Source organism: Buttiauxella gaviniae (genome assembly GCF_040786275.1).
Lineage (GTDB): Bacteria > Pseudomonadota > Gammaproteobacteria > Enterobacterales > Enterobacteriaceae > Buttiauxella > Buttiauxella gaviniae_A.
In genome coordinates, this window is sequence record NZ_JBFMVT010000002.1 from 2,130,071 (window position 1) to 2,187,741 (window position 57,671).

Annotated in this window: 41 protein-coding genes, 7 tRNA genes, 6 rRNA genes and 1 riboswitch (2 of these 55 running past the window's edge); of the genes, 40 read left to right on the forward strand and 14 right to left on the reverse strand. The window is 50.7% G+C overall.

The features are described 5' to 3' along the window. From trkH to birA, 9 genes are all read left to right on the forward strand, one after another. Positions 1-718, forward strand: partial view of a Trk system potassium transporter TrkH gene (gene trkH / locus AB1E22_RS10565; RefSeq protein ID WP_367595289.1) — the 3' portion only. Its footprint begins 734 nt before the window's first position; the window shows 718 of its 1,452 coding nt (coding positions 735-1,452); the start codon falls outside the window, past its left edge; the stop codon is at positions 716-718. 12 nt (positions 719-730) lie between these two features. Then, positions 731-1,264, forward strand: coding sequence for a menaquinone-dependent protoporphyrinogen IX dehydrogenase (gene hemG, locus AB1E22_RS10570; RefSeq protein WP_367595290.1), 534 nt, complete (start codon positions 731-733; stop codon positions 1,262-1,264). A 409-nt stretch (positions 1,265-1,673) separates the two neighbouring features. Further along, a 16S ribosomal RNA gene (locus AB1E22_RS10575) occupies positions 1,674-3,215 on the forward strand. Positions 3,216-3,284: 69 nt separating this feature from the next. Continuing rightward, positions 3,285-3,361 (forward strand) — tRNA-Ile (locus AB1E22_RS10580). Between the two features lie 114 nt (positions 3,362-3,475). Then, a tRNA-Ala gene (locus tag AB1E22_RS10585) sits at positions 3,476-3,551 on the forward strand. Between the two features lie 203 nt (positions 3,552-3,754). After that, positions 3,755-6,662, forward strand: a 23S ribosomal RNA gene (locus AB1E22_RS10590). 109 nt (positions 6,663-6,771) lie between these two features. Then, positions 6,772-6,887 (forward strand): 5S ribosomal RNA (gene rrf, locus AB1E22_RS10595). The 16S, 23S and 5S rRNA genes sit together here with 2 tRNA genes alongside, the layout of an rRNA operon. A 150-nt stretch (positions 6,888-7,037) precedes the next feature. Then, positions 7,038-8,066 (forward strand): UDP-N-acetylmuramate dehydrogenase, encoded by a 1,029-nt coding sequence (gene murB / locus AB1E22_RS10600; protein ID WP_367595291.1) that lies wholly within the window; start codon positions 7,038-7,040, stop codon positions 8,064-8,066. Next, entirely contained in the window at positions 8,063-9,025 is a 963-nt protein-coding gene (gene birA, locus AB1E22_RS10605; protein WP_367595292.1) for a bifunctional biotin--[acetyl-CoA-carboxylase] ligase/biotin operon repressor BirA, read from the forward strand. The genes murB and birA overlap by 4 nt, the downstream gene beginning before the upstream one ends. Positions 9,026-9,056: 31 nt before the next feature. Here birA and coaA read toward each other — a convergent pair whose 3' ends face one another. After that, entirely contained in the window at positions 9,057-10,007 is a 951-nt protein-coding gene (gene coaA, locus AB1E22_RS10610) for a type I pantothenate kinase (protein ID WP_367595293.1), read from the reverse strand. 411 nt (positions 10,008-10,418) lie between these two features. Between coaA and AB1E22_RS10615 the strand changes: the two genes are divergently transcribed. The 13 genes from AB1E22_RS10615 (at position 10,419) to rpoC (ending at position 24,499) form a co-directional block, all read left to right on the forward strand. After that, positions 10,419-10,494 (forward strand) — tRNA-Thr (locus AB1E22_RS10615). Positions 10,495-10,504: 10 nt separating this feature from the next. Then, positions 10,505-10,589 (forward strand) — tRNA-Tyr (locus AB1E22_RS10620). A 117-nt stretch (positions 10,590-10,706) separates the two neighbouring features. Further along, positions 10,707-10,781: transfer RNA gene (locus tag AB1E22_RS10625), tRNA-Gly, on the forward strand. Positions 10,782-10,786: 5 nt separating this feature from the next. Then, positions 10,787-10,862 (forward strand) — tRNA-Thr (locus tag AB1E22_RS10630). 111 nt (positions 10,863-10,973) lie between these two features. Next, positions 10,974-12,158 carry an elongation factor Tu gene (tuf, locus tag AB1E22_RS10635; protein WP_367594800.1) on the forward strand — a complete coding sequence of 395 codons (1,185 nt, stop codon included), beginning with the start codon at positions 10,974-10,976 and terminating at the stop codon, positions 12,156-12,158. A gap of 234 nt (positions 12,159-12,392) precedes the next feature. Continuing rightward, positions 12,393-12,776 (forward strand): preprotein translocase subunit SecE, encoded by a 384-nt coding sequence (secE, locus tag AB1E22_RS10640; RefSeq protein WP_367595294.1) that lies wholly within the window; start codon positions 12,393-12,395, stop codon positions 12,774-12,776. Between the two features lies 1 nt (position 12,777). Then, positions 12,778-13,323, forward strand: coding sequence for a transcription termination/antitermination protein NusG (gene nusG, locus AB1E22_RS10645; RefSeq protein ID WP_002438628.1), 546 nt, complete (start codon positions 12,778-12,780; stop codon positions 13,321-13,323). Positions 13,324-13,482: 159 nt separating this feature from the next. Continuing rightward, complete coding sequence (rplK, locus tag AB1E22_RS10650; protein ID WP_064541401.1) at positions 13,483-13,911, forward strand: 50S ribosomal protein L11; 429 nt, start codon at positions 13,483-13,485, stop codon at positions 13,909-13,911. Between the two features lie 3 nt (positions 13,912-13,914). Continuing rightward, positions 13,915-14,619: a 50S ribosomal protein L1 gene (rplA, locus tag AB1E22_RS10655; RefSeq protein WP_367595295.1), complete on the forward strand. Its 705-nt coding sequence runs from the start codon at positions 13,915-13,917 to the stop codon at positions 14,617-14,619. Positions 14,620-14,914: 295 nt separating this feature from the next. Further along, positions 14,915-15,412, forward strand: coding sequence for a 50S ribosomal protein L10 (rplJ, locus tag AB1E22_RS10660; protein WP_034461803.1), 498 nt, complete (start codon positions 14,915-14,917; stop codon positions 15,410-15,412). Between the two features lie 66 nt (positions 15,413-15,478). Then, a complete protein-coding gene (rplL, locus tag AB1E22_RS10665) occupies positions 15,479-15,844 on the forward strand; it encodes a 50S ribosomal protein L7/L12 (RefSeq protein ID WP_183273243.1) in 366 nt (121 codons plus the stop codon). 324 nt (positions 15,845-16,168) lie between these two features. Next, on the forward strand, positions 16,169-20,197 hold the full coding sequence (gene rpoB / locus AB1E22_RS10670; protein ID WP_367595296.1) for a DNA-directed RNA polymerase subunit beta: 4,029 nt from the start codon (positions 16,169-16,171) through the stop codon (positions 20,195-20,197). A 78-nt stretch (positions 20,198-20,275) separates the two neighbouring features. Then, positions 20,276-24,499, forward strand: a complete 4,224-nt coding sequence (gene rpoC, locus AB1E22_RS10675) for a DNA-directed RNA polymerase subunit beta' (protein ID WP_367595297.1) — start codon at positions 20,276-20,278, stop codon at positions 24,497-24,499. A 137-nt stretch (positions 24,500-24,636) separates the two neighbouring features. Here the strand turns inward: rpoC and AB1E22_RS10680 are convergent, their stop codons facing one another. Further along, positions 24,637-24,954: a PTS lactose/cellobiose transporter subunit IIA gene (locus AB1E22_RS10680; RefSeq protein WP_367595298.1), complete on the reverse strand. Its 318-nt coding sequence runs from the start codon at positions 24,952-24,954 to the stop codon at positions 24,637-24,639. Positions 24,955-24,957: 3 nt separating this feature from the next. After that, on the reverse strand, positions 24,958-25,266 hold the full coding sequence (locus AB1E22_RS10685; protein ID WP_034492306.1) for a PTS sugar transporter subunit IIB: 309 nt from the start codon (positions 25,264-25,266) through the stop codon (positions 24,958-24,960). Between the two features lie 311 nt (positions 25,267-25,577). Here AB1E22_RS10685 and AB1E22_RS10690 point away from each other — a divergent pair, with 311 nt between their 5' ends. Next, positions 25,578-26,930, forward strand: a complete 1,353-nt coding sequence (locus AB1E22_RS10690) for a PTS sugar transporter subunit IIC (protein WP_367595299.1) — start codon at positions 25,578-25,580, stop codon at positions 26,928-26,930. Then, entirely contained in the window at positions 26,923-28,236 is a 1,314-nt protein-coding gene (locus tag AB1E22_RS10695; protein ID WP_367595300.1) for a 6-phospho-beta-glucosidase, read from the forward strand. Before AB1E22_RS10690 ends, AB1E22_RS10695 begins: the two co-directional genes overlap by 8 nt. A gap of 3 nt (positions 28,237-28,239) precedes the next feature. Here AB1E22_RS10695 and AB1E22_RS10700 read toward each other — a convergent pair whose 3' ends face one another. Beyond that, positions 28,240-28,971, reverse strand: coding sequence for a GntR family transcriptional regulator (locus AB1E22_RS10700; protein ID WP_367595301.1), 732 nt, complete (start codon positions 28,969-28,971; stop codon positions 28,240-28,242). Between the two features lie 102 nt (positions 28,972-29,073). Here AB1E22_RS10700 and AB1E22_RS10705 point away from each other — a divergent pair, with 102 nt between their 5' ends. Beyond that, positions 29,074-30,219, forward strand: a complete 1,146-nt coding sequence (locus tag AB1E22_RS10705; RefSeq protein ID WP_367595302.1) for an SIS domain-containing protein — start codon at positions 29,074-29,076, stop codon at positions 30,217-30,219. Positions 30,220-30,382: 163 nt separating this feature from the next. On the opposite strand, the gene thiH is transcribed toward AB1E22_RS10705, so the two are convergent. The 7 genes from thiH to rsd form a co-directional block, all read right to left on the reverse strand. Then, complete coding sequence (thiH, locus tag AB1E22_RS10710) at positions 30,383-31,513, reverse strand: 2-iminoacetate synthase ThiH (RefSeq protein WP_367595303.1); 1,131 nt, start codon at positions 31,511-31,513, stop codon at positions 30,383-30,385. Then, entirely contained in the window at positions 31,513-32,292 is a 780-nt protein-coding gene (thiG, locus tag AB1E22_RS10715) for a thiazole synthase (protein ID WP_367595304.1), read from the reverse strand. The genes thiH and thiG overlap by 1 nt, the downstream gene beginning before the upstream one ends. A 1-nt stretch (position 32,293) precedes the next feature. Next, positions 32,294-32,494, reverse strand: a complete 201-nt coding sequence (gene thiS, locus AB1E22_RS10720; RefSeq protein ID WP_367595305.1) for a sulfur carrier protein ThiS — start codon at positions 32,492-32,494, stop codon at positions 32,294-32,296. After that, positions 32,478-33,233, reverse strand: a complete 756-nt coding sequence (locus AB1E22_RS10725) for a HesA/MoeB/ThiF family protein (RefSeq protein WP_367595306.1) — start codon at positions 33,231-33,233, stop codon at positions 32,478-32,480. Before AB1E22_RS10725 ends, thiS begins: the two co-directional genes overlap by 17 nt. After that, a complete protein-coding gene (thiE, locus tag AB1E22_RS10730; protein ID WP_367595307.1) occupies positions 33,226-33,861 on the reverse strand; it encodes a thiamine phosphate synthase in 636 nt (211 codons plus the stop codon). Before thiE ends, AB1E22_RS10725 begins: the two co-directional genes overlap by 8 nt. After that, positions 33,861-35,756 carry a phosphomethylpyrimidine synthase ThiC gene (gene thiC, locus AB1E22_RS10735; RefSeq protein WP_437178412.1) on the reverse strand — a complete coding sequence of 632 codons (1,896 nt, stop codon included), beginning with the start codon at positions 35,754-35,756 and terminating at the stop codon, positions 33,861-33,863. Before thiC ends, thiE begins: the two co-directional genes overlap by 1 nt. A 93-nt stretch (positions 35,757-35,849) precedes the next feature. Continuing rightward, positions 35,850-35,960: riboswitch (TPP riboswitch) on the reverse strand. Positions 35,961-36,011: 51 nt separating this feature from the next. Continuing rightward, entirely contained in the window at positions 36,012-36,515 is a 504-nt protein-coding gene (rsd, locus tag AB1E22_RS10740) for a sigma D regulator (protein WP_367595309.1), read from the reverse strand. Between the two features lie 153 nt (positions 36,516-36,668). Between rsd and nudC the strand changes: the two genes are divergently transcribed. The 6 genes from nudC (at position 36,669) to AB1E22_RS10770 (ending at position 41,164) form a co-directional block, all read left to right on the forward strand. Then, positions 36,669-37,442, forward strand: a complete 774-nt coding sequence (gene nudC / locus AB1E22_RS10745; protein ID WP_367595310.1) for an NAD(+) diphosphatase — start codon at positions 36,669-36,671, stop codon at positions 37,440-37,442. A gap of 163 nt (positions 37,443-37,605) precedes the next feature. Next, positions 37,606-38,670 (forward strand): uroporphyrinogen decarboxylase, encoded by a 1,065-nt coding sequence (gene hemE, locus AB1E22_RS10750; RefSeq protein ID WP_367595311.1) that lies wholly within the window; start codon positions 37,606-37,608, stop codon positions 38,668-38,670. 16 nt (positions 38,671-38,686) lie between these two features. Continuing rightward, entirely contained in the window at positions 38,687-39,358 is a 672-nt protein-coding gene (nfi, locus tag AB1E22_RS10755) for a deoxyribonuclease V (RefSeq protein ID WP_367595312.1), read from the forward strand. Positions 39,359-39,401: 43 nt separating this feature from the next. Continuing rightward, entirely contained in the window at positions 39,402-39,992 is a 591-nt protein-coding gene (locus AB1E22_RS10760) for a YjaG family protein (RefSeq protein ID WP_367595313.1), read from the forward strand. A 186-nt stretch (positions 39,993-40,178) separates the two neighbouring features. After that, positions 40,179-40,451 carry a nucleoid-associated protein HU-alpha gene (hupA, locus tag AB1E22_RS10765; RefSeq protein WP_002445246.1) on the forward strand — a complete coding sequence of 91 codons (273 nt, stop codon included), beginning with the start codon at positions 40,179-40,181 and terminating at the stop codon, positions 40,449-40,451. 14 nt (positions 40,452-40,465) lie between these two features. Continuing rightward, on the forward strand, positions 40,466-41,164 hold the full coding sequence (locus tag AB1E22_RS10770) for a DUF1481 domain-containing protein (RefSeq protein ID WP_367597362.1): 699 nt from the start codon (positions 40,466-40,468) through the stop codon (positions 41,162-41,164). Positions 41,165-41,262: 98 nt separating this feature from the next. Here AB1E22_RS10770 and purD read toward each other — a convergent pair whose 3' ends face one another. Both purD and purH read right to left on the reverse strand, forming a co-directional pair. Then, positions 41,263-42,555 (reverse strand): phosphoribosylamine--glycine ligase, encoded by a 1,293-nt coding sequence (purD, locus tag AB1E22_RS10775; protein ID WP_367595314.1) that lies wholly within the window; start codon positions 42,553-42,555, stop codon positions 41,263-41,265. Between the two features lie 16 nt (positions 42,556-42,571). Continuing rightward, on the reverse strand, positions 42,572-44,161 hold the full coding sequence (gene purH / locus AB1E22_RS10780; protein ID WP_367595315.1) for a bifunctional phosphoribosylaminoimidazolecarboxamide formyltransferase/IMP cyclohydrolase: 1,590 nt from the start codon (positions 44,159-44,161) through the stop codon (positions 42,572-42,574). A gap of 610 nt (positions 44,162-44,771) precedes the next feature. Here purH and AB1E22_RS10785 point away from each other — a divergent pair. The 8 genes from AB1E22_RS10785 (at position 44,772) to aceK (ending at position 56,031) form a co-directional block, all read left to right on the forward strand. After that, positions 44,772-46,313: ribosomal RNA gene (locus tag AB1E22_RS10785) — 16S ribosomal RNA — on the forward strand. Between the two features lie 86 nt (positions 46,314-46,399). Then, positions 46,400-46,475: transfer RNA gene (locus AB1E22_RS10790), tRNA-Glu, on the forward strand. Positions 46,476-46,693: 218 nt separating this feature from the next. Then, positions 46,694-49,601, forward strand: a 23S ribosomal RNA gene (locus AB1E22_RS10795). Positions 49,602-49,710: 109 nt separating this feature from the next. Beyond that, positions 49,711-49,826 (forward strand): 5S ribosomal RNA (gene rrf / locus AB1E22_RS10800). A 257-nt stretch (positions 49,827-50,083) separates the two neighbouring features. Continuing rightward, positions 50,084-51,013, forward strand: coding sequence for a homoserine O-acetyltransferase MetA (metA, locus tag AB1E22_RS10805; RefSeq protein WP_367595316.1), 930 nt, complete (start codon positions 50,084-50,086; stop codon positions 51,011-51,013). Positions 51,014-51,269: 256 nt separating this feature from the next. Continuing rightward, on the forward strand, positions 51,270-52,868 hold the full coding sequence (gene aceB, locus AB1E22_RS10810) for a malate synthase A (RefSeq protein ID WP_367595317.1): 1,599 nt from the start codon (positions 51,270-51,272) through the stop codon (positions 52,866-52,868). Between the two features lie 34 nt (positions 52,869-52,902). Further along, positions 52,903-54,213 (forward strand): isocitrate lyase, encoded by a 1,311-nt coding sequence (aceA, locus tag AB1E22_RS10815; protein ID WP_367595318.1) that lies wholly within the window; start codon positions 52,903-52,905, stop codon positions 54,211-54,213. Between the two features lie 75 nt (positions 54,214-54,288). Next, the gene (gene aceK, locus AB1E22_RS10820) at positions 54,289-56,031 is read left to right on the forward strand and encodes a bifunctional isocitrate dehydrogenase kinase/phosphatase (protein WP_367595319.1); all 1,743 of its coding nucleotides are present in this window, start codon (positions 54,289-54,291) and stop codon (positions 56,029-56,031) included. Here the strand turns inward: aceK and iclR are convergent. Continuing rightward, complete coding sequence (iclR, locus tag AB1E22_RS10825; RefSeq protein ID WP_367595320.1) at positions 56,028-56,861, reverse strand: glyoxylate bypass operon transcriptional repressor IclR; 834 nt, start codon at positions 56,859-56,861, stop codon at positions 56,028-56,030. The genes aceK and iclR overlap by 4 nt on opposite strands. 185 nt (positions 56,862-57,046) lie before the next feature. Here iclR and metH point away from each other — a divergent pair, with 185 nt between their 5' ends. Then, positions 57,047-57,671, forward strand: the 5' portion of a protein-coding gene (gene metH / locus AB1E22_RS10830; RefSeq protein WP_367595321.1) for a methionine synthase. The gene runs 3,059 nt beyond the window's last position; only the first 625 of its 3,684 coding nucleotides appear in the window; it begins with the start codon at positions 57,047-57,049; its stop codon lies off the right edge, out of view.

Below are 57,671 nucleotides of genomic sequence, written 5' to 3' on the forward strand. Positions count from 1 at the left end.
CTTACTGATCTCAGGCTGTAACTATGGTCTGCACTTCTCCTTATTAAGCGGGCGTAATTTAAAAGTTTACTGGCGTGACCCTGAGTTCCGCATGTTTATCGGAGTGCAACTGACGCTAGTGGTTATCTGCACTCTGGTGCTGTGGTTCCATAATACCTATCAATCGGCATTGCTCACGGTGAACCAGGCATTCTTCCAGGTGGTTTCGATGGCGACGACGGCTGGATTTACCACAGATAGCATCGCCCGTTGGCCACTTTTCTTACCGGTGTTGCTGCTGTGCTCTGCTTTTATCGGGGGCTGTGCGGGTTCAACGGGTGGTGGTTTGAAGGTCATCCGAATCCTGCTGTTGTTCAAACAGGGCAACCGTGAGCTGAAACGTTTGGTGCACCCAAATGCGGTTTACAGCATTAAGCTTGGGAACCGTGCGCTACCAGAACGTATTCTGGAAGCCGTGTGGGGATTCTTCTCGGCTTATGCGCTGGTGTTTATCGTCAGTATGCTCGCCATTATTGCGACTGGTGTGGATGACTTCTCGGCATTTGCTTCAGTTGCGGCCACGCTGAATAACCTCGGCCCAGGTTTGGGCGTCGTGGCGGACAACTTCGCCAGCATGAATCCAGTGGCGAAATGGATATTGATTGCCAACATGCTGTTTGGCCGTCTTGAAGTATTTACTTTACTCGTACTGTTTACGCCAACTTTCTGGCGAGAGTAACTGGAGCCTGTAGTGAGAACTTTGATTCTATTTTCGACCCGTGATGGTCAGACTCGCGAGATTGCTTCTTATATAGCATCTGAACTGAAAGAGCTGGGCGTTGAGAGTGATGTCGTTAACCTGCATCGCAGTGGCGATATCGCCTGGGGAAACTACGAGCGCGTCATTATCGGCGCGTCTATTCGTTACGGGCATTTTCATTCTTCAGTAGCTGCGTTTGTGAAAAAGCATCAGCAAGCATTGAATACGATCCCGAGCGCTTTCTTCTCTGTGAACCTGGTCGCCCGCAAACCCGAGAAGCGTTCCCCGCAAACTAACTCTTATACGCGTAAGTTCTTGCTGACCTCTCCGTGGCAACCAAATCACTGCGCTGTGTTTGCTGGCGCGCTGCGTTATCCGCGATATCATTGGTATGACCTCCTTATGATCCGTTTGATTATGAAAATGACCGGCGGTGAAACGGATACCAGTAAAGAAGTGGTTTATACCGATTGGTCTCAGGTGGCGCGTTTCGCCCATGAAATAGCTCACTTAAACAGCAGATAGTGTCCAAAACACCCGTTTTGCTGAAAAAAAAGACGCTTAGTAATTATTTTGCATTTTATACTTGTCAGCCTCCAGAAAATCCCTATACTGCGCCTCCACTGACACGGCACAACGGCTTACAAACCGGCTGGTTAGTTGGAGTGAAGCGCGAAATAATCGCTTGACTCTGAAAGAGGAAAGCGTAATATACGCCACCTCGAGTTAGCAAGCGAAAGCGCCTAACTCACTGCTCTTTAACAATTTATCAGACAATCTGTGTGGGCACTCGCAGGATTGATATCTCAGATACCTCCGGGTATCAAAAAAATATCAAGTCTTGAAGAGTGACCAAGCAGTAATTCATTTAGTTGAATTATTACGAAAGTTAATTTTTGAGCACCGCTTACTCATTGTAAGCAAATCAAGCTTTTAATTGAAGAGTTTGATCATGGCTCAGATTGAACGCTGGCGGCAGGCCTAACACATGCAAGTCGAGCGGCAGCGGGAAGTAGCTTGCTACTTTGCCGGCGAGCGGCGGACGGGTGAGTAATGTCTGGGAAACTGCCTGATGGAGGGGGATAACTACTGGAAACGGTAGCTAATACCGCATAACGTCTTCGGACCAAAGAGGGGGACCTTCGGGCCTCTTGCCATCAGATGTGCCCAGATGGGATTAGCTAGTAGGTGAGGTAATGGCTCACCTAGGCGACGATCCCTAGCTGGTCTGAGAGGATGACCAGCCACACTGGAACTGAGACACGGTCCAGACTCCTACGGGAGGCAGCAGTGGGGAATATTGCACAATGGGCGCAAGCCTGATGCAGCCATGCCGCGTGTATGAAGAAGGCCTTCGGGTTGTAAAGTACTTTCAGCGAGGAGGAAGGCATTGTGGTTAATAACCGCAGTGATTGACGTTACTCGCAGAAGAAGCACCGGCTAACTCCGTGCCAGCAGCCGCGGTAATACGGAGGGTGCAAGCGTTAATCGGAATTACTGGGCGTAAAGCGCACGCAGGCGGTTTGTTAAGTCAGATGTGAAATCCCCGGGCTCAACCTGGGAACTGCATTTGAAACTGGCAAGCTTGAGTCTTGTAGAGGGGGGTAGAATTCCAGGTGTAGCGGTGAAATGCGTAGAGATCTGGAGGAATACCGGTGGCGAAGGCGGCCCCCTGGACAAAGACTGACGCTCAGGTGCGAAAGCGTGGGGAGCAAACAGGATTAGATACCCTGGTAGTCCACGCCGTAAACGATGTCGACTTGGAGGTTGTTCCCTTGAGGAGTGGCTTCCGGAGCTAACGCGTTAAGTCGACCGCCTGGGGAGTACGGCCGCAAGGTTAAAACTCAAATGAATTGACGGGGGCCCGCACAAGCGGTGGAGCATGTGGTTTAATTCGATGCAACGCGAAGAACCTTACCTACTCTTGACATCCACAGAATTCGGCAGAGATGCCTTAGTGCCTTCGGGAACTGTGAGACAGGTGCTGCATGGCTGTCGTCAGCTCGTGTTGTGAAATGTTGGGTTAAGTCCCGCAACGAGCGCAACCCTTATCCTTTGTTGCCAGCGGTCCGGCCGGGAACTCAAAGGAGACTGCCAGTGATAAACTGGAGGAAGGTGGGGATGACGTCAAGTCATCATGGCCCTTACGAGTAGGGCTACACACGTGCTACAATGGCGCATACAAAGAGAAGCGACCTCGCGAGAGCAAGCGGACCTCATAAAGTGCGTCGTAGTCCGGATCGGAGTCTGCAACTCGACTCCGTGAAGTCGGAATCGCTAGTAATCGTAGATCAGAATGCTACGGTGAATACGTTCCCGGGCCTTGTACACACCGCCCGTCACACCATGGGAGTGGGTTGCAAAAGAAGTAGGTAGCTTAACCTTCGGGAGGGCGCTTACCACTTTGTGATTCATGACTGGGGTGAAGTCGTAACAAGGTAACCGTAGGGGAACCTGCGGTTGGATCACCTCCTTACCTGAAAGATACGAACTTGCGTAGTGCTCACACAGATTGTCTGATAGAAAACGAGCAGTAAAACCTTATAGGCTTGTAGCTCAGGTGGTTAGAGCGCACCCCTGATAAGGGTGAGGTCGGTGGTTCAAGTCCACTCAGGCCTACCAAATTCTCGCCTGTCCTGCATTACAGCATCACTCACATACATTAAGTATGCTACGTGACGCTGCGCTTTGGCCAGCCATGAATTATGGGTAAATCAAAGGTTTTACGAAATCGATGGGGCTATAGCTCAGCTGGGAGAGCGCCTGCCTTGCACGCAGGAGGTCAGCGGTTCGATCCCGCTTAGCTCCACCATTATTTCACGCTCATTCAATATCTCAAAACTGACTTAATCAGTCACGTTTGAGATATTTGCTCTTTAAAAATCCGGAACAAGCTGAAAATTGAAACGACACACTGTTTCCTTTCTCCGTAATAAGAAAGGAAGTGAGGTGTGTTCGAGTCTCTCAAATTTTCACGACACCGATTGTGTCTCACGAGACACCTTCGGGTTGTGAGGTTAAGCGACTAAGCGTACACGGTGGATGCCCTGGCAGTCAGAGGCGATGAAGGACGTGCTAATCTGCGATAAGCGTCGGTAAGGTGATATGAACCGTTATAACCGACGATTTCCGAATGGGGAAACCCAGTGTGATTCGTCACACTATCGTTAAGTGAATACATAGCTTAACGAAGCGAACCGGGGGAACTGAAACATCTAAGTACCCCGAGGAAAAGAAATCAACCGAGATTCCCCCAGTAGCGGCGAGCGAACGGGGAGCAGCCCAGAGTCTGAATCAGTTTGTGTATTAGTGGAAGCGTCTGGAAAGTCGCAGGGTACAGGGTGATACTCCCGTACACAAAAATACACCTTCTGTGAACTCGAAGAGTAGGGCGGGACACGTGGTATCCTGTCTGAATATGGGGGGACCATCCTCCAAGGCTAAATACTCCTGACTGACCGATAGTGAACCAGTACCGTGAGGGAAAGGCGAAAAGAACCCCGGCGAGGGGAGTGAAACAGAACCTGAAACCGTGTACGTACAAGCAGTGGGAGCCTCTTTATGGGGTGACTGCGTACCTTTTGTATAATGGGTCAGCGACTTATATTCTGTAGCAAGGTTAACCGTATAGGGGAGCCGCAGGGAAACCGAGTCTTAACTGGGCGTTAAGTTGCAGGGTATAGACCCGAAACCCGGTGATCTAGCCATGGGCAGGTTGAAGGTTGGGTAACACTAACTGGAGGACCGAACCGACTAATGTTGAAAAATTAGCGGATGACTTGTGGCTGGGGGTGAAAGGCCAATCAAACCGGGAGATAGCTGGTTCTCCCCGAAAGCTATTTAGGTAGCGCCTCGTGAACTCATCTTCGGGGGTAGAGCACTGTTTCGGCTAGGGGGCCATCCCGGCTTACCAACCCGATGCAAACTACGAATACCGAAGAATGTTATCACGGGAGACACACGGCGGGTGCTAACGTCCGTCGTGAAGAGGGAAACAACCCAGACCGCCAGCTAAGGTCCCAAAGTCATGGTTAAGTGGGAAACGATGTGGGAAGGCACAGACAGCCAGGATGTTGGCTTAGAAGCAGCCATCATTTAAAGAAAGCGTAATAGCTCACTGGTCGAGTCGGCCTGCGCGGAAGATGTAACGGGGCTAAACCATGCACCGAAGCTGCGGCAGCGACACTTAGGTGTTGTTGGGTAGGGGAGCGTTCTGTAAGCCGTCGAAGGTGGCCTGTGAGGGCTGCTGGAGGTATCAGAAGTGCGAATGCTGACATAAGTAACGATAAAGCGGGTGAAAAGCCCGCTCGCCGGAAGACCAAGGGTTCCTGTCCAACGTTAATCGGGGCAGGGTGAGTCGACCCCTAAGGCGAGGCCGAAAGGCGTAGTCGATGGGAAACAGGTTAATATTCCTGTACTCGGTGTTACTGCGAAGGGGGGACGGAGAAGGCTATGTTGGCCGGGCGACGGTTGTCCCGGTTTAAGCATGTAGGCGGGAAGTTTAGGTAAATCCGGACTTCTGTATAACGCTGAGGTGTGACGACGAGGCACTACGGTGCTGAAGTGACAAATGCCCTGCTTCCAGGAAAAGCCTCTAAGCATCAGGTAACATCAAATCGTACCCCAAACCGACACAGGTGGTCAGGTAGAGAATACCAAGGCGCTTGAGAGAACTCGGGTGAAGGAACTAGGCAAAATGGTGCCGTAACTTCGGGAGAAGGCACGCTGTCGGTAAGTGAAACCCCTCGCGGGTGGAGCTGAAGGCAGTCGAAGATACCAGCTGGCTGCAACTGTTTATTAAAAACACAGCACTGTGCAAACACGAAAGTGGACGTATACGGTGTGACGCCTGCCCGGTGCCGGAAGGTTAATTGATGGGGTTAAGCGCAAGCTGAAGCTCTTGATCGAAGCCCCGGTAAACGGCGGCCGTAACTATAACGGTCCTAAGGTAGCGAAATTCCTTGTCGGGTAAGTTCCGACCTGCACGAATGGCGTAATGATGGCCAGGCTGTCTCCACCCGAGACTCAGTGAAATTGAAATCGCTGTGAAGATGCAGTGTACCCGCGGCAAGACGGAAAGACCCCGTGAACCTTTACTATAGCTTGACACTGAACACTGGTCCTTGATGTGTAGGATAGGTGGGAGGCTTTGAAGCGAGGACGCCAGTTCTTGTGGAGCCAACCTTGAAATACCACCCTTTAATGGCTGGTGTTCTAACGTAGACCCGTGATCCGGGTTGCGGACAGTGTCTGGTGGGTAGTTTGACTGGGGCGGTCTCCTCCTAAAGCGTAACGGAGGAGCACGAAGGTTAGCTAATCACGGTCGGACATCGTGAGGTTAGTGCAAAGGCATAAGCTAGCTTGACTGCGAGAGTGACGGCTCGAGCAGGTGCGAAAGCAGGTCTTAGTGATCCGGTGGTTCTGAATGGAAGGGCCATCGCTCAACGGATAAAAGGTACTCCGGGGATAACAGGCTGATACCGCCCAAGAGTTCATATCGACGGCGGTGTTTGGCACCTCGATGTCGGCTCATCACATCCTGGGGCTGAAGTAGGTCCCAAGGGTATGGCTGTTCGCCATTTAAAGTGGTACGCGAGCTGGGTTTAGAACGTCGTGAGACAGTTCGGTCCCTATCTGCCGTGGGCGCTGGAGAATTGAGGGGGGCTGCTCCTAGTACGAGAGGACCGGAGTGGACGCATCACTGGTGTTCGGGTTGTCATGCCAATGGCATTGCCCGGTAGCTAAATGCGGAAAAGATAAGCGCTGAAAGCATCTAAGCGCGAAACTTGCCCCGAGATGAGTTCTCCCTGAGCCTTTAAGGCTCCTGAAGGAACGTTGAAGACGACGACGTTGATAGGCTGGGTGTGTAAGCGTAGCGATACGTTGAGCTAACCAGTACTAATGATCCGTGAGGCTTAACCTTACAACACCGAAGGTGTTTTGGTGAGAGAGATTTGATTTTAATTTTCAGCTGAATTCCGGATTTAGATTAACGGTCACCCGGGAGGTGACGGTTAATGAAACAGAATATGCCTGGCGGCACTAGCGCGGTGGTCCCACCTGACCCCATGCCGAACTCAGAAGTGAAACGCCGTAGCGCCGATGGTAGTGTGGGGTCTCCCCATGCGAGAGTAGGGAACTGCCAGGCTCCAATCAAGTAAGAAGCCCTGCACTGACGTGCAGGGCTTTTTGCCGTCTGCGATTTATACGATCTCCTATGCATTAACCCCGCTACGCAAGCCAATCAACGCTATATAAGGTAAACTAACCGAGTTAAAACTCAGGAAAAATACCTAACATGAGCACTTCTCTTAAACCTTTCAATACTTTCGGTATTCAGGCTGACGCGTCACGAATTATCGTTGCTGAAACAGTGCAACAACTAACTAATGCCTGGAGTGAGACAGTCGCTGCAAACAAGCCAGTTTTGATCCTGGGAGAGGGAAGCAATGTTCTCTTTCTTGAAGACTATTCCGGGACTGTAATCATCAACCGCATTTTAGGAATAGAGATTACCGAAGATGCCGATGCCTGGCATCTGCATGTTGGGGCTGGGGAAAACTGGCATCAATTAGTTGAGTATACCTTGCAGAAAGATATGCCTGGGCTCGAAAACTTAGCATTAATTCCAGGTTGTGCGGGCTCCTCACCTATTCAGAACATTGGCGCTTACGGTGTTGAACTTAAAAGTGTCTGCCATTATGTGGATTGTGTAGATTTGCTGACGGGTGAAATGCATCGCCTCGATAATTCACAATGCCGCTTCGGCTATCGTGACAGTATCTTTAAGCATGAATATCAAAACCATTACGTAATAACCGCCGTTGGATTACGTTTGCCAAAACTATGGCAACCAGTATTAACCTATGGGGATTTAACTCGCCTTGATGTCGCGAATGTTACTCCGAAGGACGTCTTCAATGCTGTTTGCCACATGCGAACGACAAAACTTCCTGACCCACGCATCAACGGTAATGCAGGTAGCTTTTTTAAAAATCCGGTAGTTGCAGCGGATCAGGCGGCTGAGTTACTGTCAACATTCGCGACAATTCCTCATTATCCTCAACCAGATGGTTCAGTAAAACTAGCCGCAGGGTGGCTAATCGATCAGTGCCAATTAAAAGGTTATAACGTTGGAGGGGCTGCTGTTCATAAACAACAGGCTTTAGTGCTGATTAATGAAATGGATGCTTCCAGCCGGGACGTTGTGGATTTAGCTCATCATGTTCGTCAGTGCGTCGGTGAAAAATTCAATGTATGGCTGGAACCTGAGGTGCGTTTCATTGCGGCAAATGGCGAGGTTAGCGCAGTGGAGACTATTGCATGAAAGATAATAAAATCCCTCTAACGCTGATTCGTATTCTCTCTGACGGTGAGTTTCATTCTGGCGAGCAATTAGGTGAGCAGCTCGGTATGAGCCGCGCGGCAATAAATAAACATATTCAGACGCTACGAGATTGGGGGGTGGATGTTTTTACCGTCCCGGGGAAAGGATATAGCCTACCCGATCCTATCCAGCTACTTGATGAACAATTGATAAAGTCGCAGATTGAAACAGGTTCTGTTGCGGTTCTGCCGGTTATTGATTCTACTAATCAATATTTGCTCGACAGGCTTGAAACACTCCAATCTGGTGATGCCTGTATTGCTGAATATCAGCAGGCGGGTCGCGGGCGTCGAGGCCGACAATGGTTTTCACCGTTTGGCGCCAATCTCTACCTCTCTATGTACTGGCGACTTGAACAGGGGCCTGCGGCCGCTGTGGGTTTGAGCCTTGTTATTGGAATCGTTATGGCCGAAGTGCTACGTGAATTAGGTGCTGAAAAAGTCAGAGTCAAATGGCCAAATGATTTGTATCTCAACGATCGCAAGCTTGCGGGTATTCTGGTTGAGTTGACCGGTAAAACGGGTGATGCCGCTCAGATTGTTATCGGGGCAGGGATCAACCTGGCAATGCGTAATGTAGCGACAGATATGATTAATCAAGGGTGGATTAATCTTCAGGAAGCAGGAATTAATATTGATCGTAATGCGCTGGCTATCAGAATCATAAAAGAACTACGCAAAGCATTACACCTGTTTGAAGACGAAGGTTTAGCACCTTTCTTACCGCGTTGGGAATTGCTGGATAATTTTATTCACCGTCAGGTAAAGTTAATTATAGGTGATAAAGAAATTTACGGTATTTCTCGTGGGATCAACGAACAAGGTGGTCTGCTATTAGAGCAGGATGGCGTGATAAAACCTTGGGTCGGTGGAGAAATATCTCTACGCGGCGTTAATTAATAATAAAGGGGGATTTTTACCCCCCTTTATTTTATTTCCTGAGACGTACGCACTCAACTTCATGATTAGCACTTTTCGTCATAATCAGACTCGCGCGCTCTCTGGTTGGTAGGATATTTTCTTTTAAATTCAACCAGTTGATTTCTTTCCAAAGTTGCATTGCAATATTAACAGCTTCTTCTTCTGAAAGTTTTGCATAGCTGTGGAAATACGAATCAGGATCGGTAAATGCGCCCTCGCGGAACTTAAGGAACCGCTTGATATACCAGTCTTGCAGCAACTCTTCAGGTGCATCGACATAAATTGAAAAATCGACGAAATCCGACACAAATACATGATGAGGATCGTGTGGATAATCCATGCCGCTTTGCAAAACATTTAACCCTTCAAGAATTAAAATATCAGGCTGAGCTACTGTTTTATCACCTTCAGGAATCACATCATAAATAAGGTGAGAGTAAACCGGGGCAGTCACATTGGATGCACCTGATTTAATGTCTGACACAAACTTCACCAGACGGTGCATATCGTAGGATTGTGGGAATCCTTTTTTCTTCATCAGACCGCGTTCTTTCAACACTTTATTCGGATGCAAAAAACCATCAGTCGTAATCAACTCTACGCGACGGTGTTCAGGCCAGCGGCTAAGCAAGGCTTGTAATACGCGAGCTGTGGTACTTTTACCTACCGCGACACTTCCGGCAATACTGATGACGTACGGAATGCGTTGCCCATTGGTACCAAGAAATTGCTCTAAAACTGCCTGCCGACGCAGGTTTGAACTGATATAAAAGTTCATTAGACGCGAAAGCGGCAGATAAATTTCCGCCACTTCTTCTAAAGAGAGATCCTCATTTATACCTTTCAACCGCGCGATTTCACCTTCAGTCAGTGTCATCGGTACTGAGTCGCGCAGGGCTGCCCACTGGTTGCGGTTAAACTGCATATAAGGAGTCGTCAACATTTGCTCTTTATTACTCATAAGCATGCTTCTGCCTGTAATTCAGGACAAAAATGAACGTAGTACGCAGGCTGAGAAAAGGTTACTCATCTCAGGTAATCAAAGGCGTGCAACGTATCTTACTTTTCACAATGGGCAGGAGGGTAACACCAGATGGGTCATAATAATAAGAAAAAAAGATACCAGTGAAGCTTTCAGCCGAAAGTATCACATTATTGTGGTCCTCTATATATGGCGATTGGGCCACTTTTTATAGATCCCATTTTCGGTTGCCTACATTTTTCCTCCACTTGAAGTACAAAAAGCACGCTGAAAAGTTGATTAATCCACCAGTTTTACGAGTTATCGCGCAAAATGTAAGCGGTAGTGCATTTTCTTTAATTTTTTTGTTGCATCGCGGACCATGTCTTCCTAGAATGCGCGCTACTTGATGCCGACTTAGCTCAGTAGGTAGAGCAACTGACTTGTAATCAGTAGGTCACCAGTTCGATTCCGGTAGTCGGCACCATCAAGTGCTTGGTGGGGTTCCCGAGCGGCCAAAGGGAGCAGACTGTAAATCTGCCGTCATCGACTTCGAAGGTTCGAATCCTTCCCCCACCACCATTTTAGGCGACGCTATACGAAGCCAGAGGCGACGAGATCCAACGAGTCGACTCGAATACTGAGGAGCCTCTCCTCAGGTTCAATACAGAATACAAGCAGGTAGCCGAGTTCCAGGATGCGGGCATCGTATAATGGCTATTACCTCAGCCTTCCAAGCTGATGATGTGGGTTCGATTCCCACTGCCCGCTCCAGATGTGCTGATATAGCTCAGTTGGTAGAGCGCACCCTTGGTAAGGGTGAGGTCGGCAGTTCGAATCTGCCTATCAGCACCACTTCCTTTCTCCTCCCTGTTTCTCTTCTGTTAATGAATTCAACAAATTCAGGCTTTAGCCTGGTTGATGTGGTGATATCACCGATTTATCCGTGTCTTAGAGGGACAGTCGATGTCTAAAGAAAAATTTGAACGTACAAAACCGCACGTCAACGTCGGTACTATCGGCCACGTTGACCATGGTAAAACTACCCTGACTGCAGCAATCACTACCGTTCTGGCTAAAACCTACGGTGGTTCTGCTCGTGCATTCGACCAGATCGATAACGCGCCAGAAGAAAAAGCTCGTGGTATCACCATCAACACTTCCCACGTTGAATATGACACCCCGACTCGCCACTACGCGCACGTTGACTGCCCAGGGCACGCCGACTACGTTAAAAACATGATCACCGGTGCTGCTCAGATGGACGGCGCTATCCTGGTTGTTGCTGCGACTGATGGCCCGATGCCACAGACCCGTGAGCACATCCTGCTGGGTCGTCAGGTTGGCGTTCCTTTCATCATCGTGTTCCTGAACAAATGTGACATGGTTGATGACGAAGAGCTGCTGGAACTGGTTGAAATGGAAGTTCGTGAACTTCTGTCTCAGTACGACTTCCCGGGCGACGATACGCCAATCGTTCGTGGTTCAGCTCTGAAAGCGCTGGAAGGCGAAGCAGAGTGGGAAGCGAAAATCATCGAACTGGCAGGTCACCTGGATTCTTACATCCCTGAGCCAGAGCGTGCGATTGATAAGCCATTCCTGCTGCCAATCGAAGACGTATTCTCCATCTCCGGTCGTGGTACCGTTGTTACCGGTCGTGTAGAGCGCGGTATCGTTAAAGTTGGCGAAGAAGTTGAAATCGTTGGTATCAAAGATACAGCTAAATCAACCTGTACTGGCGTTGAAATGTTCCGCAAACTGCTGGACGAAGGCCGTGCTGGTGAGAACGTAGGTGTTCTGCTGCGTGGTATCAAACGTGAAGAAATCGAACGTGGTCAGGTACTGGCTAAGCCGGGCTCAATCAAACCACACACCAAGTTCGAATCTGAAGTTTATATCCTGTCCAAAGATGAAGGCGGCCGTCATACTCCGTTCTTCAAAGGCTACCGTCCACAGTTCTACTTCCGTACAACTGACGTGACTGGCACCATCGAACTGCCAGAAGGCGTAGAGATGGTAATGCCGGGCGACAACATCCAGATGGTTGTTACCCTGATCCACCCAATCGCGATGGACGACGGTCTGCGTTTCGCAATCCGTGAAGGCGGCCGTACTGTAGGTGCGGGCGTTGTTGCTAAAGTTATCGCTTAATCGCTGATAACATTTGACGCAACGCGCAAGAAAAGGGCATCATTTGATGCCCTTTTTGTACGCTCTCTATCCAGAACCTGGCTCATCAGTGATTTTTTACTCATAATCATTGCTGAGACAGGCTCTGAAGATGGCGTTATACCGAATAGTGCCTGAGAAGAGCCATTCGGTTTGGTTTTGCCTCGCATATGCGGGGCAAAAATGTTTGTCTGAATTATTGTGACGGGTTGGTTTATGAGTGCGAATACCGAAGCTCAAGGAAGCGGGCGCGGCCTGGAAGCGATGAAATGGCTGGCAGTTGCTGCTCTGCTTATTGTGGCGATCGTGGGCAACTACATTTATCGAGATGTGACTCTGCCTCTGCGTGCCCTGGCAGTGGTTGTTCTGATTGCTGCGGCGGGTGGTGTCGCGCTGCTAACGACGAAAGGCAAAGCTACTGTTGCTTTTGCGCGTGAAGCGAGAACCGAAGTTCGTAAAGTGATTTGGCCGACTCGCCAGGAGACTTTACACACCACCTTAATCGTGGCGGCTGTTACAGCTGTAATGTCACTGATTTTGTGGGGGTTGGATGGTATTCTTGTCCGCCTGGTTTCTTTTATTACTGGCCTGAGGTTCTAAGATGTCTGAAGCCCCTAAAAAGCGCTGGTACGTCGTTCAGGCGTTTTCCGGTTTTGAAGGCCGCGTAGCAACATCGCTGCGTGAGCATATCAAATTGCATAACATGGAAGAGTTGTTTGGTGAAGTCATGGTTCCGACCGAAGAAGTGGTCGAAATCCGTGGTGGCCAGCGTCGCAAAAGCGAACGTAAATTCTTCCCGGGCTATGTTCTGGTCCAGATGGTTATGAACGACGCGAGCTGGCACCTTGTGCGCAGTGTTCCGCGTGTGATGGGTTTCATCGGCGGTACTTCTGACCGTCCTGCGCCAATCAGCGACAAAGAAGTTGATGCGATTATGAACCGCCTGCAGCAGGTTGGTGATAAGCCGCGTCCGAAAACGCTGTTTGAGCCAGGCGAGATGGTTCGCGTTAGCGATGGTCCATTTGCTGACTTTAACGGTGTAGTTGAAGAAGTAGATTACGAAAAGAGCCGCCTGAAGGTTTCTGTATCTATCTTTGGTCGTGCTACACCGGTTGAGCTGGATTTTGCTCAGGTAGAGAAAGCCTAATAATTAGCTTGTAAAAGCAGCGATTATTCGTTGCACAAGGCGCGAGATTGAACTACAATTTCGCGCCTTTTGTTTTTATGCGTCATGTACGCATAAAACGATTTATTCACGGGGAGCCTTCATTGTGTAAGGCGTTATAACCCACTAGAGGAAATTAAGATGGCTAAGAAAGTACAAGCCTACGTCAAGCTGCAAGTTGCAGCTGGTATGGCGAACCCAAGTCCACCAGTTGGTCCAGCTCTGGGTCAGCAGGGTGTTAACATCATGGAATTCTGTAAAGCGTTCAACGCAAAAACTGATTCCATGGAGAAAGGTCTGCCAATTCCGGTTGTAATTACCGTTTACGCTGACCGTTCTTTCACTTTCGTTACTAAAACTCCACCGGCTGCTGTTCTGTTGAAGAAAGCTGCAGGTATCAAGTCTGGTTCCGGTAAGCCGAACAAAGACAAAGTGGGTAAAGTGACCCGTGCTCAGGTGCGTGAAATCGCAGAAACCAAAGCTGCGGACATGACTGGTTCTGACGTTGAAGCGATGACTCGCTCCATCGAAGGTACTGCTCGTTCCATGGGCCTGGTAGTGGAGGATTAAGAAATGGCTAAACTGACCAAGCGCATGCGCGTGATCCGTGACAAAGTTGATGCAACTAAACAGTATGACATCAACGAAGCCGTTGCTCTGCTGAAAGAGCTGGCCACTGCTAAATTCGTAGAAAGCGTTGACGTTGCTGTAAACCTCGGCATCGACGCTCGTAAATCTGACCAGAACGTACGTGGTGCAACTGTACTGCCGCACGGTACTGGCCGTTCAGTTCGCGTAGCCGTATTTGCTCAAGGCCCTAACGCTGAAGCAGCTAAAGCTGCTGGCGCTGAGCTGGTAGGTATGGAAGATCTGGCTGACCAGATCAAAAAAGGCGAAATGAACTTTGACGTTGTTATCGCATCTCCAGATGCAATGCGCGTTGTTGGCCAGCTGGGCCAGGTTCTGGGTCCACGTGGCCTGATGCCTAACCCGAAAGTTGGTACTGTAACTCCTAACGTTGCTGAAGCTGTTAAGAACGCTAAAGCTGGCCAGGTTCGTTACCGTAACGACAAAAACGGCATCATTCACACCACCATCGGTAAAGTGGATTTTGACACTGACAAACTGAAAGAAAACCTGGAAGCTCTGCTGGTTGCGCTGAAAAAAGCTAAACCAACTCAAGCTAAAGGCGTTTTCATTAAGAAAGTTAGCCTGTCTACCACTATGGGTGCAGGTGTTGCGATCGACCAGTCTGGTCTGAACGCGGTGGCGAACTAATAATCGCTGCTTTACGCGGGCGTTAGATTGGTCTAAAATCTTACGCCCGTTGCCTTGCTATGTGGGGCACACAGAATTTTCGGTTGGAGCCTGGCCTTATCCAGGCCTCCGTCCAAGACCGCAGGAGTTTCGCAAGAAACTTAATTCCCTGCGTAGACGGTGACAGAACCTGAAGAATATTTTTGATAGTCTTTGGCTTGTTTCTGCTCACCGTATGTCGACGTTCATTATCGTTTTGGTAATGAATGAAGTGAGTTCCGGGGGAAACCCCGGCTAATATCCAGGAGCAAAGCTAATGGCTTTAAATCTTCAAGACAAACAAGCGATTGTTGCTGAAGTCAGCGAAGTAGCCAAAGGTGCGCTGTCTGCGGTTGTTGCGGATTCCCGTGGCGTTACCGTAGGTAAAATGACTGAACTGCGTAAAGCAGGTCGTGAAGCTGGCGTTTACATGCGTGTTGTTCGTAACACCCTGCTGCGCCGCGTAGTTGAAGGTACTCAGTTCGAGTGCCTGAAAGACACGTTTGTTGGTCCAACCTTGATTGCATATTCTATGGAACACCCGGGCGCTGCTGCTCGTCTGTTCAAAGAATTCGCTAAAGCGAATGCAAAATTCGAGGTTAAAGCTGCAGCCTTTGAAGGTGAGCTGATCCCGGCGGCCCAGATCGATCGCCTGGCAACTCTGCCAACTTACGAAGAAGCAATCGCACGCCTGATGGCAACCATGAAAGAAGCCTCTGCAGGCAAATTGGTTCGCACTCTGGCTGCTGTACGCGATCAGAAAGAAGCTGCTTAATAGCGCTTTTCTTTCTAACGCATTTGCTTACGTATAAACTTATTCTGATTTTCAGGAACAATTGTTATGTCTATCACTAAAGATCAAATCATTGAAGCAGTTGCAGCTATGTCTGTAATGGATGTTGTTGAACTGATTTCTGCAATGGAAGAAAAATTCGGCGTTTCTGCTGCTGCCGCTGTAGCTGTTGCTGCTGGCCCAGCTGAAGCTGTTGAAGAAAAAACTGAGTTCGACGTTATTCTGAAAGCTGCTGGCGCTAACAAAGTTGCCGTTATCAAAGCAGTACGTAGCGCAACTGGCCTGGGCTTGAAAGAAGCTAAAGACCTGGTTGAATCCGCTCCAGCTGCGCTGAAAGAAGGCGTGAGCAAAGATGACGCAGAAGCTCTGAAAAAATCTCTGGAAGAAGCTGGCGCTGAAGTTGAAGTTAAATAAGCCAACCTTTCCGGTTGCAGCCTGAGAAATTAGGCTGATGGCTGGTGACTTTTTAGTCACCAGCCTTTTTGCGCTGTAGGGTACCAGTAGCATTTCACACTGTTTGACTGCTGGTTTCCTTTCAATGTTTGTCTCTATCGACGCCTTAATATACTGCGACTTTCTACATCGGGAGTTCCGGGGTAAAGCGTAGCGAAATGGTTTAAGAGTGATAGAAACAGGTATTGCGGAAAGTGTTCCACTTTCCGGTCCACAAAATAGTGTTGCATAAACTGTCCCCTTGTCGGGCAGATGGGTCGACTTGTCAGCGAGCTGAGGAACCCTATGGTTTACTCCTATACCGAGAAAAAACGTATTCGTAAGGATTTTGGAAAACGTCCACAAGTTCTGGACATTCCTTATCTCCTTTCTATCCAGCTTGACTCGTTCCAGAAGTTCATCGAGCAAGATCCTGAAGGGCAGTACGGTCTGGAAGCAGCCTTCCGTTCCGTGTTCCCAATCCAGAGCTACAGTGGCAATTCAGAACTGCAGTACGTCAGCTATCGTCTTGGCGAACCCGTTTTTGATGTCAAAGAGTGTCAGATCCGTGGCGTGACGTATTCTGCTCCGCTGCGTGTAAAACTGCGCCTGGTGATCTACGAACGTGAAGCGCCGGAAGGCACCGTTAAAGATATTAAAGAACAAGAAGTTTACATGGGTGAAATTCCACTCATGACAGATAACGGCACCTTCGTTATCAACGGTACTGAGCGTGTTATCGTTTCTCAGTTACACCGTAGCCCAGGTGTGTTCTTTGATAGTGACAAAGGTAAAACCCACTCTTCAGGGAAGGTACTGTATAACGCACGTATCATTCCTTACCGTGGTTCCTGGCTGGATTTCGAATTCGACCCGAAAGACAACCTGTTCGTACGTATTGACCGTCGCCGCAAACTGCCAGCGACCATTATTCTGCGTGCATTGCAGTACACCACTGAGCAGATTCTCGATCTGTTCTTTGAGAAAGTTAATTTCGAAATCCGTGACAACAAGCTGCAAATGGAATTGGTGCCAGAACGCCTGCGTGGCGAAACTGCATCCTTTGACATCGAAGCTGACGGCAAAATCTATGTCGAAAAAGGCCGTCGTATTACTGCGCGCCATATTCGTCAGCTGGAAAAAGACGATATCAAGCTTATCGAAGTTCCGGTTGAATACATTGCTGGTAAAGTCGCGGCTAAAGACTACGTTGATGCATCAACTGGCGAATTGATTTGCCCGGCGAACATGGAACTGTCTTTGGATCTGTTGGCTAAACTGAGCCAGTGTGGTCATAAGCGTATCGAAACGCTGTTTACCAACGATCTGGATCACGGCGCATACATTTCTGAGACCATCCGTGTCGACCCAACCAACGATCGCCTGAGCGCGCTGGTTGAAATCTATCGCATGATGCGTCCTGGCGAGCCACCAACTCGCGAAGCGGCTGAAAACCTGTTCGAGAATCTGTTCTTCTCCGAAGACCGCTATGACTTGTCTGCGGTTGGTCGTATGAAGTTCAACCGTTCTCTGCTGCGTGATGAGATTGAAGGTTCAGGTATCCTGAGCAAAGACGACATCATCGAAGTTATGCGCAAGCTGATCGGTATCCGTAACGGCCAGGGCGAAGTGGATGATATCGACCACCTCGGCAACCGTCGTATCCGTTCCGTAGGCGAAATGGCGGAAAACCAATTCCGCGTTGGCTTGGTACGTGTAGAGCGTGCGGTGAAAGAGCGTCTGTCTCTGGGCGATCTCGATACCCTGATGCCTCAGGATATGATCAACGCCAAGCCTATTTCTGCTGCGGTTAAAGAGTTCTTCGGTTCCAGCCAGCTGTCTCAGTTTATGGACCAGAACAACCCGTTGTCTGAGATTACGCACAAGCGTCGTATCTCCGCACTCGGCCCGGGTGGTTTGACCCGTGAACGTGCAGGCTTCGAAGTACGTGACGTACACCCAACTCACTACGGTCGTGTATGTCCAATCGAAACACCTGAAGGTCCGAACATCGGTCTGATCAACTCCCTGTCTGTATATGCACAGACTAACGAATACGGTTTCTTAGAAACTCCGTATCGTCGCGTTGTTGACGGTGTTGTGACTGACGAGATTCATTACCTTTCTGCTATCGAAGAAGGTAACTACGTTATTGCCCAGGCGAACACCAACCTGGACGAAGAAGGCCGTTTCGTAGACGACCTGGTAACGTGCCGTAGCAAAGGCGAATCAAGCTTGTTCAGCAACGACCAGGTTGACTACATGGACGTTTCCACCCAACAGGTGGTTTCCGTCGGTGCGTCCCTGATCCCGTTCTTGGAACACGATGACGCCAACCGTGCATTGATGGGTGCGAACATGCAACGTCAGGCCGTTCCAACTCTGCGTGCTGATAAGCCGTTAGTTGGTACTGGTATGGAACGTGCTGTTGCCGTTGACTCAGGTGTTACTGCGGTTGCTAAACGTGGCGGTACTGTTCAGTACGTGGATGCTTCTCGTATCGTTATCAAAGTTAACGAAGACGAAATGCTGGCTGGTGAAGCAGGCATCGACATCTACAACCTGACCAAATACACCCGTTCTAACCAGAACACCTGTATCAACCAGATGCCTTGTGTGTCTCTGGGTGAGCCAGTTGAACGTGGCGATGTGTTGGCAGACGGTCCGTCTACCGACCTCGGTGAGCTGGCGCTTGGCCAGAACATGCGCGTAGCGTTCATGCCGTGGAACGGTTACAACTTCGAAGACTCCATCCTCGTATCCGAGCGTGTTGTTCAGGAAGATCGTTTCACAACTATTCACATCCAGGAACTGGCATGTGTGTCTCGTGACACCAAGTTGGGGCCTGAAGAGATCACTGCCGATATCCCGAACGTAGGTGAAGCGGCTCTCTCCAAACTGGATGAATCCGGTATCGTTTATATCGGTGCTGAAGTGACCGGTGGTGACATTCTGGTTGGTAAGGTAACGCCTAAAGGTGAAACCCAACTGACGCCAGAAGAAAAACTGCTGCGTGCAATCTTCGGTGAGAAAGCGTCTGACGTTAAAGACTCTTCTCTGCGCGTACCAAACGGCGTTTCCGGTACCGTTATCGATGTGCAGGTCTTTACCCGCGATGGCGTGGAAAAAGACAAGCGCGCGCTGGAAATCGAAGAGATGCAGCTGAAGCAGGCTAAGAAAGACCTGACTGAAGAACTGCAGATCTTTGAAGCTGGTCTGTTTGCTCGTATCCATGCTGTGCTGGTTGCTGGCGGCGTTGAAGCTGAGAAGCTCGACAAATTGCCACGCGATCGCTGGTTGGAACTGGGTCTGACTGACGAAGAGAAGCAAAACCAGCTGGAACAGCTGGCAGAGCAGTACGACGAGCTGAAGCACGAGTTTGAGAAGAAACTTGAAGCTAAGCGCCGCAAAATCACTCAGGGCGATGATCTGGCACCAGGCGTGCTGAAAATCGTTAAAGTGTATCTGGCCGTTAAACGTCAGATCCAACCTGGTGACAAGATGGCAGGTCGTCACGGGAACAAAGGTGTTATCTCCAAGATCAACCCGATCGAAGATATGCCTTACGATGAAAACGGCACGCCGGTAGACATCGTACTGAACCCGCTGGGCGTACCATCTCGTATGAACATCGGTCAGATTCTGGAAACCCACCTGGGTATGGCTGCGAAAGGCATTGGCGAGAAAATCAACGCCATGCTGAAAAAGCAGGAAGAAGTTTCCAAGCTGCGCGAATTTATCCAGAAAGCGTATGACCTGGGTTCAGATGTTCGTCAGAAAGTTGACCTGAACACCTTCAGCGATGATGAAGTTCTGCGTCTGGCTGAGAACCTGAAAAAAGGTATGCCGATTGCTACTCCGGTATTCGACGGTGCAAAAGAGTCGGAAATCAAAGAGCTGTTGAAACTGGGTGACCTGCCGACTTCCGGTCAGATTACACTGTTCGATGGCCGTAGCGGTGAGCAGTTTGAGCGTCCAGTAACCGTAGGTTACATGTACATGCTGAAACTGAACCACTTGGTTGATGACAAAATGCACGCGCGTTCTACCGGTTCTTACAGCCTCGTTACTCAGCAGCCGCTGGGTGGTAAGGCTCAGTTCGGTGGTCAGCGCTTCGGTGAGATGGAAGTGTGGGCGCTGGAAGCATATGGCGCTGCCTATACTCTGCAGGAAATGCTGACTGTTAAGTCTGATGACGTTAATGGCCGTACCAAGATGTATAAAAACATCGTGGATGGTAACCATCAGATGGAACCAGGCATGCCGGAATCCTTCAACGTATTGTTGAAAGAGATCCGTTCGCTGGGTATCAACATCGAGCTGGAAGACGAGTAATCGTTGCTCAAAAGGTCCAGGGTGCCCGGCTGTTAAAGTCGGGCATCACAGAGTGCTAACTCCGACGGGAGCCAATCCGTGAAAGACTTATTAAAGTTTCTGAAAGCGCAAACTAAGACCGAAGAGTTTGATGCGATCAAAATTGCTCTGGCATCGCCAGACATGATCCGTTCCTGGTCTTTCGGTGAAGTTAAAAAGCCGGAAACCATTAACTACCGTACGTTCAAACCAGAACGTGACGGTCTGTTCTGTGCTCGTATTTTTGGGCCAGTAAAAGACTATGAGTGCCTGTGCGGTAAGTACAAGCGCCTGAAACACCGTGGTGTAATTTGTGAGAAGTGCGGCGTTGAAGTAACCCAAACTAAAGTGCGTCGTGAGCGCATGGGTCACATCGAACTGGCTTCCCCAACTGCACACATTTGGTTCCTGAAGTCACTGCCGTCTCGTATCGGCTTGCTGCTGGATATGCCACTGCGTGATATCGAACGTGTACTGTACTTCGAATCTTATGTGGTTATCGAAGGCGGTATGACCAACCTCGAGCGTCGTCAGATCCTGACTGAAGAGCAGTATCTGGATGCGCTGGAAGAGTTCGGTGACGAATTCGATGCGAAGATGGGTGCGGAAGCTATTCAGGCCCTGTTGAAAAACATGGATCTGGAGCAAGAGTGTGAAACTCTGCGCGAAGAGCTGAACGAAACCAACTCCGAAACCAAACGTAAAAAGCTGACCAAGCGTATCAAACTGCTGGAAGCGTTCGTTCAATCTGGTAACAAACCAGAGTGGATGATCCTGACAGTTCTGCCGGTTCTGCCGCCAGATCTGCGTCCACTGGTACCGCTGGATGGTGGTCGTTTCGCAACTTCAGATCTGAACGATCTGTATCGTCGCGTGATCAACCGTAACAACCGTCTGAAACGTCTGCTGGATCTGGCTGCGCCAGATATCATCGTACGTAACGAAAAACGTATGCTGCAGGAAGCGGTAGATGCCCTGCTGGATAACGGTCGTCGCGGTCGTGCTATCACCGGTTCTAACAAGCGTCCTCTGAAATCTTTGGCCGATATGATCAAAGGTAAACAGGGTCGTTTCCGTCAGAACTTGTTGGGTAAACGTGTTGACTACTCCGGTCGTTCTGTAATCACCGTAGGTCCATACCTGCGTCTGCATCAGTGCGGTCTGCCTAAGAAAATGGCACTGGAGCTGTTCAAACCGTTCATCTACGGCAAGCTGGAACTGCGTGGTCTTGCTACCACCATTAAAGCTGCGAAGAAAATGGTTGAGCGCGAAGAAGCTGTCGTTTGGGATATCCTGGACGAAGTTATCCGCGAACACCCGGTACTGCTGAACCGTGCACCAACCCTGCACCGTTTGGGTATTCAGGCATTTGAACCGGTACTGATCGAAGGTAAAGCTATCCAGCTGCACCCGCTGGTTTGTGCGGCATATAACGCCGACTTCGATGGTGACCAGATGGCAGTACACGTTCCGCTGACGCTTGAAGCTCAGTTGGAAGCGCGTGCCCTGATGATGTCTACCAACAACATCCTGTCACCAGCGAACGGCGAGCCAATCATCGTTCCTTCTCAGGACGTTGTATTGGGTCTGTACTACATGACCCGTGACTGTGTTAACGCCAAAGGCGAAGGCATGGTGCTGACTGGCCCTAAAGAAGCTGAGCGTATCTATCGCGCAGGTCTGGCCTCTCTGCATGCGCGTGTAAAAGTGCGTATCACCGAATATGAAAAAGATGAAAACGAACAGTTCGTTGCGAAAACCAGCTTAATCGACACCACCGTTGGTCGTGCGATTCTGTGGATGATCGTGCCGAAAGGTCTGCCTTACTCCATCATCAACCAGGCGTTGGGTAAGAAAGCGATCTCTAAAATGCTGAACACTTGTTACCGCATTTTGGGTCTGAAACCGACCGTAATCTTTGCTGACCAAACTATGTACACCGGCTTTGCCTATGCGGCACGTTCAGGTGTTTCTGTTGGTATCGATGACATGGTCATCCCTGCGAAGAAAACTGAAATCATTTCTGAAGCAGAAGCAGAAGTTGCTGAAATTCAGGAACAGTTCCAGTCTGGTCTGGTTACAGCGGGCGAACGCTATAACAAAGTTATCGATATCTGGGCTGCGGCGAACGATCGTGTATCCAAAGCGATGATGGACAACCTGCAAACTGAATCCGTTATTAACCGTGACGGCGTAGAAGAGCAACAGGTTTCCTTCAACAGCATTTACATGATGGCCGACTCCGGTGCTCGTGGTTCTGCGGCACAGATTCGTCAGTTGGCAGGTATGCGTGGTCTGATGGCTAAGCCAGATGGCTCCATCATCGAAACGCCAATCACCGCGAACTTCCGTGAAGGTCTGAACGTACTCCAGTACTTCATCTCCACGCACGGTGCTCGTAAAGGTCTGGCGGATACCGCACTGAAAACTGCGAACTCCGGTTATCTGACGCGTCGTCTGGTTGACGTTGCACAGGATCTGGTTGTTACCGAAGACGATTGTGGCACCCTCGAAGGTATCACGATGACTCCGGTTATCGAAGGCGGCGACGTTAAAGAACCACTGCGCGATCGCGTACTGGGTCGTGTAACGGCTGAAGATGTCCTGAAACCGGGTACTGCAGATATCTTGGTAACGCGTAACACCCTGCTGAATGAGCAATGGTGTGACCTGTTAGAAGCTAACTCTGTTGATAGCGTGAAAGTACGTTCCGTTGTAGGTTGCGAAACTGACTTCGGCGTATGTGCGCACTGCTATGGTCGTGACCTGGCGCGTGGCCACATCATCAACAAAGGTGAAGCAATCGGGGTTATCGCGGCACAGTCCATCGGTGAACCCGGTACTCAGCTGACGATGCGTACGTTCCACATCGGTGGTGCGGCATCTCGTTCTGCTGCTGAATCAAGCATTCAGGTTAAGAACAAAGGTAGCATCAAGCTCAGCAACGCGAAGTCGGTTGTGAACTCTGCCGGTAAACTGGTAGTCACTTCTCGTAACACCGAGCTGAAACTGATCGACGAATTCGGTCGTACTAAAGAGAGCTATAAAGTTCCTTACGGTGCGGTAATGGGTAAAGGTGATGGCGAGCAAGTTGCGGCGGGCGAAACCGTAGCAAACTGGGATCCACACACCATGCCAGTCATCACCGAAGTAAGTGGTTTCATCCGCTTTACTGACCTGGTTGATGGCCAGTCCATTACTCGTCAGACCGATGAACTGACAGGTCTGTCATCTCTGGTTGTTCTGGATTCTGCAGAACGTACCGCTGGTGGTAAAGACTTGCGTCCATCTCTGAAAATTGTTGATGCCCAAGGCAATGACGTACTGATCCCTGGTACTGATATGTCCGCGCAGTACTTCCTGCCGGGTAAAGCAATTGTTCAGTTAGAAGATGGCATTCAGATCAGTGCGGGTGATACCCTGGCGCGTATTCCACAGGAATCCAGCGGTACCAAGGATATTACCGGTGGTCTGCCACGCGTTGCGGATCTGTTCGAAGCACGTCGTCCGAAAGAGCCTGCGATCCTTGCTGAAATCAGCGGTATCATCTCGTTCGGTAAAGAAACCAAAGGCAAACGCCGTCTGGTAATCTCTCCACTCGACGGCAGCGATGCTTACGAAGAGATGATTCCGAAATGGCGTCAGTTGAACGTGTTCGAAGGCGAACGTGTTGAGCGTGGTGACGTTGTTTCCGATGGTCCAGAATCTCCACATGACATTCTGCGTCTGCGTGGCGTGTATGCTGTGACTCGTTACATCACCAACGAAGTGCAGGACGTTTACCGTCTGCAAGGCGTTAAGATTAACGATAAACACATCGAAGTCATCGTGCGTCAGATGCTGCGTAAAGCAACTATCGTCAGCGCTGGTGGTTCTGACTTCCTGGAAGGTGAGCAGGCTGAATACTCTCGCGTCAAGATCGCTAACCGCGAACTGGAAGCGAACGGCAAGATTAACGTGACCTTCTCACGCGATCTGCTGGGTATCACCAAAGCCTCTCTGGCAACCGAGTCCTTCATCTCCGCGGCATCGTTCCAGGAGACAACTCGTGTGCTTACCGAAGCAGCTGTTGCGGGTAAACGTGACGAACTGCGCGGCCTGAAAGAGAACGTTATCGTCGGTCGTCTGATCCCAGCGGGTACAGGTTATGCGTACCACCAGGATCGTATGCGCCGTCGTGCAGCGGGCGAAGCGCCTGTTGTGCCTCAGGTTACTGCTGAAGATGCAACTGCCAGCCTGGCAGAGCTGCTGAACGCAGGCAACCTTGGCGGTAACGACGAGTAATCGTCAGATACGCTAAAAACAAAAACCGCTCTCAGGAGCGGTTTTTTTATGCCTGAAATTCAGATTTTGATGCTGAATGGCGTTTGTGATCTGGCAGCTGTGGGGCGGATAAACGAAGAGCCATCCGCCGGGGAAAACTAATTTACCAGAGGAATACGGCGATAGAGTTCAATCATATCTTCAGCTAAATCCTGAATAACCATCGCATTCATCAGATGATCCTGAGAGTGAACAGTAATCAAGTTTACCGGCAGTTTGCCGCTACCTTCATCTAAACCAATCAACTGGGTCTGAATTTTATGGGCATGTTTTACATACTCACGGGATTCTTCCATCGCTTGTTGAGCTGCTGCAAAATCCCCTTTACGTGCCATTTGCAGTGCTGTCAGTGCCTGGCTGCGCGCGCTACCAGCGTTGACCAACAATTCCATGATAATCGATTCTAAATCTTCCATGTCTTATGACTCCATCATTTTCAAAGCTTTATCCAGCACGACATCACCTTTCATCATGCCGTAATCCATCATATCGATAACTGCAACGGTTTTACCCATCGGCTCTGCAATCGCCTGTAGCTTGGCATGTTCGTATTTCACTTGCGGGCCAAGTAACACAATATCTGCTGTGTCGATATTGTCTTTAAATTCTGCAACCGGCACTGCCTTGATGGAGACTTCAATACCTTTCTTCTGAGCGGCGTCCTTCATGCGTTGGACCAAAATGCTAGTCGACATACCCGCTGCACAACACAAAACGATATTCTTCATAGATCTGCTCTCAGTGTCCGTTCGATACATAGATAATTATCCGTGACGCCTCTGTACAACAACCGCTTTGCGACGATTGTGTGTTTGCTATCACAAAAGAAACGTCGATGTGCTGAAACCGGTTACATTTTGTGTTTCCAGAACGCTCTGCTTAGAAAAACGTCGCCATATCTGATTGTGTTGATGGTCACATAACGCACTTAATCCAGGCAAACCACTTTATCGTCCATTGACAAAAAATGATGAAGTACATAGTCTCTAAATTGGTGGTATATACCACTAAAACAAAAACCAGCACAGTGAGCCCCTACATGAACAATTTCACTGCATTTATGGAAAGGAAAATATTGCCTCTGGCAATGAAGATTGAAGGGAATGATTATCTCTCAGCCATCAAACACGGCTTCATCAGGATTATGCCATTTTTGATTATTGGTTCTTTCTTTTTGCTGATAGCAAACTTGCCCATTCCAGGTTACAGCGAATTTATTATTCGACATTTGGGTGAGGAATTTATTGGCCAATTAAATTATGTTCTTGATGCCACTTATTCTGTGATGGCGTTGCTGGTGGTTATCAGTACCAGCATTAGTCTGGCAAAACGCTGGAAGCTAAACGAAATATCGTGTGTGCTCATTTCACTGGTGAGTTTCCTGATTGTCACGCCTTATAAATTACCCCAAGAAAATGGCGCGGTTATTACTGATGTTATCCCGACATTTTCATTGGGTGCTCAGGGTTTATTTTTATCGCTGATTATTACACTTGCTTCGGTTCGTCTGTATAGATTATTTAATCACCCGCGTTTAATGATTTCTATGCCGGCGAGTGTGCCGCCTGCGGTAGCAAATAGCTTCAGCTCTCTCATTCCTTCATTTCTGATTGTGGTGATCTTCTGGTTGCTGCGCCTGGTATTTGAAATCACCCCGTTTGGTACCGCGCAGGAGATGATCTTTAAAGTGCTGCAAGCGCCAATGATGCAGCTTGGTAACACCTTGCCGTCCCAAATGGTCGCGGAGTTCTTCGTCAGTTTCTTCTGGTTTTTTGGCTTGCACGGCGACTCCATCGTGACTGCTATTATGGGGCCCATCTGGCGTTCATTAACGCTTGAAAATATGCAGGCGATGAAACAAGGTTTACCCCCAATAAATATTATTACCCAGCAGTTTCGCGATGTGTTTTTAATCTGTGGTGGGACGGGGTTTACGCTTGCGATGCTATTAGTGATGTTGTTCCGTGCTAAAAGTAAACGAATGCGTGAAATTGCCAAACTCGCCGCGCCTGCCGCCATCTTTAATATCAATGAGCCTATAATATTTGGCGTTCCGATTGCATTAAATCCACTGCTGTTTATTCCATTTATTATGGTTCCGGTAGTGTTATGCGTAATAACCTATAGTGCGATGGCATTTGGTTGGTTACCGCTGACGTCAGGTCTCGAGATTCCGTGGACTACGCCTATTTTCATTAGTGGTTTTCTAATTTGCGGATGGAAAGGAATGCTCTTCCAGGCTATTAACCTCGCGGTTGCTATGGCAATTTATTATCCGTTCGTGATGACATTAGACAGACAATATCTGCGTGATGAAAATGAGCAGGCAGAAAATAACGTTAATCAGGATGAAACAGTCCTGGCTTATAAAGAAGGATTACGTAATGAGTAAAAAACTAAAAATAGTGACCATCGGTGGCGGCAGTTCTTATACACCTGAAATTATTGAAGGCTTTATTCAACGTTATGAAGAAATGCCTATTAGCGAAATATGGCTGGTGGACGTTGAAGCCGGGCGTGAAAAGCTGGAAATTGTGGGCAATCTGGCAAAACGCATGGTCGAAGCGGCAGGCATTGATTGCCAGGTTCATCTGACGCTCAACAGGCGCGAAGCATTAAAAGATGCGGATTTCGTGACGACTCAGTTACGCGTTGGGCAACTTGATGCGCGAATCAAAGATGAGCGTATTCCTTTGTCTCATGGGCTCATCGGCCAGGAGACTAACGGTGCGGGCGGGCTGGCCAAAGCACTGCGCACTATTCCCGTAATTCTGGATATTTGCCGCGATATGGAAGAACTGTGTCCGGACGCCTGGCTCATTAACTTCACCAATCCAAGCGGTATTGTCACTGAAGCGGTACTGAAACACAGCAAAATCAAATGCATTGGGCTGTGTAATCTCTCCCAGTCGATGCAGCGCATGGTGGCAGAAATTCTCGGTGTCGATAAATCCCGATTCTTGCTGCAACTCATTGGATTGAACCACTTCCTTTACGGCACCCATGTTTACATGGACGGCAAAGATGTGATGCCGGATGTGCTGCGCAATCTCAAATATGACAGCGTTCATAAGCCGAAAAATATCCCTGATATTCCCTGGCTGCAGGAACAAATCCAGCATCTTGGCGTAATCCCTTGCCCGTACCATCAGTATTACTATGCCACCAGCGATGTTCTGGAAAAACAGCTCCATGAATTTGAAGAGCATGGAACGCGCGGGGAAGTGGTGCAAGCCGTAGAGCACGAGTTATTTGAGCTCTACAGAAATCCGCAACTGCATGAAAAACCCAAACAGCTTGAGCAGCGAGGTGGGGCGTATTACTCCGAAGCAGCGTGCGAGCTCATCAGCGCTATTTATAACGATAAAAATCTCCTGATGACGGTGAACGTACGCAACAACGGGGCGATTCGTTCGTTACCAGATAACGTCGCTATTGAGACGACCTGCGTTATTGGCCGCTATGGTGCGATTCCACTGAATAATGATCCGTTGCCGGCCACGGTTTCAGGTCTGGTCTCATTGATGAAATCGTGGGAAGAGATGGCAGTAGAAGCCGCTGTTACGGGCGACTACGGTGCAGCTTTGCAGGCTTTGACGCTAAATCCGCTTGTGCCGTCAGGAAAAGTGGCAAAAGTGGTGCTTGATGAATTACTTGAGGCGCACCGCGAATACCTCCCGCAATTCTTTAATAAATAAGGTTTAAGGAATAAGGATTTTCCGGCTGCGCATTCTGAAGAGGTCGCCACGGTTGTAGCTCCACGAATAGTTAAACACCGTGCCGTCCTCAAGCCAGGTGCTTTCTTTGATGTGCAGCATCGGTGAATTGACAGGGATGTCGAGTAGAGCAGCCATAACGTCATCAAACAAGCTCGCACCAACGACCGAATCCGTGCCGCCAATCTTTTGTTGGCATTTATCTTCGATGAAGGCGTAGAGCGAATGGTTTTGCAGCACGTTGTCGTCAATGGCATCGACAATCGCTAACGGAATGTAGCTGTCTTCGACCAGCACCGGTGTGCCGTCGAACAGGCGAACACGGCGAATGGCGTGAACGGGTTCGTTGGCCGAAACGCTGAACTGGTTTGCCAGATAGTCACCGGCAGGTTGTTGAACATGGTAAATCAGGCGGCTGGTAATAGTGACTTTGCCGCTCAGCTCCTGAGTGACGCCCAGAGCACTGCTTTCTCCGTCAGGGTTGAGCAGATAAACCGGTGGCGCAAAGGCCCGGTTTACATAGGTGCCTTTACCGACCACTTTTTTAACCAGCCCTTCCTGCTCCATTTGAGCAATGGCTTTTTGTACCGTAGCACGCGTGACCTGGTAAGTTTCGGCCAGCTCGCGCTCAGAAGGGATCAGGGAGCCAACCGGGTATTTTTTGTTCTGAATATCGCGCTTGAGCGTATCGCGAATAAGGATGTAGACCGGTTTCATGGTTCCCCCGATAGGGTTGTTAATGAATAAAGAGCGCGAGTGTCGGCATGCTAAAGCACTTTTCCGACGCGGCGCAAGCGTCATAACAGGTGGAAAATAAACATGTTAAATCATAATGAAGCGTACTGGCAGCAAAAGGGAGCCTGTTTAACCGTCGAGGCAATTGTTGCTCAGCCTCGTTTATGGCAGGAAGGGTTAGCGCTGGTGAAAGCACGCCAGGCCGGCCTTGAAACTTTCTGGCGTAAAAGCAATGCCGATACGCGCATCCTTATCACCGGAGCCGGATCTTCGTTGCTGGCTGCGCAGGCGAGCGTTAACTGGCTACGGAGTGTTGTGCCCAATCCAATCGATGTTATTCCTGCAACCGATTTAGTTCTCGCTCCTGGTACACTGCATGAAAACACTGTTCTGGTTTCTGTCAGCAGCTCGGGCAACACGCCAGAAACCGTTAAAGTTGTGGAGCAGGCGCTTACCATATACCCACAAATGCGCCACCTTGCAGTGACGAATAACGCCGATAGCCGTCTTGCTCAACTTGCTCAGCAGCACCCCGAAGGGCTGTTTATTCCGGTGCCTGAAGGCACCTCTAACGGCAGTTTTGCTGCAACCTCAGAGTTTACGGTTCCTCTTTGGTATCTGATGTTATTGGTGGCTCCGGCTGGTTTATCGGAAGCAGAAAAAGTACTCCCTGTTTTGCAGCGAGGCATTCACCATTTCCTGACTACTTATGCCGCGGACATTGAACAATGGGCGAAAGAATCACGTAACAATGTGGTTGCCGTCGGTTCTTTATCGCTGAAAGCCGTGGCCTGTGAAACCAGCCTCAAACTTCTTGAAATGGGGAATGGGAAGTTGATGACTGCCTGGCATTCGATGCTGGAGTTTCGCCACGGCCCTAAGCTGATTATCAACCGTGACGCGACCGTAATCGGCTATCTTGCTGCGCGCCCTGACATTCAGCGCTATGACCTCGACATGATGACTGAGCTTACGCAGGAGCGCAGCGCTGCGGCACAGATTATCGCTATAGGCCATGATATGTTGCCCGCGGGAACGATAGCCGGGGATAAGTATTTTCATTTTGCCTCTCCTGAACTGGCTGATTATCACGAATCCTGGGCTTCGCTAATCTACGTTGTGTTCGCCCAACTCGCCGGGCTTTATTGCGCCATTGAATTAGGTGTGACGCCTGATACGCCTTCCCGTGACGGTAAAGTTGCGAAGGTCGCAAAAGTCACCGTTTATTAATGTGAAGGCGGGGCGGCAATGGGAAGGGTAAGTTGCCGCCCCGGTCGGGTTCGGAATCCGACAACGGCGACAATATTTGACGGCTCACACCACAGCAACAGTGAATAAATGATTCTTCGGCACCGCTCGGAGACTTCTTTCTATAGCCTGCAAACTTACAAAACTATTGCGCGGCTCTTCCCAAAAAACTGTCCCAGTCTTTCCAGACCGGCTGCAGGCCGGATTGCGCTAACGCGGCGGCGACCTCCGCAGGTGTGCGTCCATCGTGCGGCGCAAACTGCTCAAGCTCCGGGTGATTATCGGCATAACCGCCCGGTTGGGTTTTCGAAAATGCGCTGACGTTGTTAATGGCAAGCGGGATCATATGATCCCGGAACCATGGCGATTCGCGGGTAGAAAGTGAAAGCTCTACGTCAGGTGCGAGCAAACGAAATGCGCAGATCGCCTGTACCAGTTGGCTTTCCGTCATCACTGATGCGGGTTCGACACCACCCGTGCAGGGGCGTAAACGCGGAAATGAAATCGAATAGCGGCTTTGCCAGTAGTTTTGTTGCAGCCACAGCAGATGCTCCGCCACCATAAAGCAGTCGGTGCGCCAGCTATCCGACAGACCAATCAGCGCGCCCAGGCCAATTTTATCTATGCCCGCGCGGCCCAGTCTGTCCGGTGTTTCCAGCCGCCAGAAAAAATCCTGCTTGTTACCGCGCAAATGATGCTGCGCGTAAACTGCCTGATGATAAGTTTCCTGATAGACCATTACGCCGTCTAACCCAAGCGTTTTGAGTTCAGCGTATTCGTGTTCATCCAGCGGCTGGACTTCCATTTGCAGCGAGCTAAATCGACGACGAATCGCCGGAAGATGCTGACGGAAATAATCCATGCCGACGTTGGTTTGATGCTCACCCGTCACTAGCAGCAAATGCTCAAATCCCAGCTTGCGAATCGCCTCGCATTCTCGCTCAATTTCCTGCTCATCCAGCGTCTTACGTTTGAGCTTGTTGCTCATAGAAAAGCCGCAGTAGGTGCAGTCGTTGGCGCAAAGATTGGAGAGATAAAGCGGAACGTAAAAACTCACCGTGTTACCAAAGCGCTGACGAGTTAACTGTTGGGCCTGTTGTGCGAGCGGTTCAAGGTACTGACTAGCCGCCGGAGACAACAGCGCCATAAGATTATCGCGGGTAATCTTGCGGGCGCTTAACGCACGTTCTACATCTGCAGCGGTTTTGCTGTTAATCCGAAGCGTGATGTCGTCCCAGTCCAGTTCACGCCAGCGGTCGGTGAAGGTCTGTGCCATCACGCTCCCTCCTGGCTGAATTGCAGGAATTGAGTTAATGGGCTGGAAGCCTGAGCTTGCTGGTGGCGCGGCCCCAAACCTGACTGAGCCGCTATCGCGCCCGCTTCAACTGCCAGACGGAAAGCCATAGCCATTTGCACTGGATCGTGCGCAACGGCTATCGCGGTATTCACCAGCACAGCAGAAGCGCCCATTTCCAGTGCTTCGGCGGCATGGCTTGGTGCACCGATTCCTGCATCAACCACCACCGGCACTCGAGCCTGGTCGATGATAATTTCCAGCAGGGCTTTCGTTTGTAAACCCTGGTTAGAACCGATTGGCGCCCCGAGCGGCATAACCGCCGCACACCCTGCTTCTTCCAGTCGTTTGCACAAAACCGGATCGGCGCCGCAATATGGCAGAACAACAAAACCCAGTTTTACGAGTTTCTCCGCAGCTTTTAGTGTTTCAATGGGGTCGGGCAGCAGATAACGAGCATCCGGGTGAATTTCCAGTTTCAGCCAGTTTGTGCCGAGCGCTTCGCGAGCGAGTTGTGCCGCAAAAATGGCTTCTTCCGCGGTTTTCGCCCCCGACGTATTCGGCAGTAATTGCACGCCAGCCTCAAGCAAAGGCATAAGAATCGCATCGTTATGATTACGTAAGTCGACGCGTTTCATCGCCATGGTCACTAATTGCGATCCTGATGCACGAATGGCTTCGACCATCATTTGCGGTGAGGCGAATTTTCCTGTGCCGGTGAACAAGCGTGACGAGAATGTTTTATCAGCAATCTTTAGCATGTTATCCCCCAGCTATGGCCTGAAAAAGCAAGATCTGGTCGCCATCATTCAGCAAGTGAGCATCCCACTGCTCGCGTGGAACAATAGTTTGGTTGATGGCCAATGCGACGCCTGGCTTCAATAAACGCAGTTGTTCCAGCAGATTTCCCAGCGTCAGGTTATCCGGGCACTGTATTGGTTCGTCGTTAAACTGAATGTGCATTTTGCCCTCCGCATATCGGGCATCCTGCCGCTTTCTGCATAGTGAGAGTGCGCCAGCTATGTTGCCGGGCGTCGAACAGGTGCAAAGACCCGGCTGCCGGAACCATACCGGTAAGCAATTTTATCGCTTCGAGCGCCTGCAATGTTCCCATTACCCCAACGACCGGGCCAATAACGCCCGCTGTGCGGCAATTGCGTTCAGGTTCGTGTTCATCAGGCCAAATGCAGCGGTAGCAGCCGTTATCCCACGGCGGCGTTAGCACCATCAACTGACCGCCAAATCCGACGGCGCTGGCAGAAATCAGGGGTTTTTTGTATGTCACACAAGCGGCGTTAATCCCCTGGCGTGTTGCCATGTTATCGCTACAATCCAGCACCAGATCGACGCTTTTAACTGCATTTAAAAGCCGCGCGCCTTCGAGGCGCTCACCAATAACCTGAAGTTTTATCTCTGGATTTAGCTGCCGGAGATGGCGCTGGGCGACCAGCGATTTCGGCTGGTCGAGATCCTCAGAGGTGAAAAGAATCTGGCGCTGCAAATTGCTGATATGCACGTTGTCATCGTCAGCAAGAATCAGCGTGCCGACTCCTGCCGCCGCGAGATACAACGCTGCGGGTGAACCCAGCCCGCCGAGTCCGACGATTAAAACCGTGCTGGCGAGCAGATTTTGTTGCCCTTCGATGGCAATGTCTTCCAGTAACAACTGGCGGCTGTAGCGCATGAAATCTGTATCATTCATCTCCAGCTCCCACTAATTCCAGCAGTTGTCCAGTGGCGGCTCGCCAGTCTGCAGCCTGAGTGATTGCGCTAACAACTGCCACACTGCCAACGCCAGTGGCGAGAACCGCAGGAACACGTTCCAGACTAATTCCGCCAATCGCCACGGTAGGATAATCACCGAGGGTTTTGATATGTGCAGCCAATTGGGCGAGCCCCTGTGGGGCAGAGGCCATCTGTTTGGTATTGGTTGGGAAAACATGCCCCAGAGCGATGTACGAGGGATGCGCCACCAGGGCGCGATCCATTTCCATATTATCGTGAGTGGAAAGCCCAAGCCGCAGACCTGCATCGCGAATAGCGTCCAGATTTGCCACATCCATATCTTCCTGGCCCAGATGTACGCCATAGGCGTGATGCTTTATCGCCAGACGCCAGTAATCGTTAATGAATAAACGTGCGTTGTAGCGCTCACCCAGTTTGATGGCCGCGATAATATCGGCTTCTACGTCGCCTTCGGCTTTGTCTTTGATACGCAGTTGAATGGTGCGCACGCCTGCGTCCAGCAAGCGGGCGATCCACTCGACGTTATTAACCACCGGATACAATCCCAGGCGTTTTGGAACATTAGGAAAAGCTGATTCGCTCATCACGCTTCCTCCTGACGCAGGTAAATTTCACCGCCTTTTGCCCGGAATGTTTGCGACATATCTTCCATGCCGATCTCAATCGCCTGTTTTGCTGCGAAATCACGGACTTCCTGGGAAATTTTCATCGAGCAGAATTTTGGCCCGCACATTGAGCAGAAGTGGGCGACTTTTCCAGACTCTTGCGGGAGCGTTTCGTCGTGAAAGGCGCGGGCGGTGAAGGGATCGAGCGCGAGGTTAAACTGATCTTCCCAGCGGAATTCGAAGCGTGCTTTCGACATGGCGTTGTCGCGGATTTGCGCGCCCGGATGACCTTTTGCCAAATCTGCGGCGTGCGCCGCAATTTTGTAGGTAATCAGTCCCTGTTTTACATCTTCTTTATTGGGCAGGCCGAGGTGCTCTTTTGGTGTAACGTAACAGAGCATCGCGCAGCCAAACCAGCCGATCATGGCGGCCCCAATACCGGAAGTGAAATGGTCGTAACCTGGCGCAATGTCCGTGGTCAGCGGGCCGAGCGTGTAGAACGGCGCTTCATGGCAATGTTCCAGCTCTTCGGTCATGTTGCGGCGAATCATCTGCATTGGCACGTGACCCGGGCCTTCAATCATCACCTGGACGTCATATTCCCAGGCGATTTTTGTTAGCTCACCCAGCGTATGCAACTCGGAGAATTGTGCTTCGTCGTTGGCGTCCTGAATGGAACCAGGGCGCAGGCCGTCGCCCAACGAGAGCGAAACATCGTAAGCCGCGCAGATTTCACAAATTTCGCGGAAGTGTTCATACAGGAAGTTTTCCTGATGATGCGACAGGCACCATTTCGCCATAATCGAACCGCCGCGTGAAACAATGCCCGTGAGGCGTTTGGCGGTCATTGGGACATAACGCAGTAGCACACCGGCGTGAATGGTGAAGTAGTCCACGCCTTGCTCGGCTTGTTCCAGCAGCGTGTCGCGGAACATTTCCCACGTCAGGTCTTCGGCGATGCCGTTGACTTTTTCCAGCGCCTGATAAATGGGCACGGTTCCGATAGGCACCGGGCTGTTACGTAAAATCCACTCGCGGGTTTCGTGAATATAACGGCCCGTGGAGAGATCCATCACCGTGTCTGCACCCCAGCGGGTCGACCAGACCAGTTTTTCCACCTCTTCTTCAATCGATGAGGTCACCGCCGAGTTACCAATATTGGCGTTCACTTTTACCAGGAAATTACGCCCGATTATCATTGGCTCAGATTCGGGATGGTTAATGTTAGCAGGGATAATCGCGCGGCCCGCGGCGACTTCATCGCGCACGAATTCAGGTGTGATATTTTCCGGCAGGCGTGCGCCAAAACCCTGGCCAGGATGCTGGTGGTGTAATACTTCATCACGGATCCGCTCGCGCCCCATGTTTTCGCGTATCGCGATAAACTCCATTTCCGGCGTTACAATCCCTTTGCGAGCGTAGTGCAGTTGAGTGACAGTTTTCCCGGCTTTGGCGCGTTTCGGTATGAGTTGTGTTTCAAAACGCAATTCATCCAGGCCATCATCCGCCAGCCGCTCTTTGGTGTAGGCAGAGCTGCGATCGGTAAGTGTTTCGCAGTCATTTCGTTCGGCAATCCAGTTCGCCCGCAGCGGCGAAAGCCCGCGCAGAACGTCGATGTTAATCGCGGGATCGCCGTACGGCCCGGAGGTGTCATAAACCGGAATAGCGTCATTAGGGGTGAACTGCGGATTTTCTTTGCTGCCGCCGGTTGCGGTTGGGCTCAATTGAATCTCGCGCATCGGTACGCGGATATCTTCCCGTAAACCGGTGAGATAAATACGTTGCGAGTTGGGGAAAGCGGTTCCTTCCAGCGTATTGATAAAATGCTGAGCGGCAGCACGCTGTTTGCGGCGGTTAGGTTTTTTTTCAGTCATAGACATAGCTCATTCCAGTGATTATCAGGAGTGGCTTGTCAGAACAACGGAGGAGTAATGGATGTGGGACGCCCGCGCACGGGTGATCCCAAAAGCAGAATTACTCTTGTTCCCTTCGCAGGTATTAACCTGATCAGGTTCCGCGGATCCCGAATTAACGGTCTCAGCCGGTGCTTAACGCACTCGGCACTCCGACAAGAAGAAACCCATATTGCTACGGGTCGATATGTAAACTACTCGTTAACAGTGCAGAACTCAAGCCGGGCGTGCAAGAGTGTCGGTGTCATTTGCACTGTCATCTAAACCGTGGTCGTACGCTAGCTGAATGAGTTTATCTTCCAGCGAGAACCGAGATTCCAGTGCTTCGCCGATGCCGGACAACGCATTCTGAAATTCAATGTAATTATCATGATCGATTGCGCTTTCGAGATGCGAATCGTAGAAATCCATGATTTGCTGGGTATTGGCTTCCAACTGTGGGTAAAGATGCGTTGCCGCTAAAAGCGGGCTGCTACCTTCCATTTCGCTAATAATGCGTTCATAAATGTTGAAGTGGCCTGACGACAGATAATCCACCAGATTGTGGCAAAAATTATCCAGAGCTTTTTCATCGAGCGCAGTATGGGATTCCTTGTTAGGCTTCATCCCAACCATATTGTAATAAGCCACCAATAAATGTTTGCGGGCATGTAGCCATTGGTCGACTAACTCATTACTACCACCAACGCGCTCAGTCAGATTTTCTAACTGGTTAAGCATGATTGACTCCGTGAGTTATATACTCGTCATACTTCGATTTGCAGAATGTGGCTGCTATTCGAATTGTCGCGAGCAGAAGATGTAACGCAAACGTACCCAAAATTGTTACGGCTATTTGTTTATACCAGTGAACTCGGGGATGTGCACCAGGTTATGGAACGTGTAATTCAAAAGTTAGATCAGGGCTGGTTTATCGTCAGTCATGAACAAAAATTGTGGTTGCCAAAAGGCGAGCTACCTCACGGAGTTGCACAAGATTTCCAGCTAGAAGGCGCCATTGGGTTGCCTATTGGCGAGTGGGAAAATGAACCCGTGTGGCTGGTGCAGCAAAATCGCCGGGCTGATATGGGCTCGGTACGCCAGATCATCGATCAGGATGCTGGGCTGTTTCAACTTGCGGGGCGTGGCGTGCAATTAGCTGAGTTTTATCGCTCACACAAATTTTGCGGCTACTGCGGGCATGAAATGCACGTCAGCAAAACCGAATGGGCGATGCTGTGTAGCCATTGTCGTGAGCGCTATTACCCGCAAATTTCACCGTGCATCATTGTGGCGATTCGTCGTGACGATCATATTCTGCTTGCCCAGCATACGCGCCATCGCAATGGGGTTTATACCGTGCTGGCAGGGTTTGTCGAAGTCGGCGAAACCCTGGAACAGGCTGTAGCGCGTGAAGTGATGGAAGAAAGCAGTATCCGCGTGAAAAATTTACGCTATGTCACTTCGCAACCGTGGCCGTTCCCACAATCTCTGATGACCGCGTTTATGGCGGAATATCACAGCGGTGAGATTAAAATCGACCCGAAAGAGTTACTGGATGCGGGCTGGTATCGGTACGATCAATTACCGCTATTGCCTCCACCAGGCACGGTGGCGCGTCGCCTGATTGAAGACACCGTTGCTCTGTGTCGGGCAGAGTATGAATGACGTGGTAAACTGGCGGGATACACTCGTCATATTTCGAGTTGCAGGGGTGTTGGCCGCACTCACTCACCCCAGTCACTTACTAAAGTAAGCTCCTGGGGATTCGTGAGCTTGCCGCCTACCTGCAACTCGAACTATTTAGAGTTCCAGCCAAAGGAAATTCAAAATGACTGAACTGAAGAACGATCGTTACCTGCGGGCGCTACAACGCCAGCCTGTAGATACCACGCCAGTATGGATGATGAGGCAGGCAGGTCGTTACTTGCCAGAATACAAAGCAACGCGTGCGCAGGCGGGGGATTTTATGTCCCTGTGCAAAAATGCGGAGTTAGCTTGCGAAGTGACTCTGCAACCGTTGCGTCGCTACCCGTTGGATGCGGCGATCCTCTTCTCTGATATTCTCACTGTGCCAGATGCGATGGGGTTGGGCCTCTATTTTGAAGCAGGTGAAGGCCCGCGTTTTCGCTTGCCGATTACCAGCCGCGCGGAGGTAGAAAAGCTGCCCATTCCTGACCCGGAAGATGAACTGGGTTATGTGATGAACGCGGTGCGTACCATTCGCCGCGAGCTGAAAGGCGAGGTGCCGTTGATCGGTTTTTCCGGCAGCCCGTGGACGCTGGCAACCTACATGGTCGAAGGCGGCAGCAGTAAGGCCTTCACCGTTATCAAAAAGATGATGTATGCCGACCCGCAAGCGCTGCATTTGCTGCTCGATAAGCTGGCACAAAGCGTCACGCTGTACCTGAACGCGCAAATCAAAGCTGGCGCACAGTCAGTGATGATTTTCGATACCTGGGGTGGCGTGCTGACAGGTCGCGACTATCAGCAGTTCTCGCTCTATTACATGCACAAAATCATTGATGGCCTGCTGCGTGAAAACGAAGGTCGCCGCGTGCCTGTGACAATGTTCACCAAAGGTGGCGGCCAGTGGCTTGAAGCGATGGCGGAAACCGGTTGTGATGCACTGGGGTTAGACTGGACTACCGATATTGCCGACGCACGTCGTCGTGTCGGTCACAAAGTCGCGTTGCAGGGCAACATGGACCCGTCAATGTTATATGCATCGCCAGCGCGTATCGAAGAAGAAGTTGCTACGATTCTGGCCGGATTCGGCAAAGGTGAAGGGCATGTCTTTAACCTTGGGCACGGCATTCATCAGGATGTGCCGCCAGAACACGCGGGCGCTTTCGTGGAAGCGGTGCACCGTTTGTCAGTGCCTTATCACCAGTAAAATTTAAGGAGAGGGAATGGATCTCGCAGTGCTTCGTCAGCAACAGATCGAACTGGCTTCACAGGTTTGTCGCGAAGATCGCTTTGACGTTGAGTCTCCGGCGTTAATTGCGGGTGCCGATGTAGGCTTTGAGCAGGGCGGCGATGTCACGCGTGCCGCAATTGTGCTGCTGAAATATCCTTCCCTCGAACTGGTTGAATATCAGGTGGCGCGTATCGCCACCACCATGCCTTATATCCCTGGATTCCTCTCTTTTCGTGAGTATCCCGCACTGTTAGCGGCCTGGGAGATGCTTTCGCAAAAACCTGACCTGCTGTTTGTTGATGGTCACGGGATTTCGCATCCACGGCGTTTGGGCGTTGCCAGCCATTTCGGCCTGCTGGTGGATGTTCCAACGATTGGTGTTGCTAAAAAACGCTTATGCGGGCGCTTTGAAGCGGTAGGCGATGAAGTGGGGGACAAACAGCTGCTTATTGATAAAGGCGAACCCCTCGCGTGGGTGTTGCGTAGCAAAAAGCGTTGCAACCCTCTGTTTGTTGCAACAGGCCATCGTGTAAGCCTTGATACGGCTCTGCTGTGGGTCAGTCGTTGCATGGCGGGTTACCGTTTACCTGAGCCTACCCGCTGGGCTGATGCTGTGGCATCGGGGCGTCCAGCTTTCACGCGGTGGCAAGCAATTCAAGGGTGATTAAGGTAAACTGCCGCTAATATTCCGTCTCTGAGACATCGTTATGTTACAAAACCCAATCCATCTGCGCATGGAGAAACTGGAAAGCTGGCAGCATGTCACTTTCATGGCTTCTTTATGCGAACGTATGTATCCGAATTACGCCATGTTCTGCCAGCAAACTGAATTTGGTGATCCTCAGCTTTATCGCCGTATTCTCGATCTGATTTGGGAGACGTTGACGGTTAAAGACGCGAAAGTAAACTTTGATAGCCAACTTGAGAAACTCGAAGAAGGCATTCCTGTTGCGGACGACTATGATATTTACGGTGTCTACCCGGCGATTGATGCATGCGTCGCACTGAGCGAATTACTTCATTCACGTCTTTCAGGGGAAACGCTGGAGCATGCGATTGAAGTGAGTAAGGCATCCATTACCACCGTTGCGATGCTGGAAATGACCCAGGCTGGTCGTGAAATGACCGACGAAGAGCTGCGTGCAAACCCGGCTGTTGAAGAAGAATGGGACATTCAGTGGGAGATTTTCCGCTTGTTGGCGGACTGCGAAGAACGCGACATCGAGCTGATTAAAGGGCTCCGTGCAGACTTGCGCGAGGCGGGTAGCAGCAATATTGGTATAAATTTGCAGCAGTAAGACAGCAAAACGTGACTTACAGTCCGAATTGTCACCCCTGAAGGCTTCCAATTAGCCCCCCGTCTGGTCTACATTTGTGGGGCGAAAAAAAGTGGCTATCGGTGCGTGTATGCAGGAGAGTGCTTTTTTGGCATTTCCGTCGCACTCGATGCTTAGCAAGCGATAAACACATTGTAAGGATAACTTATGAACAAGACTCAACTGATTGATGTAATTGCTGACAAGGCTGATCTGTCTAAAGTACAGGCTAAAGCTGCTCTGGAATCTACTCTGGCTGCAATTACTGAGTCTCTGAAAGAAGGTGATGCTGTACAACTGGTTGGTTTCGGTACCTTCAAGGTAAACCACCGTGCTGAGCGCACTGGCCGTAACCCACAGACCGGTAAAGAAATCAAAATCGCCGCAGCTAACGTGCCGGCATTTGTTTCTGGTAAAGCACTGAAAGACGCTGTTAAGTAAGTTAACCAGTGTCAGTGAACAGTTTTAGCAGGGGGGCGTTTACGCCCCTTTTGTTTGCCTGGCGTCCTCTGGTTACGCTTGCAAGCACAGCACTGCTAATCGCGTGCAGCAGTCATCCTCCTCTCCCTCCGTTTACGGCAAGCGGCTATATTGCCGATCAGGGCGTGGTGCGCATCTGGCGCAAGGACAACAGTGATGACGAAAGCGTTCACATGCTCACGGTATTTAGTCCAATACGAACAGGGAAGACCACCACCAGTGATTACCGCTGGCAGGGGGAGCAACTGCTTTCTATTGAAACGACAATTCAGAGTGAGCCGCCAGAAAGCGTAAAAGTTCGTTTTGACGATCATGGCGAATTGAGCTTTATGCAGCATGAAGTGGACGGCCAAAAACAGCAGCTTTCCAACGATCAAATTGCTTTATACCAATATCAGGCAAGCCAGACCAAAGCGATCAGCGAAGCATTACGCATCGGGCGTGTTGTTTTGCGGCAAGGGCGCTGGCATAGCAATGGCACAGTGACGACCTGTGAAGGCGAGACATTCGAGCCGAAACTCGATAGCGTGTCGCTAAGTCATATTACGAATCGTCAACGACACTCATCGATGGATGTCAGCATTGCCTGGCTTGAAGCGCCGGAAGGTTCGCAGCTTTTACTGGTCGCGAATCAGGACTTCTGTAGCTGGCAGCCGAAACCGGAAGACTTCTGAGATAAAATTCCTTGTGGGTCGGATAAGCGTTAACGCCAACCGACATAGCAGGTGGATAGCGCTGATGCTTATCCGACCTGCCCTGTTAGCCGTTCCTGTTACTTTGCGTTTTCACGCTCAATGGCGCGATAGCCTATATCTGAGCGGCTAAAACTGCCCTCCCAGTGAATATCCTTCATCAACTCATAAGCCCGCTGTTGCGCTTGTGCGACGGTATCGCCCAGGGCGGTAACACACAGAACGCGTCCACCATTCGTCACGACCATATCGTCTTCACGCAGTTTCGTTCCGGCGTGGAACACTTTGCCGTCGGCAACTTCTTCCAGCGGCAGGCCGTGAATCACATCGCCATTACGGTAATCCGCAGGATACCCGCCCGCAGCCATAACGACGCCTAACGAAGGACGCTCGTCCCACTTCGACGTAGTCTTGTTGAGTTTACCGTCACAGGCGGCGAGACACAGCTCGACCAGATCGGATTGTAGGCGCAGCATAATCGGCTGAGTTTCCGGGTCGCCAAAGCGGCAGTTAAACTCGATAACCTTCGGGTTGCCTTGCTTGTCGATCATCAGGCCGGCATACAGGAAACCAGTATAGATATTCCCTTCCGCCGCCATACCGCGCACGGTTGGCCAGATAACTAAATCCATCGCGCGCTGGTGGACTTCATCTGTGACAACCGGGGCAGGAGAGTAAGCACCCATACCGCCGGTATTCGGGCCGCTGTCGCCATCGCCGACGCGTTTGTGATCCTGGCTGGTAGCCATCGGCAGAACGTTCTCGCCGTCGACCATCACGATGAAGCTGGCTTCTTCGCCGTCGAGGAACTCTTCCACTACGATGCGGTGCCCGGCATCGCCGAATGCGTTGCCCGCCAGCATATCGTTAACAGCGGCTTCCGCTTCTTCAAGCGACATCGCGACAATCACACCTTTACCGGCGGCCAGGCCGTCGGCCTTAATCACAATCGGCGCGCCTTTTTCACGGACGTATGCCAGTGCAGGCTCTACTTCGGTGAAGTTCTGGTATTCAGCCGTTGGGATTTTATGGCGAGCCAGGAAATCTTTGGTGAAAGCTTTGGAACCTTCCAACTGGGCAGCCCCCTGAGTTGGTCCAAAGATTTTCAGGCCAGCGGCGCGAAACGCATCTACAACGCCAATCACCAGCGGTGCTTCCGGGCCAACAATCGTCAGATCGATTTTTTCATTTTGCGCAAAGCTGAGTAGGGCAGGAATATCCGTAGGGTTAATTGCTACATTCTGTAAAGCGGGTTCAAGAGCGGTCCCCGCGTTACCCGGCGCAACAAATACAGTACGGACTAACGGCGACTGCGACGCTTTCCAGGCAAGCGCATGTTCGCGCCCGCCATTACCAATCACTAATACTTTCATATACAGGTGCTCCGGATTAATGGCGGAAGTGGCGCATGTCGGTGAAGATCATCGCGATCCCGTGCTCATCGGCTGCGGCGATCACTTCTTCGTCACGGATCGAACCACCCGGTTGGATAACACAACTCACGCCAACTGCTGCTGCTGCATCAATACCATCGCGGAATGGGAAGAAAGCATCGGACGCCATGGCGGAACCTTTCACTTCCAACCCTTCATCGCCTGCTTTGATACCGGCAATTTTAGCGGAGTAAACGCGGCTCATCTGACCGGCACCTATGCCGATGGTCATATTATCGCGCGCGTAGACAATCGCGTTGGATTTAACAAACTTTGCCACTTTCCAGCAGAACAGGGCGTCACGCAGTTCCTGCTCGGAAGGCTGGCGTTTGCTAACAACGCGAAGATCGGCGGCTGTGACCATGCCCAGATCGCGATCTTGTACTAACAGCCCACCGTTCACACGTTTGAAGTCCAGACCTGAAACGCGCTGCTGCCACTGGCCGCAAATCAGAACACGGACGTTTTGTTTTGCTGCGGTGATCTTCAATGCTTCTTCGCTAGCCGAAGGGGCAATAATAACTTCGACAAACTGGCGAGAGATAATCGCCTGCGCGGTTTCGGCATCCAGTTCGCGGTTGAAAGCGATGATGCCGCCGAATGCAGAGGTTGGGTCGGTTTTATAAGCGCGGTCGTAGGCATCTAATAAGGAATCACTGACTGCCACACCGCAAGGATTGGCGTGCTTCACGATAACGCAAGCTGGCTCGCTGAACTCTTTCACGCATTCCAGCGCGGCGTCGGTATCCGCAATGTTGTTATAAGAAAGCGCTTTACCCTGAACTTGCGTTGCGGTGGCAACGGATGCTTCCTTAATTTCTTCTTCTATATAGAAGGCCGCTTGTTGGTGGCTGTTTTCGCCATAACGCATATCCTGTTTCTTAATGAAGTTCAGGTTCAGCGTGCGAGGGAAGCGGCCAGAAGGATCTTTACTTTCGCCATGATAAGCCGGAACCAGGCTGCCGAAGTAGTTGGCGATCATGCTGTCGTAAGCGGCGGTGTGCTCGAAAGCTTTAATAGCGAGATCGAAACGGGTTTCTAACGTGAGGGAACCTTCGTTGCTATCCAGCTCGTTGATAATCGCTTCGTAGTCACTGCTCTTAACCACGATGGCCACGTCTTTATGATTCTTCGCTGCGGAGCGAACCATTGTTGGACCGCCAATATCAATATTCTCTACCGCATCTTCCAGAGAGCAGCCTTCGCGTGCAACGGTTTGGGCAAATGGGTAAAGGTTGACGACAACCATATCAATAGGGGAGATGGCGTGTTCTGCCATGATGGCATCGTCCTGGCCGCGACGGCCCAGAATGCCGCCGTGAACTTTTGGATGCAGAGTTTTGACGCGTCCATCCATCATCTCCGGGAAACCGGTGTAGTCAGAGACTTCGGTTACCGGCAGGCCAGCTTCAGCCAACAGACGAGCGGTTCCGCCTGTAGAAAGCAGCTCTACACCACGTTGGGAGAGTGCCTGGGCGAATTCGACGATACCGGCTTTGTCAGAAACACTGAGCAGAGCGCGGCGTACAGGACGACGTTGTTGCATGGTTTGATCCCTTAGCTTTGGTTCGCATATAGAAGAGCGTTAGCTGAATTTTAGTTATTTTCCCTAAAACTCAGCTAACGCCCCAAAACGGGGCGTCAATTTATTGCGGGTGCATTGTAGCGAAAACGTTTGCGTCACGCTCGCAAAATTTGGGGCTTCATCACGATTGTGGATAACTGTGTGCGCAACTGCGTATAAGGCGGGGTTTTGCTGTGGAATGCAGCAGTCAGTCAGATTCGTGCAAATTTAGGGTTGCGGCCCCGGCAGAACTCCCTATAATGCGCCTCCATCGACACGGAACATGTGAACAACATCACAGAGTAACGGCGGCGATGAGAGTCAAATATCCTGAAATTAAGGGTTGACTCTGAAAGAGGAAAGCGTAATATACGCCACCTCGAGTTAGCAAGCGAAAGCGCGTAACTCACTGCTCTTTAACAATTTATCAGACAATCTGTGTGGGCACTCGCAGGATTGATATCTCAGATACCTCCGGGTATCAAAAAAATATCAAGTCTTGAAGAGTGACCAAGCAGTAATTCATTTAGTTGAATTATTACGAAAGTTAATTTTTGAGCACCGCTTACTCATTGTAAGCAAATCAAGCTTTTAATTGAAGAGTTTGATCATGGCTCAGATTGAACGCTGGCGGCAGGCCTAACACATGCAAGTCGAGCGGCAGCGGGAAGTAGCTTGCTACTTTGCCGGCGAGCGGCGGACGGGTGAGTAATGTCTGGGAAACTGCCTGATGGAGGGGGATAACTACTGGAAACGGTAGCTAATACCGCATAACGTCTTCGGACCAAAGAGGGGGACCTTCGGGCCTCTTGCCATCAGATGTGCCCAGATGGGATTAGCTAGTAGGTGAGGTAATGGCTCACCTAGGCGACGATCCCTAGCTGGTCTGAGAGGATGACCAGCCACACTGGAACTGAGACACGGTCCAGACTCCTACGGGAGGCAGCAGTGGGGAATATTGCACAATGGGCGCAAGCCTGATGCAGCCATGCCGCGTGTATGAAGAAGGCCTTCGGGTTGTAAAGTACTTTCAGCGAGGAGGAAGGCATTGTGGTTAATAACCGCAGTGATTGACGTTACTCGCAGAAGAAGCACCGGCTAACTCCGTGCCAGCAGCCGCGGTAATACGGAGGGTGCAAGCGTTAATCGGAATTACTGGGCGTAAAGCGCACGCAGGCGGTTTGTTAAGTCAGATGTGAAATCCCCGGGCTCAACCTGGGAACTGCATTTGAAACTGGCAAGCTTGAGTCTTGTAGAGGGGGGTAGAATTCCAGGTGTAGCGGTGAAATGCGTAGAGATCTGGAGGAATACCGGTGGCGAAGGCGGCCCCCTGGACAAAGACTGACGCTCAGGTGCGAAAGCGTGGGGAGCAAACAGGATTAGATACCCTGGTAGTCCACGCCGTAAACGATGTCGACTTGGAGGTTGTTCCCTTGAGGAGTGGCTTCCGGAGCTAACGCGTTAAGTCGACCGCCTGGGGAGTACGGCCGCAAGGTTAAAACTCAAATGAATTGACGGGGGCCCGCACAAGCGGTGGAGCATGTGGTTTAATTCGATGCAACGCGAAGAACCTTACCTACTCTTGACATCCACAGAATTCGGCAGAGATGCCTTAGTGCCTTCGGGAACTGTGAGACAGGTGCTGCATGGCTGTCGTCAGCTCGTGTTGTGAAATGTTGGGTTAAGTCCCGCAACGAGCGCAACCCTTATCCTTTGTTGCCAGCGGTCCGGCCGGGAACTCAAAGGAGACTGCCAGTGATAAACTGGAGGAAGGTGGGGATGACGTCAAGTCATCATGGCCCTTACGAGTAGGGCTACACACGTGCTACAATGGCGCATACAAAGAGAAGCGACCTCGCGAGAGCAAGCGGACCTCATAAAGTGCGTCGTAGTCCGGATCGGAGTCTGCAACTCGACTCCGTGAAGTCGGAATCGCTAGTAATCGTAGATCAGAATGCTACGGTGAATACGTTCCCGGGCCTTGTACACACCGCCCGTCACACCATGGGAGTGGGTTGCAAAAGAAGTAGGTAGCTTAACCTTCGGGAGGGCGCTTACCACTTTGTGATTCATGACTGGGGTGAAGTCGTAACAAGGTAACCGTAGGGGAACCTGCGGTTGGATCACCTCCTTACCTGAAAGATACGAACTTGCGTAGTGCTCACACAGATTGTCTGATAGATGTAAAGAAGCAAGGCGTCTTGCGAGTGAGACTTCAGTGTCCCCTTCGTCTAGAGGCCCAGGACACCGCCCTTTCACGGCGGTAACAGGGGTTCGAATCCCCTAGGGGACGCCACTTGCTGGTTTGTGAGTGAAAGTCGCCGACCTCAATATCTCAAAACTGACTTAGCAGTCACGTTTGAGATATTTGCTCTTTAAAAATCCGGAACAAGCTGAAAATTGAAACGACACACTGTTTCCTTTCTCCGTAATAAGAAAGGAAGTGAGGTGTGTTCGAGTCTCTCAAATTTTCACGACACCGATTGTGTCTCACGAGACACCTTCGGGTTGTGAGGTTAAGCGACTAAGCGTACACGGTGGATGCCCTGGCAGTCAGAGGCGATGAAGGACGTGCTAATCTGCGATAAGCGTCGGTAAGGTGATATGAACCGTTATAACCGACGATTTCCGAATGGGGAAACCCAGTGCAATCCGTTGCACTATCGTTAAGTGAATACATAGCTTAACGAAGCGAACCGGGGGAACTGAAACATCTAAGTACCCCGAGGAAAAGAAATCAACCGAGATTCCCCCAGTAGCGGCGAGCGAACGGGGAGCAGCCCAGAGTCTGAATCAGTTTGTGTATTAGTGGAAGCGTCTGGAAAGTCGCAGGGTACAGGGTGATACTCCCGTACACAAAAATACACCTTCTGTGAACTCGAAGAGTAGGGCGGGACACGTGGTATCCTGTCTGAATATGGGGGGACCATCCTCCAAGGCTAAATACTCCTGACTGACCGATAGTGAACCAGTACCGTGAGGGAAAGGCGAAAAGAACCCCGGCGAGGGGAGTGAAACAGAACCTGAAACCGTGTACGTACAAGCAGTGGGAGCCTCTTTATGGGGTGACTGCGTACCTTTTGTATAATGGGTCAGCGACTTATATTCTGTAGCAAGGTTAACCGTATAGGGGAGCCGCAGGGAAACCGAGTCTTAACTGGGCGTTAAGTTGCAGGGTATAGACCCGAAACCCGGTGATCTAGCCATGGGCAGGTTGAAGGTTGGGTAACACTAACTGGAGGACCGAACCGACTAATGTTGAAAAATTAGCGGATGACTTGTGGCTGGGGGTGAAAGGCCAATCAAACCGGGAGATAGCTGGTTCTCCCCGAAAGCTATTTAGGTAGCGCCTCGTGAACTCATCTTCGGGGGTAGAGCACTGTTTCGGCTAGGGGGCCATCCCGGCTTACCAACCCGATGCAAACTACGAATACCGAAGAATGTTATCACGGGAGACACACGGCGGGTGCTAACGTCCGTCGTGAAGAGGGAAACAACCCAGACCGCCAGCTAAGGTCCCAAAGTCATGGTTAAGTGGGAAACGATGTGGGAAGGCACAGACAGCCAGGATGTTGGCTTAGAAGCAGCCATCATTTAAAGAAAGCGTAATAGCTCACTGGTCGAGTCGGCCTGCGCGGAAGATGTAACGGGGCTAAACCATGCACCGAAGCTGCGGCAGCGACACTTAGGTGTTGTTGGGTAGGGGAGCGTTCTGTAAGCCGTCGAAGGTGGCCTGTGAGGGCTGCTGGAGGTATCAGAAGTGCGAATGCTGACATAAGTAACGATAAAGCGGGTGAAAAGCCCGCTCGCCGGAAGACCAAGGGTTCCTGTCCAACGTTAATCGGGGCAGGGTGAGTCGACCCCTAAGGCGAGGCCGAAAGGCGTAGTCGATGGGAAACAGGTTAATATTCCTGTACTCGGTGTTACTGCGAAGGGGGGACGGAGAAGGCTATGTTGGCCGGGCGACGGTTGTCCCGGTTTAAGCATGTAGGCGGGAAGTTTAGGTAAATCCGGACTTCTGTATAACGCTGAGGTGTGACGACGAGGCACTACGGTGCTGAAGTGACAAATGCCCTGCTTCCAGGAAAAGCCTCTAAGCATCAGGTAACATCAAATCGTACCCCAAACCGACACAGGTGGTCAGGTAGAGAATACCAAGGCGCTTGAGAGAACTCGGGTGAAGGAACTAGGCAAAATGGTGCCGTAACTTCGGGAGAAGGCACGCTGTCGGTAAGTGAAACCCCTCGCGGGTGGAGCTGAAGGCAGTCGAAGATACCAGCTGGCTGCAACTGTTTATTAAAAACACAGCACTGTGCAAACACGAAAGTGGACGTATACGGTGTGACGCCTGCCCGGTGCCGGAAGGTTAATTGATGGGGTTAAGCGCAAGCTGAAGCTCTTGATCGAAGCCCCGGTAAACGGCGGCCGTAACTATAACGGTCCTAAGGTAGCGAAATTCCTTGTCGGGTAAGTTCCGACCTGCACGAATGGCGTAATGATGGCCAGGCTGTCTCCACCCGAGACTCAGTGAAATTGAAATCGCTGTGAAGATGCAGTGTACCCGCGGCAAGACGGAAAGACCCCGTGAACCTTTACTATAGCTTGACACTGAACACTGGTCCTTGATGTGTAGGATAGGTGGGAGGCTTTGAAGCGAGGACGCCAGTTCTTGTGGAGCCAACCTTGAAATACCACCCTTTAATGGCTGGTGTTCTAACGTAGACCCGTGATCCGGGTTGCGGACAGTGTCTGGTGGGTAGTTTGACTGGGGCGGTCTCCTCCTAAAGCGTAACGGAGGAGCACGAAGGTTAGCTAATCACGGTCGGACATCGTGAGGTTAGTGCAAAGGCATAAGCTAGCTTGACTGCGAGAGTGACGGCTCGAGCAGGTGCGAAAGCAGGTCTTAGTGATCCGGTGGTTCTGAATGGAAGGGCCATCGCTCAACGGATAAAAGGTACTCCGGGGATAACAGGCTGATACCGCCCAAGAGTTCATATCGACGGCGGTGTTTGGCACCTCGATGTCGGCTCATCACATCCTGGGGCTGAAGTAGGTCCCAAGGGTATGGCTGTTCGCCATTTAAAGTGGTACGCGAGCTGGGTTTAGAACGTCGTGAGACAGTTCGGTCCCTATCTGCCGTGGGCGCTGGAGAATTGAGGGGGGCTGCTCCTAGTACGAGAGGACCGGAGTGGACGCATCACTGGTGTTCGGGTTGTCATGCCAATGGCATTGCCCGGTAGCTAAATGCGGAAAAGATAAGCGCTGAAAGCATCTAAGCGCGAAACTTGCCCCGAGATGAGTTCTCCCTGAGCCTTTAAGGCTCCTGAAGGAACGTTGAAGACGACGACGTTGATAGGCTGGGTGTGTAAGCGTAGCGATACGTTGAGCTAACCAGTACTAATGATCCGTGAGGCTTAACCTTACAACACCGAAGGTGTTTTGGTGAGAGAGATTTGATTTTAATTTTCAGCTGAATTCCGGATTTAGGTTAACGGTCACCCGGGAGGTGACGGTTAATGAAACAGAATATGCCTGGCGGCACTAGCGCGGTGGTCCCACCTGACCCCATGCCGAACTCAGAAGTGAAACGCCGTAGCGCCGATGGTAGTGTGGGGTCTCCCCATGCGAGAGTAGGGAACTGCCAGGCTCCAATCAAGTAAGAAGCCCTGCACTGACGTGCAGGGCTTTTTGCCGTCTGCGGTTTATGGAAATTCACTTCCTACCCTCATGATAATCCTCTGTAAATACCGCCTATCTCTAGAGTAATCCACTACAGCTAAAAACCGTTTTTAAGTGAAACATTTTCAACTATCTTATGATTACTCGACATTTGACAAGCGGCGAGTTATCTTCAGCTATCTGGATGTCTAAACGTTTAAACGTATGCTGTGAGGATATAAGGTTATGCCAATTCGGGTGCAGGATGAGTTACCAGCCGTCAATTTCCTACGGGATGAGAATGTCTTTGTTATGACCTCATCGCGCGCAAGCAATCAGGAGATCCGTCCGCTAAAGGTGCTCATACTTAATCTGATGCCGAAAAAGATCGAGACGGAAAACCAGTTTTTACGTCTGCTTTCTAACTCTCCTCTACAGGTTGACGTTCAATTATTGCGCATTGATTCACGTGAATCCCGCAATACACCCACTGAGCACCTCAATAACTTCTACTGCAATTTCGACGATATTCAGGATGAAAATTTTGATGGGTTGATCGTGACGGGTGCTCCATTGGGCCTGGTGGAATTTAACGACGTGGCTTACTGGCCGCAGATCGAACAAGTTATCCATTGGGCGAAAGATCACGTCACCTCTACGCTCTTTGTCTGTTGGGCTGTACAGGCTGCGCTGAATATTCTCTACGGTATCCCTAAACAAACGCGTAAAGAGAAGCTATCTGGAGTCTATGAGCATAAACTCACTTACCCGCATGCTCTGCTGACACGCGGTTTTGATGACACCTTCCTCGCTCCTCACTCTCGTTATGCAGATTTCCCGGCCTCTTTGATTCGTGACTACACCGATCTGGAAGTTCTGGCCGAGTCAGAAGAAGGGGATGCCTACCTTTTCGGCAGCAAAGATAAGCGTATTGCCTTTGTTACCGGGCATCCGGAGTATGATGCGCACACGCTTTCTGGCGAGTTTTTCCGAGATGTGGAAGCCGGCCTCAATCCTGATGTCCCATATAATTATTTCCCGAATAACGATCCGCAGAAGAAACCGCATGCGACATGGCGTAGCCATGGGAATTTGCTATTCACCAACTGGCTGAACTACTACGTTTACCAGATCACCCCATTCGATCTGCGTCATATGAATCCCACTCTCGACTAAGCGTTTCAGCATCCCGCCAGCTATACGATCAAGGCACCTCAAGGTGCCTTTTTTCTTTTCTAAAAACACATTCCCTTCGTAATAAAAATTTAACTCTAGTAATATCAAAAAGATGAATGATTTTAAAAACAAAAATGGAAATTGTTTTTGATTTTAAAAAATCATGCAGTAGTCTTAATTCTGTTGAGCGAAAACCAGACACTGGACGTACCAGATCTATTTGCTCGAGACAGGATGAGACATGGGGATAAATCCAATGACACAACAGACAGTTAGCGCAGAGTTGGCCTTTAGCCAACCGTTCGGCGAACAAGAGAGACAGATCCTGACGCCTGATGCAGTTGAATTTCTGAGTGAGCTTGTGACGCGTTTTACGCCACAACGTAATAAATTGCTGGCAGCACGCACTGCCCAGCAGGCAGAAATTGACGCGGGCACACTTCCAGACTTTATTTCGGAAACCAGTTCCATTCGTGAATCTGAGTGGGCAATTCGCGGAATACCTGCCGATTTACTGGACCGATGCGTTGAGATCACCGGGCCGGTTGAACGTAAGATGGTGATCAACGCGCTGAATGCTAACGTCAAAGTATTCATGGCTGATTTCGAAGATTCTCTGGCCCCGAGCTGGAGTAAAGTTATCGACGGGCAGATCAACCTGCGTGATGCTATCAATGGCACCATCAGTTGGACTAACGAAGCGGGAAAAATTTACCAGTTGAAGCCCGACCCTGCGGTGCTGGTTTGTCGTGTTCGTGGTCTGCACTTGCCGGAAAAACACGTTACCTGGCGCGATGAGCCGATCCCTGGCAGTCTATTTGATTTCGCGCTCTATTTCTTCCACAACGTCGATACTCTGCTGGCAAAAGGCAGCGGCCCCTATTTCTATCTGCCAAAAACGCAATCCTGGCAGGAAGCGGCCTGGTGGAGCGAAGTCTTCAGCTTTACCGAAGATCATTTTTCCCTGCCACGTGGCACCATTAAAGCGACGTTGCTGATTGAAACGCTACCAGCCGTATTCCAGATGGACGAGATCCTGCATGCACTACGCGATCACATCGTTGGGCTGAACTGTGGCCGCTGGGACTATATTTTTAGCTACATCAAAACCCTCAAGAATCATCCAGATCGCGTTTTGCCCGACAGACAGTCCGTTACGATGGATATGCCTTTCCTGAACGCTTATTCACGCCTGCTAATTAAAACTTGTCACCGTCGCGGGGCTTTTGCCATGGGCGGCATGGCGGCATTTATCCCCAGTAAAGACAGTCAACGCAATGACTGGGTGTTAAACAAAGTCAAAGCAGATAAACAAATGGAAGCCACCAACGGTCACGATGGCACATGGATTGCGCATCCAGGCCTTGCTGACACAGTAATGGAAGTCTTTACCAAAGCATTAGGTAACGATAAAAACCAGCTTCATGTTTTGCGTACAGAAGATGCTCCGATTACTGCAAAACAGTTGCTGGAAGCGTGTCCAGGCGAGCGAACAGAAGCGGGTATGCGCGCCAATATCCGCGTTGCGGTGCAGTACATCGAAGCCTGGATCTCAGGCAATGGTTGCGTGCCGATTTATGGGCTAATGGAAGATGCTGCCACTGCGGAAATCTCGCGAACTTCAATCTGGCAGTGGATTCATCATGAAAAAACGTTGAGTAACGGCGAAACGGTCACCAAAGCATTGTTCCGCCAGATGCTGGCCGAAGAGATGTTCATTATTCAGGAAGAGTTAGGTGACAAGCGTTTCAGCCAGGGGCGCTTTGATGAAGCGGCCCGCCTGATGGAGCAAATCACCACCTCTGATACGTTAATCGACTTCCTTACGCTGCCGGGCTACCGCCTGCTCGCTTAAACCCTACTTAAATAAAAATAAAGGAGCATCTGCCATGACTAAAACCTCACGCAACCAACAAATCGAACAATTACAGCAAGACTGGACGCAACCACGCTGGGAAGGCATCAAGCGCCCGTATAGCGCAGAAGAAGTGGTTAAACTGCGCGGTTCGGTAAACCCGGAGTGTACGCTGGCGCAAAACGGCGCGGCGAGAATGTGGCGCCTGCTGCATGGTGAATCGAAAAAAGGTTATATCAATAGTCTCGGTGCGTTAACCGGTGGGCAGGCGTTGCAACAGGCAAAAGCGGGTATCGAGGCCATTTATCTTTCAGGTTGGCAGGTGGCGGCGGATGCTAACCTGGCTTCCAGCATGTACCCGGATCAGTCGCTCTATCCAGCAAACTCTGTACCCGCGGTGGTTGATCGGATCAACAACACTTTCCGTCGCGCCGATCAGATCCAGTGGGCGTCGAACATTGAGGAGGGCGATCCGCGCTATGTCGATTACTACCTGCCGATCGTGGCAGATGCCGAAGCCGGTTTTGGCGGCGTATTAAATGCCTTTGAGCTGATGAAGTCGATGATCCAGGCTGGTGCGGCAGCGGTGCACTTTGAAGATCAGCTCGCATCAGTCAAGAAGTGCGGCCATATGGGCGGCAAAGTGCTGGTTCCTACTCAGGAAGCGATTCAGAAATTGGTCGCGGCACGTCTTGCCGCAGATGTGATGGGCGTTCCAACATTGTTGATTGCCCGTACCGATGCCGATGCCGCCGATTTAATCACTTCAGATTGTGATGAGTATGACCGCGAGTTTATTACGGGCGAACGTACGCAAGAAGGTTTCTACCGCACCCGTGCAGGCATTGAACAGGCTATCAGCCGTGGCCTTGCTTACGCCCCTTACGCCGATTTGGTGTGGTGTGAAACCTCGAAGCCAGATCTCGAGCAGGCGCGTCGCTTTGCTGACGCCATTCACGCCCGTTTCCCAGGAAAACTGCTGGCTTATAACTGCTCGCCGTCCTTTAACTGGAAGAAAAACCTCGACGACAAAACCATTGCTTCGTTCCAGGAGGCGCTGTCAGCAATGGGTTACAAATATCAGTTTATTACGCTGGCGGGCATTCACAGCATGTGGTTCAACATGTTCGATCTGGCGCACGCCTATGCGCAGGGAGAAGGGATGCGACATTACGTTGAAAAAGTGCAGCAGCCAGAATTTGCCGCAGCGCCCGAAGGTTACACCTTCGTATCCCATCAGCAGGAAGTGGGAACCGGCTATTTCGACCGTGTGACGACGATTATTCAGGGCGGCGCTTCGTCTGTTACCGCATTGACTGGGTCAACGGAAGAAGAGCAATTCTAAAAACGTACTCGATCAGTGCCCGCTCCATGAAGGAGGGGGCCAGGGTGAGGGCGTAAGCCCTTTACGGAGAAACCCATGACACGCAGGCTGGAACTATTAATCGCTCACACCATCCTGCAAGGTTTTGACGCGCAGTATGGCCGCTTTCTTGAGATAACTGCCGGAGCGCAGCAGCGTTTCGAGCAAGCTGACTGGCATGCGGTTCAGCAGGCGATGAAAAGCCGCATCCATCTCTATGATCATCATGTAGGTTTAGTGGTGGAGCAACTGCGTTGTATTACGGGTGGCAACAATACGGACGATGAGTTTTTATTGCGAGTTAAAGCGCAGTACACGCAGCTATTACCGGATTACCCTCGGTTTGAAATCGCCGAAAGCTTTTTCAATTCCGTCTATTGTCGGCTCTTCGATCACCGCTCGTTATCTCCCGAGCGGCTTTTTATTTTCAGTTCTCAAGAAGAGCAACGCTTTCGCACCATTTCTCGTCCGCTATCTAAAACCTATTCTCCTGCTTTAGGCTGGCAACCGCTGCTGCGCTCTCTGCTAAGGGATTTGCCTTTGCGTTTACCGTGGCAGGATGTGGGGCGCGATGCCGGGTATATTGTTGCACATCTGGCCGAAACCTTTGGTGTCGAGGCTCTGGAGCACGCCCAGCTTGAGGTCGCCAACGAACTTTTTTATCGTAATAAGGCCGCCTGGCTGGCAGGAAAACTGATTTTTCCGAGCGGCAAAGTTCCCTTTTTGCTGCCGATTCATCGCACTGACGACGGGCAATTAGTCGTTGATACGTGCTTAACCAGCACCGCCGAGGCGAGCATAGTTTTCGGCTTCGCACGTTCATATTTCATGGTTTATGCCCCGCTTCCTGCCGCTCTGGTTGAATGGTTGCGTGAGCTGCTGCCCGGTAAAACAACCGCCGAACTGTATATGGCGATTGGCTGCCAGAAACACGGCAAAACAGAAAGTTACCGGGAATATCTGACTTACATTTCCAAAACTGATGAGCAATTCATTGAAGCCCCTGGCATCCGCGGCATGGTGATGCTGGTGTTTACGCTTCCCGGTTTCGATCGGGTATTCAAGGTAATTAAAGACAAGTTTGCGCCGCAAAAAGAGGTGACAGCCGAACGTGTGCGGGCTTGCTATCAACTGGTTAAAGAACACGATCGCGTCGGGCGAATGGCCGATACTCAGGAGTTCGAAAACTTTGTGCTGTCTAAACACCAAATTAGCCAGCCATTATTGGAATTATTGTGGCAGGAAGCGCCAGAAAAAATGACGGATCTCGGGGACCGAATCGTCATTAGCCATTTGTATATTGAACGGCGTATGGTGCCGCTTAACTTATGGCTGGAGCAGGCCGAAGGTCAGCAACTGCGCGACGCGGTAGAGGAATATGGCAATGCCATTCGCCAGCTTGCCGCCGCCAATATTTTCCCGGGTGACATGCTGTTTAAAAACTTTGGCGTCACCCGTCACGGGCGTGTTGTTTTCTACGATTACGACGAAATTTGCTATATGACTGAAGTGAATTTTCGGAACGTCCCGCCATCGCGTTATCCGGAAGACGAACTCTCTGCTGAACCGTGGTATAGCGTGGCGCCGGGCGACGTATTCCCGGAAGAATTCCGTCACTATTTATGCGCCGATCTACGTATTCGCCAGATTTTTGATGAAATGCACAGCGACCTGTTTCGTGCCGATTACTGGCGAGCGTTACAAGAGCGAATCCGCAATGGGCATGTGGAAGATGTTTTTGCCTATCGCAAGCGACAGCGATTTATCACTCGTTTTGGCGAGTTAAAGCAGGCGGGTTAGCGCCCGCCGCCGTATGCCTGGGTAATCTCTTTCGCCGCTTTAATCACTAACGCGCCCAACTCTGTTACGCGGTCGTCAGTAATGCGTGAAATCGGGCCGGAAATTGAAATCGCAGCAAACGCTTCATGATGTTCGTCATAAATACACGCCGCCACACAACGTAAGCCCAACGCATGTTCTTCATCATCAAACGAATAACCCCGTTTGCGGGTTTGCGCTAAATCTTCTTTCAGATGCAGCGGGGAAGTCAGCGTTGCAGGCGTATAGCTGTGCAACCCTTTGCGATGCAGCAGCGTTGCCACCTGATCGTCGCTTAGATTGGCGAGAAAGACTTTCCCTGCACCGGATGCATGCATCGGCAATTTGCCACCAATCGGCGCTGACATGCGCATTAACTGAGCGCATTGCACCTGGTCGATAATAATCGCCTGATGATCGCTATGGTCGAGCACCGCCAGATTCACTGTTTCACCCGAATCTTCCATCAGCTTGCGCAGCATCGGGTGGACAATCGCCAGCAGATTACGGCTTTGCAGGAAACTACTGCCGACTACAAAAGCGTGTGCGCCAATCGTCCAGTGCCCAAGATCGCCAATCTGGCGTACAAAACCCAGTTGCTGCATGGTAGTGAGCAGACGATGTGTTGTGGAGTTAGGTAAGCCGGCCTGCTGCGCAAGCTCTGTGAGCGCAACGCTACCATGCGATTCCGCAATCCATTCAAGCAGTTTCAGGCCGCGTGTCAGTGACTGAACCTGTCCGGTAGGCTGAGGCGCGGCAACTGTGGCAGCGCGTGGTTTTTTTCCACGTTTGGCGGGAACGGCAGCGACCATAACTGACTCCTGTTTTCGTATCGTGGAAATCATTTTCGTTTTATTTGGCGATAATGCAACCGGCATCGGACTCATCGGATCAGTCAGGTGAACATGTCTCATGTTCCATTGCTTTGCGACTATTACAAGTTATGACAGTATGGCTCAGTGGTCTGACAGGCTTGGGTAAACAGGTGGGAGCGAGAGTGAGCAATAAATTAGAAAAACTGCATCAGCAGTTGAAAGAACGCATTTTGGTGCTGGATGGCGGTATGGGAACCATGATCCAGAGCTACCGTCTTGATGAGAGCGATTTCCGGGGTGAGCGCTTTGCGGACTGGCCGTGTGACCTGAAAGGGAACAACGATCTGCTGGTACTGAGCAAACCGGAAATTATTGCCGCTATTCACTACGCCTACTTTGAAGCCGGGGCCGACATCGTCGAAACCAATACCTTCAACTCAACCACTATCGCGATGGCGGATTACCAAATGGAATCCCTGTCGGCAGAAATTAACTACGAAGCCGCAAAACTTGCCCGCGCTTGTGCCGATGAATGGACTGCTCGCACGCCGGAAAAACCACGTTACGTGGCGGGTGTGCTCGGCCCAACCAACCGCACGGCCTCTATCTCTCCAGACGTAAACGATCCTGCGTTCCGTAACGTCACTTTCGATCAACTGGTGGAAGCCTACCGCGAATCCACCCGTGCGCTGGTGGAGGGTGGGTCCGATCTCATCATGATTGAGACGGTGTTCGATACCCTGAATGCTAAAGCGGCTATTTTCGCCGTTAAAACCGAATTTGAAGCGCTCGGCGTTGAGCTGCCGA

What these genes read in the sequence shown, in the direction of transcription:
- murB (WP_367595291.1), top strand. Translation starts at nt 7,038, where the DNA reads ATGAGCACTTCTCTTAAACCTTTCAATACTTTCGGTATTCAGGCTGAC.
- birA (WP_367595292.1), top strand. Translation starts at nt 8,063, where the DNA reads ATGAAAGATAATAAAATCCCTCTAACGCTGATTCGTATTCTCTCTGAC.
- coaA (WP_367595293.1), bottom strand. Translation starts at nt 10,007, where the DNA reads ATGAGTAATAAAGAGCAAATGTTGACGACTCCTTATATGCAGTTTAAC.
- tuf (WP_367594800.1), top strand. Translation starts at nt 10,974, where the DNA reads ATGTCTAAAGAAAAATTTGAACGTACAAAACCGCACGTCAACGTCGGT.
- secE (WP_367595294.1), top strand. Translation starts at nt 12,393, where the DNA reads ATGAGTGCGAATACCGAAGCTCAAGGAAGCGGGCGCGGCCTGGAAGCG.
- nusG (WP_002438628.1), top strand. Translation starts at nt 12,778, where the DNA reads ATGTCTGAAGCCCCTAAAAAGCGCTGGTACGTCGTTCAGGCGTTTTCC.
- rplK (WP_064541401.1), top strand. Translation starts at nt 13,483, where the DNA reads ATGGCTAAGAAAGTACAAGCCTACGTCAAGCTGCAAGTTGCAGCTGGT.
- rplA (WP_367595295.1), top strand. Translation starts at nt 13,915, where the DNA reads ATGGCTAAACTGACCAAGCGCATGCGCGTGATCCGTGACAAAGTTGAT.
- rplJ (WP_034461803.1), top strand. Translation starts at nt 14,915, where the DNA reads ATGGCTTTAAATCTTCAAGACAAACAAGCGATTGTTGCTGAAGTCAGC.
- rplL (WP_183273243.1), top strand. Translation starts at nt 15,479, where the DNA reads ATGTCTATCACTAAAGATCAAATCATTGAAGCAGTTGCAGCTATGTCT.
- rpoB (WP_367595296.1), top strand. Translation starts at nt 16,169, where the DNA reads ATGGTTTACTCCTATACCGAGAAAAAACGTATTCGTAAGGATTTTGGA.
- AB1E22_RS10680 (WP_367595298.1), bottom strand. Translation starts at nt 24,954, where the DNA reads ATGGAAGATTTAGAATCGATTATCATGGAATTGTTGGTCAACGCTGGT.
- AB1E22_RS10685 (WP_034492306.1), bottom strand. Translation starts at nt 25,266, where the DNA reads ATGAAGAATATCGTTTTGTGTTGTGCAGCGGGTATGTCGACTAGCATT.
- AB1E22_RS10690 (WP_367595299.1), top strand. Translation starts at nt 25,578, where the DNA reads ATGAACAATTTCACTGCATTTATGGAAAGGAAAATATTGCCTCTGGCA.
- AB1E22_RS10695 (WP_367595300.1), top strand. Translation starts at nt 26,923, where the DNA reads ATGAGTAAAAAACTAAAAATAGTGACCATCGGTGGCGGCAGTTCTTAT.
- AB1E22_RS10700 (WP_367595301.1), bottom strand. Translation starts at nt 28,971, where the DNA reads ATGAAACCGGTCTACATCCTTATTCGCGATACGCTCAAGCGCGATATT.
- AB1E22_RS10705 (WP_367595302.1), top strand. Translation starts at nt 29,074, where the DNA reads ATGTTAAATCATAATGAAGCGTACTGGCAGCAAAAGGGAGCCTGTTTA.
- thiH (WP_367595303.1), bottom strand. Translation starts at nt 31,513, where the DNA reads ATGGCACAGACCTTCACCGACCGCTGGCGTGAACTGGACTGGGACGAC.
- thiG (WP_367595304.1), bottom strand. Translation starts at nt 32,292, where the DNA reads ATGCTAAAGATTGCTGATAAAACATTCTCGTCACGCTTGTTCACCGGC.
- thiS (WP_367595305.1), bottom strand. Translation starts at nt 32,494, where the DNA reads ATGCACATTCAGTTTAACGACGAACCAATACAGTGCCCGGATAACCTG.
- AB1E22_RS10725 (WP_367595306.1), bottom strand. Translation starts at nt 33,233, where the DNA reads ATGAATGATACAGATTTCATGCGCTACAGCCGCCAGTTGTTACTGGAA.
- thiE (WP_367595307.1), bottom strand. Translation starts at nt 33,861, where the DNA reads ATGAGCGAATCAGCTTTTCCTAATGTTCCAAAACGCCTGGGATTGTAT.
- thiC (WP_437178412.1), bottom strand. Translation starts at nt 35,756, where the DNA reads ATGACTGAAAAAAAACCTAACCGCCGCAAACAGCGTGCTGCCGCTCAG.
- rsd (WP_367595309.1), bottom strand. Translation starts at nt 36,515, where the DNA reads ATGCTTAACCAGTTAGAAAATCTGACTGAGCGCGTTGGTGGTAGTAAT.
- nudC (WP_367595310.1), top strand. Translation starts at nt 36,669, where the DNA reads ATGGAACGTGTAATTCAAAAGTTAGATCAGGGCTGGTTTATCGTCAGT.
- hemE (WP_367595311.1), top strand. Translation starts at nt 37,606, where the DNA reads ATGACTGAACTGAAGAACGATCGTTACCTGCGGGCGCTACAACGCCAG.
- nfi (WP_367595312.1), top strand. Translation starts at nt 38,687, where the DNA reads ATGGATCTCGCAGTGCTTCGTCAGCAACAGATCGAACTGGCTTCACAG.
- AB1E22_RS10760 (WP_367595313.1), top strand. Translation starts at nt 39,402, where the DNA reads ATGTTACAAAACCCAATCCATCTGCGCATGGAGAAACTGGAAAGCTGG.
- hupA (WP_002445246.1), top strand. Translation starts at nt 40,179, where the DNA reads ATGAACAAGACTCAACTGATTGATGTAATTGCTGACAAGGCTGATCTG.
- purD (WP_367595314.1), bottom strand. Translation starts at nt 42,555, where the DNA reads ATGAAAGTATTAGTGATTGGTAATGGCGGGCGCGAACATGCGCTTGCC.
- purH (WP_367595315.1), bottom strand. Translation starts at nt 44,161, where the DNA reads ATGCAACAACGTCGTCCTGTACGCCGCGCTCTGCTCAGTGTTTCTGAC.
- metA (WP_367595316.1), top strand. Translation starts at nt 50,084, where the DNA reads ATGCCAATTCGGGTGCAGGATGAGTTACCAGCCGTCAATTTCCTACGG.
- aceB (WP_367595317.1), top strand. Translation starts at nt 51,270, where the DNA reads ATGACACAACAGACAGTTAGCGCAGAGTTGGCCTTTAGCCAACCGTTC.
- aceA (WP_367595318.1), top strand. Translation starts at nt 52,903, where the DNA reads ATGACTAAAACCTCACGCAACCAACAAATCGAACAATTACAGCAAGAC.
- aceK (WP_367595319.1), top strand. Translation starts at nt 54,289, where the DNA reads ATGACACGCAGGCTGGAACTATTAATCGCTCACACCATCCTGCAAGGT.
- iclR (WP_367595320.1), bottom strand. Translation starts at nt 56,861, where the DNA reads ATGGTCGCTGCCGTTCCCGCCAAACGTGGAAAAAAACCACGCGCTGCC.